The organism is Kitasatospora sp. NPDC022856 (genome assembly GCF_055561235.1).
The window spans coordinates 4,897-59,685 of the sequence record NZ_JBVHHE010000023.1 but is presented as its reverse complement, the minus strand read 5'-3'; the positions used below and the strand labels follow the sequence as shown (position 1 = coordinate 59,685).

Below are 54,789 nucleotides of genomic sequence, written 5' to 3'. Positions count from 1 at the left end.
CAGCGCGGTTCGTTCAGGGAGGCCATGGAGGAAAGCGTACTCCTGTTGTTCAAATTCGAACCAAGGTGTACGGTCGACGTGTCGAATTCAAAATTGAACTACTTTGGAAGCGAGAGAAGCCGTCATGAGCACCGCCGCCCCCGAGCGCATGCCCGCCCTCTACCTCTCGCACGGCGCACCGCCGCTCGCCGACGACCCGCTGTGGCCCGGCCAGCTGGCCGCCTGGTCCGCCGAGCTGCCCCGCCCCAAGGCCGTCCTGATGGTCTCCGCCCACTGGGAGGAGGCCCCGCTGGCCCTCGGGGCCGTCACCACCGTGCCGCTGGTCTACGACTTCTGGGGCTTCCCCGAGCACTACTACCGGGTGCGGTACGCCGCGCCCGGCGCCCCCGCGCTCGCCGAGCGGGTCCGCAAACTGCTGCGCGCCCCCGGCACGCCCGTCCAGGACATCCCGGACCGCGGGCTGGACCACGGCGCCTACGTCCCGCTGGTGGAGATGTTCCCCGAGGCGGACGTCCCCGTCCTCCAGGTCTCCATGCCCACCCTGGACCCGCAGCGGCTGCTGGAGATCGGCCGCCGGCTCGCCCCGCTGCGCGACGAGGGCGTGCTGATCGTCGGCAGCGGCTTCTTCACCCACAACCTGCGGGCGCTCAGCTCCGACGGCCGGATCAGCTCGGTGATGGCCGAGTTCGACGACTGGGGCCGCCGCGCCCTGGCCGCCGAGGACCTGGACGCGCTGCTCGACTTCGAGCGGAAGGCCCCGGCCGGGCGGCTCGCCCACCCGCGCACCGAGCACTTCGCCCCGCTGTTCGTCACCCTCGGCGCCGGCGAGGCCGACCTGGGCAGCCAGCGCAGCGTGATCGACGGGTTCTGGATGGGCCTGGCCAAGCGCTCGATCCAGCTCGGCTGACCGGCACAGCGACCGGCACAGCGACCGGCCCGGACCGCCCGACGCTCGATCCAGCTCGGCTGACCGGCACAGCGACCGGCCCGGACCGCCCGACGCTCGATCCAGCCCGGCCGGCCGGCGGCCCGACCGCCCGGACGGCGGGCCGTCGCGCGCGCCCACGGGACGGGCCCGGCGCACCGGGGGGGGAAGTGAGAGGCTGCCGCCATGAACGGTGACGACGTCCGGGCCGCGCTCGGCGAACTGCGGGACACCCTCGGTCCGCACACCGGTGACGGCCCGGCCTGGGCCGCGCCGGCCGGGCCGGCCGGGCCGCTGGAGTGGAGCTGCCGGGAGACGGCCGTCCACCTCGCGCACGACCTGCTCGCCTACGCCGGGCAGCTCGCCGCCCGGCCCGCCACCGGATACCTGCCGCTCGACCTCACCGTGCGGGCCGACGCCCCGCCCGAGGACGTCCTGGCGGTGGTGACGGCCTGCGGGCACCTGCTGGCCACCGCCCTGGACGCCGCGCCGCCCGACCTGCGGGCCTGGCACTACGGACCCTGCGACCCAGCCGGGTTCGCCGCGATGGGCGTGGCCGAACTGCTGCTGCACACCCATGACATCGCCCTCGGACTCGGCCTGCCCTGGCGGCCCCCGGCCGGGCTCGGCGCGGCGGTCCTGGCCCGCCTGTTCCCCGACGCCCCGCCCGGCGGGCCCACCGCCGTCCTGCTCTGGTGCACCGGGCGCGGCGAGCTGGACGGCCGCCCGCGCAGGGCCTCGTGGAGCTGGCGGGCGACCGTGGCCGGGGAGTGACCCCGGGAGCCGGGAGCCAGGAGTCGGGAGCCGGGGGCCGGGGAGCCGGCGACCGGTCAGGCGGTGGCGGCCCGCTCGGCGGCGCTGCGCTCGACGCAGAACTCGTTGCCCTCGATGTCCGCCATGGTCACCCAGCCGGTGCCGTCCGGGCGCCGCTGGTCGTCGTGGACGGTGGCGCCCAGCTCCAGCAGGCGCTCCACCTCCTCGTCCCGGGAGCGGTCCTGGGGCTGGAGGTCCAGGTGGACGCGGTTCTTCACGGTCTTGCCGTCGGGCACCCGGATGAACAGCAGCACCGCGCCCGGCGTCTCCAGGAGGGCCTCCGGGTCCCCCGGGAAGTCGTCGTCGGCCAGCTTGCCGTCCAGCACCTTCGCCCAGAACTCGCCGAGGCGGTAGGGGTCGGCGCAGTCGATCGTCACATGTCGTACCAGAGAAGCCATGGGGAGCACTCTGGACCGCCGCCCCGGCCCGCGTCCACCCGATTCGCCGCGAACCCGTCAACGGGGGGCCGGGCCGAGCGGCTGTGCGGGCCGGGCCTAGCGGCTGTGCGGGTCAGGCCGAGCGGCTGTGCAGGTGGCCGTCCAGGGGGAACTCCGGCGGGCTGGCCCGCAGAACGCTCCCGAACCGGTAGCCGGCCTTCTCGGCCACCCGGCAGGAGGCCGCGTTGTCCACCTGGTGGAGCAGGTCGAGCCGGACCAGCCCGTCCGCCGCGAAGGCCGCGAACGCCCACCGGGTGAGCCCCTCCAGGGCGCGCGGGGCCACGCCGCGGCCGCGGGCGGCGGCGGCCGTCCAGTAGCCCACCTCGGCCGCCGGCGCACCGGGCGCACCGCGCTTGAGCACCACGTTGGCGACCAGCTCGGCCGGCCGCTCCCCGGCGGGGCCGCCGAGGGGCGCCAGGACGGCGAAGCTGTACCGCTCGCCGGCCGCCCGGCCGCGCTCCTGCGCCTCCAGCCAGCGGGCCGCCTCGTCCAGGTCCGCCACGGGGGTACGGGTGAAGTGCCGCAGCGTCTCGTCCCGGTAGATCTCGACCAGGGCAGCCGCGTCCTCGTCCCGGAACGGGCGCAGCAGCAGGCCCTCGGCGACGGGCGATTCGGTGGCGACCGTCATCGCAGGCCCTCCCAGCCCCAGCGCGGGGTCGGCCCCGGCTCCCCGAGGTCCTCGCCGACGGGCGCCGCCGAGACGTCCCTGGCGATCTTCGTGCCCCAGTCGAAGTACTCCAGCACCCGGCGGCGCAGCAGCTCGTCCCCGGGCAGCTCCTGCCGCACGGCGGCGCCCATCAGCTCCATCCAGCGCCCGCGCTGCTCCTCGGTGATGGCGAGTCCGAGGTGCGTGCGGAGCAGCGCCTGGTGGCCGCCGAGGTCGGCGGTGAACCGGGCCGGGCCGCCGAAGACCTCGGCCAGCCAGACGGCGACGTGTTCGATGTGGGTGGTGGTGAAGTTCGCGAAGACGGGCTTCAGCACCGGGTCGGCCAGGACGCCCTCGTAGAAGGTGTTGCTGAGACGGCGGAGCGCCTCCATGCCCCCCAGCGCGTCGTACAGGCTCTCGGGCCGTTCGTCGCTCATGCGTGTTCTCCCCGTTCGGATCCGACGGCACCTTTCCGACGGCGCCTTCCGATGGCACCTTCCTAGCAGCCAGCCCGGCCCGCGACTGCCCCCGGGCGGCGCCTGTTCGCGCCCGGCACAGCAAGCGGAGGCGGATGTTCCGGCCCGCCGCCCCCGCCGGTCCTCCGCCCGCCGCCGGTCCTCCGCCCACCGCCGCCGACCGGAGCCGGGCACCCGCTTGACCTTGCCACTGGCGGCAGGGTCGGAGGGTGGACCGCATGAACGAGCACACGCAGCACCGACCGGCCACCCGCATCGTGCTGGTCACCGGCGCCGGGACGGGGATCGGCCGGGCCACCGCACACGCCTTCGCGGCCCAGGACCCGGAGGTCGAGGTGGTGGCGGTCGGACGGCGGGCCGAGCCACTGGCGGAGACCGCGCGCTACGCCCCCGGCCGGATCCACCCGCTGACCGCGGACATCACCGGCGCCGACGCCCCCGAGGCACTCGTAGGCGAGGTGCTCGACCGGTACGGGCGGCTGGACGTGCTGGTGAACAACGCCGGGATCGTCCGCGGCGGCGCCCTCGGCGGGATCACCCGGGACGCGGTCGCGGACCAGCTCGCGACCAACCTGACCGCCGCCGTCCTGCTCGGCCAGGCCGCCCTGGCGCCGCTGGAGGCGAGCGGGGGCGTGATCGTCAACGTCACGACGTCCGTCGGCCAGCGCGGCTGGCCGGGCAACGCGGTGTACGCGGCGAGCAAGGCCGCACTGGAGTCGGTGACCCGCAGCTGGGCGGTGGAGCTGGCGCCGCGCGGCGTACGGGTGGTCGCGGTGGCGCCCGGGGCGATCGAGACCCCGATCGGCGAGCACTCCGGGCTCGACGCCGGACAGCGGGAGGCCGTCCGGCGGTGGCAGATCGCCCACACCCCGCTCGGGCGGATCGGCCGGCCCGCCGAGGTGGCCTGGGCGATCACGCAACTCGCCTCCCCACAGGCCTCGTTCGTCACCGGAGTAGTGTTGCCGGTGGACGGCGGTGCCGTCGTGGGGTGAACCGGGCGGTGGTCCGGAGTGAGCCGGGCGGTGCCGTCCGGGAAGGGGCGGGGCAGCGGTGCGGATCGGCGAACTGGCCCGGGTGACCGGTAGCACGGCCCGGGCCCTGCGGCACTACGAGCAGGCCGGGCTGATCGCGTCCTCCCGCGCGGCCAACGGCTACCGGGTGTACGAGGACTCGGCGGCCGTCCGGGTCCGCAACATCCGCGGCCTGCTCGCGGCCGGGTTCACCCTGGAGGACGTCCGGCCTTTCCTGTCCTGCCTGGACGGCGACATGCTGGCCGCGCGACCCTCGGCCGGCGCGCTGCGGATCGCCCGGAACCGGCTCGCCGTCCTGGAGCGCCGGATCGCCGCCCAGACCGAGGCCCGGGACCGGCTGCTCGCCGCGCTGACGGCGGCCGGCGACGAGGCGGCGCCGGTGGCCGGCGGCGGGGCGCCGGTGGTGGCGGGCGACCGCTGACGGTGACGGGCGGCGGGCGCTGACACTCGCGGCCCGTCCGGGTGACACCCTTGATCAGGGGTGTGCAGCGGGCGGGCGGCGGAGGAAAGTGGGCGCATGCAGATTCCACTCACCGTGATGGACTTCCTCGACCGGGCCGAGCTGGTCTACGGCGACCGGGTCGGCATCGTCGACGAGCCGGCGCAACCCGCCGAATCCTGGGGCGAGCTGACCTACCGCCGCGTCGCCGAGCTGGCCCGGGCGCAGGCGGCCGGCCTGGACCGGCTGGGCGTCGGGCCGGGCGAACGGGTCGCGATCGTGTCGCACAACTCGGCCCGGCTGATGACCTCGCTCTACGGCGTGAGCGGACACGGCCGGGTCCTGGTACCGGTGAACTTCCGGCTGCGGGCCGAGGAGGTCTCGTACATCGTCGAGCAGAGCGGCGCCTCCGTGCTGCTGGTCGACCCCGAACTCGCCGAGCCGCTGGCCGGCGTCCGCGCCCGGCACACCTTCGTGCTCGGCACGGACAGCGACGCCCGGCTGTACGACTTCGACCGCGCGCCGCGCCGCTACGAGATCGGCGAGAACGACACCGCGACCGTCAACTACACCAGCGGAACCACCGCCCGCCCCAAGGGCGTCCAGCTCACCCACCGCAACATCTGGCTGAACTCCGTGCTGATGGGCCTGCACTTCGGTGCCGGTGACCGGGATGTCTACCTGCACACCCTGCCGATGTTCCACGCCAACGGCTGGGGCCTGCCGTTCGCCCTCACCGGGCTGGGCGCGCGGCACATCGTGCTGCGCAAGGTGGACGGCGCCGAGATCCTGCGCCGGGTCGAGCGGCACGGGGTGACCTTCCTGAGCGGCGCGCCCGCGGTGGTCCAGATGGTGCTGGACGCGGCCGCCGACTGGGACGGCCCCGTCCCCGGCCGGGACAAGGTGCGGATGATCGTGGCCGGCGCGCCGCCGCCGACCTCCGTGGTGCAGCGGGTCGAGGCCGAACTCGGCTGGGAGTTCATGCAGATCTACGGCCTGACCGAGACCTCGCCGGTGGTCACGGTGAACCGCTCGCGCGCCGAGTGGGACGAACTGCCCGCCGGTGAGCGCGCGGAGAAGCTGGTGCAGGCGGGCGCGCCGGCCCTCGGCAACCAGGTGCGGGTCGACGGCCAGGGGGAGGTGCTCGTCCGCGCCAACGTCGTGATGGACGGCTACTGGCAGCAGCCGAAGGAGACGGCGGAGGCGGTCCGGGACGGCTGGTTCCACACCGGGGACGGCGGCACCCTCACCGACGGCTACCTGACCATCTCGGACCGGAAGAAGGACGTCATCATCAGCGGCGGGGAGAACGTCTCCTCGATCGAGGTGGAGGACTGCCTCTACGACCACCCGGCGGTCGGCGAGGTCGCGGTGATCGGCGTGCCGGACGAGAAGTGGGGCGAGACGGTCAAGGCACTGGTCGTGCTCAAGCCCGGGTACGACGTCCTGGAGGCCGACCTCATCGCGCACTGCAAGCAGCGGCTGGCCGGCTACAAGTCGCCCACGTCGGTGGAGTTCCGGGACACCCTGCCGCGCACCACCACCGGGAAGCTGCAGAAGTTCCGGCTCCGCGAGCCCTACTGGGTCGAGCGCGACCGGCAGGTCAACTGACCGGTCCGGTCCGGGTGCCGGGCTCCCGGCCCGGCACCCGGCGCCCCCTTCCGGTGCGCGGGTGGGCGTCCCGACCGGCGGGTTCCGTGGAGTTGCGGGTGGCGGCCGCGGGCACGGCGTAGGGTGCGGGCTCGGGTTACCGGTGAGTCACTACCGAGGAGACGAGGACGCCCATGACGACGGACGGTACGGCCCCGGCGGCCGCAGCCGTGCTGACCGGCCTGCTCGACGACCTGCGGGCCGAGAGCGAGGCCCTGGACGACCTCGTGGCCCCGCTGGCGCCCGAGCAGTGGGCGACGGACACCCCCGCGCCGGGGTGGACGATCGCGCACCAGATCGCCCACCTGGCCTGGACGGACGACTGGACCACGCTCTCCGCCCGCGATCCGGAGGCCTTCGTCGCCGAGTCCGGCCGGGTCTTCGGCGAGCTGCTGGCCGCCGGGGCGGACCCGGTGGACGAGGGCGCGGCGCGCGGCGCGGCGGAGGAGCCGCACGCGCTGCTGACGCGCTGGCGGGCCGGCCGGGAACGGCTCCGGTCGGCGCTGGCCGAGGCGCCGGACGGCCTCCGGCTCCCGTGGTTCGGGCCGCCGATGAAGGCCCCGTCGATGGCGACCGCCCGGCTGATGGAGACCTGGGCGCACGGGCAGGACGTCGCGGACACCCTGGGCGCGGTCCGCGAGCCGACCGCGCGGCTGCGGCACATCGCCCACCTGGGCGTACGGACCATGGGATTCGCCTTCACCCTGCACGGGCTGCCCACGCCGCAGACCCCGGTCCGGGTCGAACTGACGGCGCCGGACGGCGACTTGTGGGCTTGGGGCCCGGAGGACGCGGCGGACCGGGTGAGCGGGCCGGCCCTGGACTTCTGCCTGCTGGTGACCCAGCGCCGCCACCGGGACGACCTCGCCCTGAGCGCCACCGGCCCGACGGCCGCGGCCTGGCTGCCGATCGCCCAGGCCTTCGCCGGGAACCCGGGCAAGGGACGCCCGGCGGGCGGGTGAGACGGGCGGGTGCGACGGGCCCGCCGAACCGGCGTCGTCGTACCCGGCCCCTACCCTGGGCCGCATGACCATTCAGCGCATGGACAACGTCGGCATCGTCGTCGACGACCTCGACGCCGCCGTCGCCTTCTTCCTCGAACTCGGCATGGAGCTGGAAGGCCGGATGCCGATCGAAGGACGCTGGGCGGGCGCGGTTGTCGGGCTCGACGGCATGCGGAGCGAGATCGCGATGATGCGGATCCCGGGCGCCCCGGGCCGGCTCGAACTGGCGAAGTACCACAGCCCGGAGGCGATCACCCCCGAGCCGGAGATCACCCCGGCGAACACACGGGGCCTGCACCGCGTCATGTTCGCCGTCGACGACCTCGCGGACACCCTCGCCCGCCTCCGCCCGCACGGCGCCGAACTCGTCGGCGAAGTGACGCGCTTCGAGGACAGCTACCTGCTCTGCTACCTCCGCGGGCCGAGCGGCATCATCCTCGCGCTGGCCGAGCAGCTGAGCTGACGACCGGGCCCCCGCCCACCGGGGCACCGGGTGATCGATCGTCAAATAACAACGGTGGGCGGCCAAACCACTCCTTCCGGCGATATACGGAGTTCGTCAACGAATGGTGGAATTCCCCCATGATTCGCGCTGACGCCCTGCGTACCGTTCTGGCCGGAGCCGCCTTCGCCGGTCTGCTCGCGATCGGTGGGCCGGTCGGCTCCGCCCAGGCGGCCTTCGCCCGGCCCACCGACGTGCCCGGCTCCTCCCGGGCGGAGGCCCGGGCCGGGACGGCCGCCGCCCACCGGGTGGTCACCTTCGTGGAGGAGTACAGCAGGGCGGTGCTCCACCAGAGCGGCGAGACGCCGCGCGCCGTCCGTGAGCGCTTCCTCACTCCGCACCTGAACGTCCGGCTGGACGCCTGGGCCTCCGAGCACGGGGCCGACCCGGTGTTCCGCGCCCAGAACGTGCCGTCGGAGTGGTCCGTGCAAGAGGTCGGGGAGGAGCACGGCTTCGCCTCGATCCGCTTCACCGAGTACTGGGGCGGCGGCAGCGGCCAGGAGGTCTGGTACACCGTGCGCCTGGGCGATCTGCGGATCGTCGAGCTGAACGACGCCCCCGCCTTCTGAGCCCGCCGCTCCCCCTCCAGCCCCGGCGCGGCGCAGGCGCCCCCACGACTGCGCCGCGCCGGTACCCGGGCGACCGGTGCCCCGACCACCGGCGCCCCGACGCGCCGAGCCGGGCTCGGCTACCGGGCGGGCGGGGCTCCCGGGCGGTCGTTCCCCGGCCGGGCGGCCGCGGTGGCCTCGGCCCAGGCGGAGATGCCCAGCCGGCCGGTGGTGCCGAGATCGAGGTAGGCCGGGACGACGACCGGGGGGCGGCCGGGCAGCGGGGCGATCTCCAGGAAGCGCCCGTTGTCGGCCCCCTTCGTCCCCGAGGTGACGGTGTTGCGCCAGACCAGTTGGAACGCCGCGTACTCGCCGGGCCGGAGCGTCACCGCCGTCGGCACCGCGTCGAAGCCCTCCAGGGTCGCGATGCCGGCCGAACCCTTCTGCACGGCGATGTCGAGCGGCGCACGGTCGGCGTCGAGGACGCGGACCCCCGGTCGGCCGTTCAGCGTGTAGGGGGCGGCTCCGCAGTTGGTCAGGCGGATCGCCATCACCCGCAGGCCCATGGCGGCGTTCGCCTCCTCCGCGGCCAGCGAGACGCCCTCCGGGGAACAGGTCGGCGCCGGCACCGGCGTCGGCGTGGGGAGGGCCGCCGAGCTGGGAGTGTTCGGGGCGGTGGCCTTCGCGGAGGTCCTGCCGCCGGTCGCGCCCACGGGCCCCGGGGCTCCCCCGCCCGCGCCCGACACCTGCGTGCTGCCGCACCCCGCCAGCAGGGCCGCCCCCACGAGCAGCAGCGCCGCCCGGGCCGGCGGCGCGATTCGACGGTTTCCGTTCGGCGGCGTCGGGTTCATGCGGACGATCATGACACGAACCGTCGTCCGGACGGCCCTGGAAAGGCGCTCCGCACGACGGCGGGCGGGAACGCCGGCAGGGCGGCGCAGGCCGACACCCGGTGTCGGTACGCCGCCCTGGGGCGGGGCGAGGCGCGGGAGGCGACCCGCACCGTCGTCCCGGTTACTTCGGGTCACGGTTGAACGTCGAGGTCGACCAGAAGTAGCCGAGCGCGGTGAGCGCCAGGCACCAGGCGACGGCGAGCCAGCCGTTGTAGCCGATCCCGCTGCCGAGCAGCAGGCCGCGCAGGGTCTCGATGGCCGGCGTGAACGGCTGGTACTGGGCGATCGGCTGGAACCAGCCCGGCATCGCGTCGACGGGGGTGAAGGCGCTGGAGATGAGCGGCAGCAGGATCAGCGGCATCGCGCTGTTGCTGGCGGCCTCGGCGTTCGGGCTGGCCATGCCCATCCCGACCGCGATCCAGGTGAGCGCCAGGGCGAAGAGGACGAGCAGCCCGAAGGCCGCCAGCCACTCCAGGGCGGTGGCGTCCGTGGAGCGGAAGCCGATGGCCACGGCGACCGCGCCGACCAGGACCACGCTGGCGACCGACTGCAGCACGCCGCCCACGACGTGCCCGACGAGGATCGACCCGCGGTGGATCGCCATGGTGCGGAAGCGGGCGATGATGCCCTCGGACATGTCGGTGGAGACGGACACCGCGGCCCCGATGACGGTGCTGCCGATGGTCATCAGCAGGATGCCGGGGACGAGGTAGGCGATGTAGGCGGAGCGGTCGCCGCCCCCGATGCCGGCGCTCATCGTGTTGCCGAAGATGTAGACGAAGAGCAGCAGCAGCATGACCGGGGTGAGCAGCAGGTTCAGGGTGAGTGACGGGTAGCGCCGGGCGTGCAGCAGGTTGCGGCGCAGCATGGTGGCCGAGTCACGGGCGGCGAGGGCGAAGGTGCTCATCGGACGGTCTCCTTGGACTGGTTGTTCTGGGCGGGCACGCTGGAGCCGGTCAGGGCGAAGAACACGTCGTCGAGGTCGGGGGTGTGGACGGTGAGTTCGTCGGCCGCGATGCCGGTGGCGTCCAGTCGGTCGAGGACGGCGCGCAGGTCGCGCTGGCTGCCGTCGCTGGGGATCCGCAGGGCCAGGGCCTCGTCGTCGCGGGTGACGTCGTGCAGGGCGAGGGCGGCGGACCGGTAGGCGGCCGGGTCGGCGAAGCGCAGCCGCACGTGGCCGCCGGGGATGAGTCGCTTCAGCTCGTCGGCGGTGCCTTCGGCGGCGATCCGGCCGTCGTTCAGGACGGCGATGCGGTCGGCGAGTTGGTCGGCCTCCTCCAGGTACTGGGTGGTGAGGAGGACGGTCACGCCGCCGGTGACGAGTTCGCGGATGATCTGCCACATGGTGTGGCGCGAGCGCGGGTCGAGGCCGGTGGTCGGCTCGTCGAGGAAGATGACCCGCGGGCCGCCGACCAGCGTCATGGCGATGTCCAGCCGGCGCTTCATGCCGCCGGAGTAGGTGGAGGCGGGCTTCCCGGCCGCCTCCACCAGGTCGAAGCGTTCCAGGAGTTCGGCGGCGACCCGGCGGCCCTCGCGCTTGGAGAGGTGGTGCAGGTCGGCCATCAGGAGCATGTTCTCCTCGCCGGTGATCAGGCCGTCGACGGCGGAGAACTGCCCGGTGACACCGATCGCGGCGCGCACCGCCTGCGGCGCGGTGGCGATGTCGTGGCCCGCCACCCGGGCCTGTCCGCCGTCGGCGCCGATCAGGGTGGAGAGGATCTTGACGACGGTGGTCTTGCCGGCCCCGTTCGGGCCGAGCAGGGAGAACACCGTTCCTTCGGGGACGGCGAGGTCGATCCCGGCGAGGACGCTCTTGTCGCCGTAGGACTTGCGCAGCCCGTTCGCCGCGATGGCCAGGTCGGTCATGAGAGGTGCTCCTTCAGAGGCTGCGAACAGTGGTGCGGGGGCTGTGAGCGGTTCGGAGGCTGCGGGCGGTTCGGGGGCTGTGAGCGGTTCGGGGGCTGCGGGCGGTTCAGAGGCTGCGGGCGGTGATGTCGCCGTAGGAGGTGGTGGCGCGGATGGTGAGTGCGGCGTCGGCGCCGGTGGTGTTCTGGAGGGTGTTGTGGATCCGGCCGTGGGCGGTGCCGGCGTCGAGGGTCGCGGAGACGCCGCGGGCGGCGCCGATCTCGATGGCGCCGGCGTCGGTGCGCAGGTCGAGGGTGCCGCCGGTGGCCTCGGTGATCCGCAGGTCGCCCTTGCGGGTGCTGAGCTGCGCGGAGCCGTTCAGCCGGCCGACGGTGATGTCGCCCGCGAGGAGGGTGAGGTGGGCGTTCGCGGTCTCGTCGAGCTTGACCGAGCCCTGGGCGCCGTCGAGGGTGACGTCGCCCAGGCGTCCGACGCCCCGCAGGTCGGCGGCGGCCGTCTTCGCCTGGATCCGGGAGCCGGCGGGGAGCTGGACGGTGATCTCGACGGCGCCGGACTGGCCGAGGAGGCGGTTGGCGGCCGGGGCGGCGGCGATCCGCAGGACGCCGTCGGTGTACTCGACCGTGATCCGCTCGGCGGCCTTCACGTCGGCGCCCTTGGCGGCGTTCGCGGGGAGGACCTCGACGGTGGTGTCGCTGCGGTCGGCGGCGATCAGCCGGACGCTGCCGGCGGGGATGTCGAGGACGGCGGCGATCGGGGTGGTGGTGGCGAACTTCTGCATCGTTCTTCTCCTTCTGCGGCGGCGGGCACTCGGTCGGCCCGTCGTTTCCGATGAGGGAAAAGCTACGTTGCATTCATGATGCTGGCAACACACTCGTTGCGTCAGAATCCCATCAGCGCAGGTAGTTGCGGTGATTTCATTGCAATGGTTTCGCGCCTAATGCAACGAGCCGCCGTCCATTCGTTGCAATGGATTGAGAGTGAACGCTATGCTCGGCGCACTACCCACCCCGAAGGAGACCGCGATGCCCGGAGGCAGGCTCACCCAGCAGGAACGCCAGCAGATCGCGCTCGGGCTGGCCGACGGCCTCCCCTACGCCGAGATCGCCAGGCGGCTCGACCGCCCGACCTCGACCATCACGCGCGAGGTGATGCGCAACGGCGGCCCCACCGGCTACCGCGCCGACCTGGCCCAGCGCGCCACCGGGCACCGCGCCCGCCGCCGGCAGGCGGCGCCCCGGGACCCCGCGGCCGTCCCGCAGGAGCACGGCCGCGACGCCGACGCGGTGCGCGCGTACGAGGAGGCGTTCACCACCGCGATGCTGCAGTCGGGCATGCCCCAGATGATGGCCCGGGTGATGGCCTGCCTCTGCCTCACCGACTCGGGCAGCCTCACCGCGTCCGAACTCGTCCAGCGTCTCCAGGTCAGCCCGGCCTCCGTCTCCAAGGCGATCACGTTCCTCGACGCCCAGGGCTTCGTCCGCCGGGAGCGCGACGAGCGCCGCCGCGAGCGCTACCTCGTCGACAACGACATCTGGTACCAGTCGATGATCGCCAGCGCCCGCTCCACCGCCCAGATCGCCGAGACCGCACGCCAGGGCGTCGGCGTGCTCGACGCCGGCACGCCGGCCGGCGCCCGCCTCGAAAACATCGCCCGCTTCCTCGACTTCGTCTCCGAGAGCATCGCCCGGTCCGCCGAGCAGGCCCGCGAGATCCTGCACCCGCAGCCCGCGGCGGCTCCGGACGGCGCCACCGGGCCGGCGTCGGACGGCTGACCGGCCAGCCGTCACCGGCGCCCCCGGGTCAGGCGCCCAGGCGCAGCGGGGTGAGCCGGGTGGCGACCAGGTTGGTGGCCCCGCGGTCCCGTTCGACGTGACCGTGCACCAGCAGGCCGGCCCGGTCCAGGGCGGTGCGGCGCTGGGACTCCCAGACCGGGCGGCTGCAGATCACGTTGATCAGGCCGGTCTCGTCCTCCAGGCTGAGGAACAGCACACCGCCCGCCGTCGGCGGCCGCTGGCGGTGCGTCACCAGTCCGCCGACCACCACCGCCGAGCCGGGTTCCACCCCCGGCAGCTGGGCGGCGGTCAGTGCGCCGCCGCGCTCCAGGTGCGCGCGCAGGTGCTGGACGGGGTGGCTGGTGGCGGAGGCCCCGGTGGCCCAGAGGTCGGCGATGGTCTCCTCCACCGGGGTCATCTCGGGCAGCGGCGGGGCCTCGGTGCCGGGCGTGGTGCCGGGGATCAGCGCCGTCGACACCCCGGCGAACGCCCCGGCGGCCCAGAGCGCCTGACGCCGGCCCAGCCCGAAGCAGCCGAACGCGCCCGCCGCGGCGAGGGCCTCCAGGACCGGCGCGGGCAGGCCCGTGCGCCGCGCGAAGTCCTCCAGGTCGGCGTACGGCTGCCCGGCCGCGATCGCCTCGGCCTGCGGGGTGCCGACCCCGCGCACGGTGTCCAGCCCGAGCCGGATGGCCGCCTGCGGTTTGCCGGCGGTGAGCGGCGGCTCCGGGGTCGGCCCCCGGTACGGCTCCAGGGTCGGCCGGGCCCCGCTGGCGTTGACGTCCACCCCGCGCACCCGTACGCCGTGCCGCCGGGCGTCCGAGATCAGGCTGAGCGGCGCGTAGAAGCCCATCGGCTGGTTGGCCAGCAGCGCACAGGTGAAGGCGGCCGGGTAGTGGTACTTGAGCCAGGCGCTCGCGTACACCAGGTGGGCGAAGCTGATCGCGTGGCTCTCCGGGAAGCCGTAGTTGGAGAAGGCCTCGATCTTGACGTAGACGTCCTCGGCGGTCTCCGGCGGAATGCCGCGTTCGGCCATGCCGCCCAGCAGCCGCTCGCGCAGCCGGGCGACCCGCTCGTGCGAGCGCTTGGAGCCCATCGCCTGGCGCAGCCGGTCCGCCTCGGCGGGGGTGAACCCGGCGCAGTCGATGGCCAGTTGCATCATCTGCTCCTGGAACAGCGGCACCCCGAGGGTCTTGCCGAGCGCGTTCTCCATCAACGGGTGCGGGCAGCCGGCCGGTTCGACCCCGGCCCGGCGGCGCAGGTACGGATGGACCGAGCCGCCCTGGATCGGGCCCGGGCGGATCAGCGCCACCTCGACCACCAGGTCGTAGAAGTGGTCCGGCTTGAGCCGCGGCAGGGTCGCCATCTGGGCGCGCGACTCGACCTGGAAGACACCGACCGTGTCGGCCCGGCGCAGCATCGCGTACACGCCCGCGTCGTCGACCGGGATGGTCGCCAGGTCGTAGTGCGCGCCGTGGTGTTCGGCGATCAGGTCGCAGGTGTCGTGCAGGGCGGAGAGCATGCCGAGGCCCAGCAGGTCGATCTTGACCAGTCCGGCACCGGCCGTGGAGTCCTTGTCCCACTGCAGCACCGACCGCCCCGGCATCCGGGCCCACTCGGTCGGGCAGATCTCGGCGATCGGCTCCCTGGTGAGCACCATGCCGCCCGAGTGGATGCCCAGGTGGCGCGGCAGGCCGTGCAGTTGACCGGCCAGGGCGAGCACGTCGGCGGGGATGACGGCGTCCGGGCCGGGCGCGGAGCGGAAGTCGCTCTGCCGGCTGAAGGCGTCCACCTGCCCCTGCGGGTAGCCGAGCACCCGGGCCGCGTCGCGCAGCGCCAGCCGGGGCCGGTAGGTGATCACGTTGGCGACCTGGGCGGCGTGCTCGCGCCCGTAGCGGCGGTAGACGTACTGGATGACCTCCTCGCGGCGGCGGTGCTCGATGTCCAGGTCGATGTCGGGCGGGCCGTCCCGGGCGACGGAGAGAAAGCGTTCGAACAGCAGCCGGTAGTGGATCGGGTCGACGGCGGTGATGCCGAGCGCGTAGCAGACCGCCGAGTTGGCCGCCGAACCCCGGCCCTGGCACCAGATGGACTCCCGGCGGCAGAAGTCGACGATGTCGTGGACGATCAGGAAGTACCCGGCCAGCTCCAGGTCCTCGATGACGTCCAGTTCCTTGCCGAGCTGCCGGCGGGCGGCCGCGTTCCCGGGCCCGAAGCGGGCCGGGCCGCCGGCGGCGACCAGCGCGCGCAGATGGCTGATCTCGGTGTGGCCGGGCGGGACGGGGAAGCCGGGCAGCTCCGGGTCGAGCCGGGTGAAGTCGAACGCACAGGCCCGGGCCAGGTCGACGGTGGCCTGCCGCACCCCCGGGAAGCGGGCCAGCCGGGCCGCCATCTCGCGGCCCGAGCGCAGGTGCGCGGTGCCGGCCGCCTGCGTCCAGCCCGCCGCGTCCTGGAGCGTCCGGCGCCCGTGCAGGGCGGCCAGGCTCTGGGCCAGCCGGCCCTGGGCCGGGCCCGCGTGGTGCGCGTTGGTGGAGGCGACGACGGGGAGGCCGAGCCGGGCCGCCAGCGCGGCGAGGGCGTCGTTGCGCAGGTCGTCGCCGGGCAGCCACTGGTCGATCAGCTCGACGTGGACGTTCTCGCGGCCGAACGCCTCGGTGAGGGTGCGCAGCCGGCGCTCGGCCCCGTCGACGCCCCGGGAGGTGTCCGCGCGGGCCCAGCCCCCGGCGGCTCCGGCGGCCAGGGCGGACTCGGCGGCTCCGGCGGCCAGGGCGGCCGGGACCCGGCCGAGGCGGCAGCCGGTGAGCACCGCCCAGTGGCCGTCGTGCGCGTCGGCGAGCGCGGCGAAGTCGTACGCCGGACGGCCCTTGGCCCCGCCCGCCAGCTGGGCGGCGCCGATCGCCGCGGAGAGCCGGCGGTAGCCGGCCGGGTCGCGGGCCAGGACGAGCAGGTGCTCCACCTCCTGGTCGCGGCGCAGCGTCAACTCGGCGCCGAACACCGTGCCGACGCCCGCCTCGCGGGCCGCCTCGGCGAAGCGGACCGCGCCGTAGAGGCCGTCGTGGTCGGTGAGCGCGAGCACCTCGACGCCCAGCCGGGCGGCCTCCGCGACCAGCTCCTCGGGGTCGCTGGCACCGTCGAGGAAGCTGAAGGCCGAGTGGACGTGCAGTTCCGCCCAGGCCGGATCGCCGGTCGGCCCGGCCGGCCCGGGGCCGCGGTCCTCGGCCCGGCGGCGGATCGGCACCACCTGGCCGGCGGCCGGGCCCGGCCGGCCGCCGGCCAGGCGTCGGTGCAGCTCGCTCCAGGGGAGCGCGGGGTGGCTGGTGAATCCCATCGGGGGTTGTCGCCTTCGGTCTCTCGCTCGTGTCCTGCCCCCTGCCGTGCTCCCCGCCGGCCTCTCCTCGCCGATCTCTCCCTGCCGTGCTCCCGCTGGCCTTTCCCCGCCGATCTCTCCCTGCCGTGCTCCCGCTGGCCTTTCCCCGCCGATCTCTCCCTGCCGTGCTCCGTCCCCGCCGCTCCGCCGCCGTGCTCCGTCAGTCGTAACCGGCCTCCAGGAACCACTCGCCGTTCTCCACCGTGAGCAGCAGCGCCCGCCCGTCCGCCACCGTGACCTGGAAACGTGCCCGGCGGCGGGCGCGCGCCTGGTCCCACCAGTACTCGACCGCCGGCCAGGGTCCGGTCCAGCCGTCGACCACCAGGTCCCGACCGCGCACCGCGATCCGGGCCGGCCGGGCCGACACCCCCGCCCGGCCGTCCACGTTCACCGGCCGCCCGGCCGTGTCCAGCACCGCGACCGGCACCGGGGCGCGGTGCACCACGGCCGGCCAGACGTCCCGCAGCCGCCCCGGCCAGGGCGCGTCGGCCGGCGCCGCCGGGTCGTACGGCTCGCCCCACGGCACCCGGACCACCTGCTCGCCCGGTCCCCGCCCGCCGGCCGGTTCGATCCGGCGCAGCCCGGCGTGCCCGAGCACCGCCTGGACCCGGGCCACCGCCCGCTCCACCCGGTCGTCCGCGACCGCCTGCCCCCAGAGCGCCAGCTGCCGGCCCTGGTCGGGCGAGAGGTCGTCGGGTACGAGCCGCAGGGCGGTGAACCCCGCGTCGTGCGACGGCCCGCCGTCCGGCACGGCGAACGTCCCCGCGCCCTGCCAGGCCTGGAGCTGCCAGCGGACGCGCTCGGCGAGCGCCGCCGCCGACAGCCGGCCCTCGTGCCGCCAGAGCCGCGAGACGGTCCGCCCGTCCGCGCAGGCCACCTCGACGGCGACCCGCTGGCAGGTCAGACCCGCCCCGGCGAGCCGCTGGTGCAACTGCTCGGCCAGGGTGCGGGCGACGAACACCAGCGGTTCGGCGAGCGCCTCCGGCGGGTCGAAGCACTGCTCGACGGAGAGGTCCGGCCCCTCCGTCCGCGGCACCAGCGGGCGCGGCTGCAGCCCCCGGGCCAGCCGGTGGGCGGCCGTGCCCGCCGGGCCGAAGCGGTCCGCGACCGCCTCGGCGGGCAGCGCGGCGAACGCCCCGACGGTGGGCAGGCCGAGCCGGTCCAGCAGCTCCGCCAGCCCCTCGTCACCGAGCGCGGCCACCGGATAGGGGGCGAGGAACTCCGCCGTCCGGCCGGCCGGCACCAGCACCCCCGCCCGGGCTGCCAGCACGGCGGCGAACAGGCCGTCGGCGACCCCGATCCGGGCCGGCGGCACCGCGTCCGCCTCCCCGGGGCGCGCCTCGGTGTCCGGCCCGGAATCCGGGCCGGCGGGCGGCTCGGGCGGCCGGGCGAACCCGCCCGGTGCGCCGTCCCGGGCCGCGGGCGCCGCGGCGAACAGGCCGTCCACCGCCCCGGCGCGGCGCCGCGCCGCCGCACGCTCGGCCTCCGCCGGGCGCGTCCACCCGGGGGCGTCGGCGGCCCCGGGCTCCGGCGGGTGCGCCCGCCCGGCGGGCCCGGCGTGCTCGGCGTCCGCGGGATGGGCCTGCCCGGCCCGAACCTCCGGGGCCTCCTCGCCCCGGTCCGCCGCACCGGCCAGGGCGGCCGCCACCGCCCGCTGCACCTTCGCCGTCAGCGCCTCCTCGCCGCCGAAGTACCGGCTCGGGCCCTTCATCGGGATCGCGCACAGACCCGGGCGCAGCACCTCCACCCGGGGCGTGAACGCCTCGACCGCCGCGACCACCGGCTCGAACCGCCGGGTCTCCGCCTCCGGGTCCCGCTCCCGCAGCTCCAGCGCGGGGCAGAGCCGCTGGGCCAGCTTGAGCCGCTGCCCCTGCCGCACACCGGCCGACCGCGCCGCCTCCGAGCAGGCCAGGACCCGCCCGCCGGCGACCACCGCCACCGGGACGTCGCCGCCGCCGTCCGCGCTCCCTTCGACGGCCACCACCGGCCAGTCCGGGCACCAGACCACCAGCACCCGCGGCGTCCCGGGGGTGCCGGCTGCCGCAGGTGTTCCGGACGCTCCGGATTCTCCGGACGCTCCGCCGCCGGTCATCTCACACCACCGCCATTCGGTCGAGGTCCGCCCCGACCCCCGACGTCACGTCCTCCCCCGCCTCGGCGGCCTCGGCCACCGCCCGCACCTCGCCGTGCTCGTCCGGCAGCCAGAGCCGGGCGGTGCGCCCGCGCACCGCCGAGCCACGCCCCTCCACCGCCACCTCCACCTGCCGCCCGGTGAGCTGGCCGTGCCCGTCACCCAGCCCGAACCAGCGGCCGGAGCGCACCTCCAGCCGCAGCCCCGCCCCCGGCCACGGCCCGGCCACCAGCAGCACGCAGCCACTGCGCCGCAGCACGGCCGCCAGCCGGGCGGCCGGCTTGGGTGCCACCGGCCCGTCCGGACGCAGCATGATCAGCTCGACCGCCCCGGCCAGCACCGACACCACCTCGGCCCAGTGCGGCCCGGGGTCGTCCGCCACCAGCAGTCGCCGCAGGTCCAGCCCGTACCCGGCGGCCGCGGCGAGCCCGAGGTCGGGCAGTCCGACCGCGGCCGCCCAGCCGCCGTCCGACCCGCGTGCCCCGGCGGCCAGCGCGAGCAGCAGCCCGGTGTCCCCGGCCCCCACCGACACCGTCGTCCCCCGCCGGAGCCCGCCCTCCGGCAGCACCGCCCCCAGCGCGGGCAGCACCGGCAGCAGCCCGCGCCGACCGTCGACCGCCTCGGTGCCGGTAGCGGCACCGAGGGCAGCCGCGGGCTCCACCGGGCGGAGCGGCTGCCGCTCGGCGGTGGATTCGAAAACAGATTCGAAAACGGGCACACCCCCAGGATCGAACATTCGTTCGCAAAGATTCAAGTCTGCTTGGTCCACCCCAACGGTCACTCTCCGTGTTGCCCGCCGCTCGGGGCCCCCGGACCGCCCCGGGGGCGATCGCCCTGGTCGGCACGGGTGCCCCGTCGCGGCGCGGGCGCCGCGCTCCCGGCACGGCGGGGTCCGGGCACCTCGCGGAACGGCCGTGTCACAACTCGCCGGGCTGCCTCGTCAAAGGAGTGCAAGCCGCCGGACACCGACTTTGGAGCGCGTCATGGAAGCACGCCTGAACCCCTTCACCAACCCGGTCCTGGGCAAGGTCTTCAAGCACATCATCGCCGCGGGCAAGGTGCTCGAAGGCTCGACCCTGCCGGCCGCGACGCAGGAGCTGGTGAAGCTCCGCGCCAGCCAGATCAACGGCTGCGGCTTCTGCACCGACATGCACTTCAAGGACGCCGTGCACGCGGGAGAGTCCCCGGAGCGCCTCAACCTGGTCGCGGCCTGGCGCGAGGCCACGGTGTTCACCGAGGCCGAGCGCGCCGCCCTGGAACTCGCCGAGGAGGCCACCCGCATCGCCGATGCGGCCGGTGGCGTCTCCGACCGGGTCTGGACGAACGCCGCCCAGCACTACGACGAGGACCAGCTCGGCGCCCTGGTCGGAGTGATCACCGTCATCAACGCCTTCAACCGCGGGAACGTCATGCTCCAGATGCCCGCCGGCGACTACCGGCCCGGCCAGTTCGCCTGAGCGGGAGCACTGCCCGGAACGGCCGGATCCGGCCCGGACCGGGGTCACCGACGAGGCGGACACCCGCGCACCCGACGGGCGCGAGGTGTCCGCCTCGCCGCCTTCGCGAGCCCGGCTCCGCGACCGACGCCTTCGCCAACCGGGCGTGACGGCAGTCACACTGATGGAGCGTCACATCCCTCCGGTGCACGTCGTCTCCCTGGCACACGAGGAAGCGACCCGCTCGACCGAGGAGGACGCACCATGGAGACCATGACCGTCGAACGCGTCATCGACGCCCCCATCGACGACGTGTTCCGCTGGCTCACCACGACCACCAACTACACGGCCTCGCCGCTGGTGCTGCGCTGCCGCCTCGCCCGGCGCGGCAGCGGGGCGCCCTACGGCGTCGGCGCCGTCCGCAACCACCTGTGGCTCATCGGCTGGTTCAGCGAGCGCATCACCCACTACGACCCCCCGTACGCCACCGAGTACGTCGTCGACCGGAGCCTGCCGCCGTCCCGTCACGAACTCGGCCGGATGACCTTCACGGAGGTCGACGGCGGCACCCACGTCCGCTGGACCACCCGCGCCGAGGTCGGCGTCCCGCTGCTCGGCGGCCCGCTCACCCGGCTGTTCGCCCGGCCGGTCATCACCCGCACGTTCCGGAACATCCTCGACGCCGCCGCCACCGCGCTGACCACGCCTCCCGGCCGGACCCCGCCGCGGCACTGACCGCCCGTCGGTCGGAGGCGGGGTGGCAGACTGGTCGCATGATCGGACCTGACTTCAAGAAGGACCTTCAGATCTATCTGCAGGACGCCCGGGACGCCCTGCTCTGGAAGCTCGACGGCCTGTCGGAGTACGACATCCGCCGCCCGATGACGCCGACCGGCACCAACCTGCTGGGGCTGGTCAAGCACGCGACCGGCGCCGAGACCCTCTACTTCGGAGCCACCTTCGGGCGGCCGTTCGCCGGAACGCCCCTGTGGATCACGGGCGACGCCGAGCCGAACGCCGACCTCTGGGCGACCCCCGAGGAGACCCGGGAGCAGATCGTCGACCGGTACCGCGCGGCATGGGTCCACGCGGACGCGACGATCGGGTCACTCCCGCTGGACTCCGTCGGCCGGGTGCCCTTCGGCAACCGGAGCGAACTGACGCTCCACCGGGTCCTCGTCCACATGATCGCGGAGATCCAACGCCACGCCGGCCACGCGGACATCGTCCGGGAACAGCTCGACGGCACCACCGGCCTGCGCGACGGGGACGGGAACATGGCCCCCGGCGACCGCCCCCAGTGGGAGGAGCACCACGCCCGAGTCGAACAAGCAGCCCGCACGGCCGCCCAGCCCACCTGACACCCCCACTCCCCGAGCGGAGCTCAGCCCGCGCCGTCCGTGCCGTGGTACTCGCTCGGCATGGAGCTGTGGTGCTCCACGGGCCGTTCGGTGCCGGCTCTCGCCCACCACCAGTACGCGAGGCCGGCCACGGCGACGAGGCCGACCGGAATCAGGACCACCAGAAGCCATTCGAGCATGCCGTCCCCCCCTCCCCCGGCGGCCGACCCGGCGTGCCGCCCCCGGGAAGCGTAGGCCAACGCGCGCCACGGAGTGGCCGGCGGCGCGGCGGGGCCGCGTTGACCTGTCCCTGACCGGGACCCTAGGGTCTGGCCTGTGCAGCGATACGACTGGCTGAAGACCATTCAGCGGATGGACCCGGAGACCGAGTTCACCGAGATCTACCGGATCAGCAGCTGGTACGAGTTCCCGTGGGACACCACCCAGTCGCTCAGCTTCGCGCTCTACCGCACCTACGCCGTCCCGAGCATCGGCCGACTGCTCGCGCGGACCGGCGAGTTCACCCGCCGCGCGCAGAAGCGCTACGACGACACCGTGCTGATCCTGGAGGCCGTGGTCGAGCACGGCTTCGCCTCGGAGCAGGGCCGGGAGGCGATCCGGCGGATGAACCGGATGCACCACCGGTACGACATCTCCAACGAGGACTTCCTGTACGTGCTCGCCACCTTCGTCGTGGTGCCCAAGCGCTGGCTGGACGACTACGGCTGGCGCCCGTACTCCGAGCACGAGGTGCGGGCCACCACCAACTACTACCGCGAACTGGGCCGCCACATGGGCCTGAGCGACATCCCGGAGACGTACGACGCGTTCGAGCGGCTGCTGGACGGCTACGAGCGCGCCCACTTCGGCCACGACCGGGGCGGCCGGGAGGTCTCCGACGCCACCCTCGGCCTGATGGCCTCCTGGTACCCGGCCCCGCTGCGGCCCTCGATGCGGGTGTCCTCGATCTGCCTGCTCGACGATCCGCTGCGCGAGGCCTTCGGGTACTCCCGGCCCCCGGCCGCGCTCCGGTACGCCGTCCGCTCCGGCATGCGGCTGCGCGGGCGGCTCGTCCGCCTCCTGCCGCCGCGCCGCTCCCCCCGCCTGGCCCGCGACGGCCGGCAGGTGCGCAGCTACCCGGGCGGGTACCGGATCGCCGAGCTCGGCACCTTCGAGGACGGCGCCACCGGGGACGGCGCCGCTCCCCGGGGCGGCTGCCCCTTCCCGCCCGCCGCGACCGGGCCGGCCGGGGGCACGGACCCGGCCGGGGGCTGACCGCCCGCCGCACCCGCTCCGCCCCGGACCGGCGCCCTCACTCGGGGACGACGAGGGTGTTCTGGCAGGCCGCCAGGAGCCAGCGCCCGTCCTCCTTGGCCATCACGTACAGCGGGCTGCCCTCCTCGCCGACCTGTTCGCCGGCGAGGGTGAGGTAGCGCTGGCGGACCTTGACCGCGGCCACGTCGGGGCGGACGAAGAGGACGTGCACCACCTCGTACTCGGCGGTGTTCCCGGAGCCGAGGAAGGCGCCCGGGAGCACCGTGCGGGTGAACGCGGCGATCTCGTCCCGCCCGGTGAGGCGCTTGCCGTGGCCGGTGGTCCAGATCGCGTCCTCGCGGAAGAGGCTGACGAACTCCTCCACGAGTTCGTTGACCTGGGCGTACTGGAGGGCGGCGACGACCCGCCCGACGGCCTCGGTCTCAACGGCGATGTCGGCCTCGGCGCCGATCCGGGCATCGGCCTCGACGGCCGTGGTGTTCGTGTTCATGATGACCATGATTGACCTTCAAGCCGACTTGAGGTCAAGTCTTTTGGGCCGCGGGCTCCACCCCGGCCCTGACCTGCCCGGCGCTCGCGCCGTAGGCGGTGACGGCGGTCAGGAGCAGTGCGACGTGGCCGAGGCCGGTGCCGAGCCGGGTGAGCGCGGTGGCGGTGAACAGGGTGCGGAAGCCGGGTGTCCGCCAGAGTGATCCGGCACTCCCGGCCCGTTCGTCCGGCCGGCGGGTACGGCGGGCACGGCGGGCAGAGCGGGCACGGGGGTCGCCCGGGCGTCCGGGGCGGCCGTGACCGCCCGTTCCCGGGTCGGCCGCGGACGGGTCAGGAGGACCCCGGCCAGCACCACGGCCATTCCCGTGACGCCCCTCGCGCTCAACGGCTCGTCGAGCACGAGCGCGCCGAGCCCGGTGGAGACGACCGGCAGCAGGTAGCCGACGGTGGCGGCCGCGGTGGCGCCCTCGGTGGCGATGAGCCGGTAGTTGAGGTGGAAGGTGAGCCCGGTGGAGAGCACCCCGAGCACGGTCACCGCCGCGAGCGCCCGGACGTTGAACCCGTCGGTGGCACCGGCGGCGGCCGGCAGCGCCAGCGAGCCGAGCCCGGCCGCCACGGTGAGCTGGGCGGCGGAGAGGGCGAGCGGGGCGGTACCGGTGCCGGTGAGCACGCGGCCCATGTAGGTGAACGCCACCGCGTAGCTCGCGGCCGCGCCCAGCAGGGCGAGCACGCCCCAGCCGGGGGCGCCGCCGTGCTGGTGCGCCGGCCCCGCGTCGCCCTGCCACGGCGAGAAGATCACCAGCACCCCCGCGAAGCCGAGCAGCAGACCCACGAGGCGCCTCGGGTGCCACCCGCGTTCCGTCCCGAGCGCCAGGCCGATCAGCAGCGACCAGAGCGGGGTCGTCGCGTTGAGCACCCCGGCGGGCCCCGAGCCGACGGTCCGCATGCCCAGGGCGGCCAGGAAGAAGGGCAGCACGTTGCAGAACAGGGCGGCCACGGCGAGCCGGAGCCAGACCGCGGCGCCGCGCGGCAGCCGCTGCCGGGCGGAGCGGGCGAGGAGCAGCAGCACCGCGGCCCCGAGGGCGGAGCGCAGCGCGGTGATCTGCAGCGGGGTCAGCCCGTTCCGGAGCGCGAGTTCGGTCCACAGGAAGCCCGATCCCCAGAGCAGGGCGAGCACGGCCATCCGCAGCACGGGACACCTGCCTTTCGTCGGTCGGCCTCCCGACCGGGAGGCCGGGAGCGCCGGGCGCCGGAAGCACCGGAAGCACCGGAAGCACCGGAAGCACCGGAAGCACCGGAAGCACCGGAAGGAACGCTGCCCGCCCGGACCCGACAGGACAAGTGAAAAGTTCTTCAGCACGTTTAAGCTGGACTACATGCTCGATGTGCGACGTCTACAGGTGCTGCGCGCGGTGGTCACCGGCGGCTCGGTGAGCGCGGCCGCCACCGCGCTCGGCTACACGCCGTCCGCCGTGAGCCAGCAGGTGGCGGCGCTGGAGAAGCAGACCGGGACGGCGCTGCTCGAACGCGCCGGGCGCGGCGTGCGGCCGACCGCCGCCGGGCGGCTGCTCGCCGAGCACGCCGCCGTCATCGAACGGCAGGTGGCCGAGGCCGGCACGGCGCTCGCCGATCTGCTGGCCGGGCGCAGCGGCTCCCTGACGGTCCGCTACTTCGCCACGGCGGGCGCCGCCCTGGTGGCGCCCGCCGTCGCGGCCTTCCGCCGCGAGCACCCGGGGGTGCGGCTCGACCTGGGGATGACCGACCCCGAGGACCCGCTGGAGGACGTCCTCCGGGGGCGGGCGGATGTGGCGGTGGTGGTCCGGCCGCACGGGGGCGAGCACCCCGGGCTGCGCCTCGTCCCCCTGCTCGACGACCCGTACCGCGCCGTCCTGCCGAGGGGCCACCGGCTCGGTGCGAGGCGCGTCCTCGACCTGGCCGACCTGGCCGGTGAGCCCTGGGTCGGCAGCGAGCGGACCGGCCCCTGTCTCGACACCGTCCTGGACGCCTGCGCCGAGGCCGGGTTCCGCCCCGGCTTCGCGGTGGACAGCGAGGACTACCCGACCGCCCAGGGCTTCGTCGCGGCCGGGCTCGGGGTGGCCCTGGTCCCGCTCCTGGGCCTCGCCCGGCGCCACCCCGGTGTGACCGTCCGCAGGCTCCGCGCCCCGGAGCCGGTCCGCGCCGTGCACGCCGCCGTCCGCACCACCGCCTGGGGGCAGCCCGCCCTCGCCCAGCTGCTCGCCTCCCTCCGGGAGGCGGCCCGGGCGGCACGGGTCTGACAGGTGGCACGAGCACCGGGACAGCCTTGTCAGGGCCACGCCATCAACTCGGTGCAGGGGTCTCCCCCGGCGGTGCGACCGTCATTTAGGCTGGTGAGGTGCTCATACTCGTTCGTCGTCGCCACGTGGACCTGCTCCGCGTGACGAGCATGTCCTGTCGACGCTCCAGCTGAACCTCGCGCCTCCCACCCTCATGCGCGGCCCCAGGCGGCCGCGTCCCCCCTCCTGACCCCCGGAGCACCCGCCGCACCAGGCGCGGCCCCGGCATCCCCGGTCGATCACCGGGACAGGCCAGGACGAGACCCAGCGGATGTCACCCATGACGCAGCAGCACTCCTCCAGCACCCCCTCCGCCGCCCCCGCGGACGCCCTCCCGGTGATCGACCTCTCGCTCGCCGACGGCAGCGCCGACGACCGGCTCCGCCTGCACGACGACCTGCGGAAGGCGGCCACCGGCGTCGGCTTCTTCCAGCTCGTCGGCCACGGCGTCACCCCGGCCGAGACGGCCGCCCTGATCGACGCGATGCGGGCGTTCTTCGCCCTGCCGGAGGCGGACCGGCTCGCCGTGAGCAACCTCAACTCCCCGCACTTCCGCGGTTACACCCGCACCGGGCACGAGCTCACCGGCGGCAGCCAGGACTGGCGGGACCAGCTGGACATCGGGGCCGAGCTGCCCCCGCACGTCCCGGAGCGGGGCGAGCCCCCGTACTGGTGGCTGGAGGGCCCGAACCAGTGGCCCACCGCGCTCCCCGAGCTGCGGACCGCCGCGCTCGGCTGGATCGACCGCCTCGGCGCGGTCGCCCAGCGGCTGCTGCACGAACTCCTCGCCTCGATCGGCGCCGCCCCCGACTTCTACGACTACGCCTTCGCCGGCCACCCGCACCTGCGGCTGAAGCTGGTCCGCTACCCCGGCACCGCGCCCGACGGCGCCGGCCAGGGCGTCGGCGCGCACAAGGACTACGGCTTCATCACCCTCCTGCTCCAGGACACCGTCGGCGGCCTCCAGGTCGAGCGCGCGGACGGCAGCTTCCTGGAGGTGCCGCCGATGGAGGGCGCCTTCGTGGTCAACCTGGGCGAGCTGCTGGAGGTCGCCACCGACGGCTACCTCAAGGCCACCAACCACCGCGTGGTCAGCCCGGCCGGCGCCCGCGAGCGCTTCTCCATCCCGTTCTTCTACAACCCGCGCCTCGACGCCCACATCGAGCCGCTCGACTTCCCCCTCGCGCACCACGCCCCGGGCGCCACCCAGGACCCGGGCAACCCGCTCTTCGCCGAGTTCGGCCTCAACGAGTGGAAGGGCTACACCCGCGCCCACCCCGAGGTCACCCGCCGCCACCACCCCGACCTCGCCGACGCCGGCTCGCGCTGACCCCCGGCGGGTTCGGCCGCAACGAGGGGCAGGGCTACACCCGCGCCCACCACCCCAGGTCTCGCCGACCACCCGGCGCACCGGCGGACACCGCCCCCGGGCCCCGCTCCCGCGCCGACGGCGCCGGGCGGGGCCCGGGGCGTACCGGGCACCGCCGGTGGACCGGGTCGCCCGGCACTGTCACACTGCTGCTGTCACAGCGGTGGTGCAACAGAGGCGGAGGTGGCGGATGGGGGCGCGGGAGGGAGTCGAGATCCGGCTGACGGTGGACGAGCTGGCGGCGCGGGCGGGAGTGACCGTGCGCACGGTGCGGTTCTACGGGACGAAGGGGCTGCTGCCGCCGCCGGAGCTGGGACCGCGCCGGGTCGGCTGGTACGGGGCGGAGCACCTGGACCGGCTCGGGCTGATCGAGGAGCTGCAGCGGCAGGGCCTGACGCTGGCGGCGATCGAGCGCTACCTGGCCTGGCTGCCGCAGGACAGCACGCCGCTGGACCTGGCCATCCACCGGGCGCTGGTGGCGTCCTGGACGCCGGAGACGGCGGAGGAGCTGAGCCGCGGGCAGTTGGAGCGGCGGGCCGGGCGGGCGCTCTCGCCCGCGCAGCTGGAACGGCTCGCGGCGATGGGCGCGCTGGAGCGGACGCCCGACCCGGAGGTGTTCCGGGTGGACCCGGGGCTGCTGCCGCTCGGGGTGCGGATCCTGGACGTGCCGATCCCGCTGGAGACCCTGCTGGCCGCGCGCGCGGTGGTGCTGGAGCACAGCCGGGCGACGGCGCACGAGTTGCAGCGGCTGTTCCGCGAGACGGTCTGGAAGCCGTACCGGGAGAGCGAGCCCGCGCCGGCCGAGCTGGAGCGGATGAAGGAACTCACCGACCACATCCAGCCGATGGTGGCGCAGGCCCTGGTGACCGCGTTCCAGCGGTCGCTGCGGGAGGAGCTGGGCGAGGCGGCGCGCTCCGTGGAGGACGCCGCCCCGCCCGGCTGACCGACCGGCCGTCAGTCGGAGAAGGTCCGGCCCTCGGCGGCGACCCGCTCCAGCAGGGCCGGCGGCGCGAACCGCTCGCCGTAGGCGGCGGCGAGTTCCCGGGCGCGGGCCGCGAAGCCCGCCGGGCCGCCCTCGTACCCGTTGATGTACTGGAAGACGCCGCCCGTCCAGGCCGGGAAGCCGATGCCGAGGATGGAGCCCACGTTGGCGTCGGCGACCGAGGTCAGCACGCCCTCCTCCAGGCAGCGGACCGAGTCCAGCGCCTCGCTGAAGAGCATCCTCTCCTTGAGGTCCTCGAAGGGGACGGCGCTCCCGGCCGCGCCCTCGGCCGAGGTGAAGTGCTCGCGCAGGCCCGGCCAGAGCCTGCCGCGCCGGCCGTCCTCGCCGTACTCGTAGAAGCCGGCGCCGCCGCTGCGGCCGGGGCGGCCGAACTCGTCGACCATCCGGTCCACCACCGCGTCCGCCGGGTGGGCGGTCCAGCTGCCGCCGGCCTCCTCGACCGCGCGCCGGTACTCGTCGCGGATCTTGCGCGGCAGCGTCAGCGTCAGCTCGTCCAGCAGCGAGAGCACCTTGGCGGGGTAGCCCGCCTGGGCGGCGGCCTGCTCGACGGTGGCCGGGTCGACGCCCTCGCCGACCATCGCCACGCCCTCGTTGATGAACTGGCCGATCACCCGGGAGGTGAAGAAGCCGCGCGAGTCGTTGACCACGATCGGCGTCCGGTCGATCTGCCGGACCAGGTCGAAGGCGCGGGCGAGCGCCTCGTCGCCGGTCTGCGGACCGCGGATGATCTCCACCAGCCGCATCTTGTCGACCGGCGAGAAGAAGTGCAGGCCGATGAAGTCGGCGGTGCGCCCGACGCCCTCGGCGAGCAGGCCGATCGGCAGGGTGGAGGTGTTGGAGCAGAGCAGCGCGTCCGGCGCCACCACGCCCTCGATCTCCTGGAACACCTTCCGCTTGAGCTCGGGGTTCTCGAAGACCGCCTCGATCACCGCGTCGCAGCCGGCCAGGTCGGCGGCCTCGGCGGTGGGGGTGATCCGGGCGAGCAGCTCCTCGCGCTGCGCCTCGGTGGCCCGGCCGCGCGCCACCGCCTTGTCCAGCAGGCCGGCGGAGTACGCCTTCCCGCGCTCGGCGGCCTCGGTGCTGACGTCCTTCAGCAGCACCTCGATGCCGGCCTTGGCACAGGTGTAGGCGATCCCGGCGCCCATCATGCCCGCGCCGAGCACGGCGACCCTGCGCACCGTCCGCTTCTCGACGCCCTGCGGCCGGCCGGCGCCGGAGTTGACCGCCTGCATGTCGAAGAAGAGCGCCTGGATCATGTTCTTGCTGGTCTGCCCGCAGGCCAGCTCGGTGAAGTAGCGGGCCTCGATCACCATCGCGGTGTCGACGTCCACCTGGGCGCCCTCGACCGCCGCCGCCAGCACGTTGCGCGGCGCCGGGTAGGGCGCGCCGGCCAGCTGCTTGCGCAGGTTGGACGGGAAGGCCGGCAGGTCGGCGGCCAGCGCCGGGGTGGCCGGGGTGCCGCCGGGGATCCGGTACCCCTTGACGTCCCAGGGCTGGACGGCGGTCGGGTTGGCCTCGATCCAGGCGCGCGCCCGGGTGGTCAACTCCTCCGGGGTGTCCACCAGTTCGTGGACCAGGCCGTGCTGGAGCGCCTGCTCCGGGCGGTACTGGCGGCCCTGCAGGAGCACCTTCAGCAGGGCGTCGGTGATGCCGAAGAGCCGCACCGTGCGAACGACCCCGCCGCCACCGGGCAGCAGGCCGAGGGTGACTTCGGGCAGGCCGATCCGGCTGGCCGGGGCGGTCAGCGCGATCCGGTGGTGGCAGGCGAGGGCGATCTCCAGACCGCCGCCGAGCGCGCTGCCGTTGAGGGCGGCGACCACCGGCTTGCCGAGCGTCTCCAGCCGGCGCAGCGCCCGCTTGATCCGCATCGACTTCTCGAAGACGGCGGCGGCGTCCTCGGGGCGGGCGGCGGACAGCATCCGGAGGTCCCCACCGGCGAAGAAGGTCTTCTTCGCCGAGGTGACCACGACGCCGCGCAGGTCGTCGCCGAGGGCGGCGAGGCGCTCGACGGTGGCGTCGAAGTCGGCCGTGAAGGCCTCGTTCATGGTGTTCACGGACTGGGTGGGATCGTCGAGGACGAGGGTGACCACGCCGTCCTGGTCCTGCTCCCAGCGGATGGTGGTGGTGTCGCTCATGGGGTTGGGGTCTCCTGTGAGGGCCGGGACAAGGGGGGTGCCGCGCGCACCGCGCCACGGGAAGGGGCGGCGGCGGGCCGCCGGAGGCTCAGACGCGCTCGACGACGGTGGCGATGCCCATCCCGCCGCCGACGCAGAGGGTGACCAGGCCGTAGCGCAGCTCGCGGCGCTCCAGCTCGTCGACCAGGGTGCCGAGGAGCATCGCGCCGGTGGCGCCGAGCGGGTGGCCGAGGGCGATCGCGCCGCCGTTGACGTTCACCTGGTCCGGGCGGAAGCCGAGCTCGCGGACGAAGCGCAGGGCGACGGCGGCGAAGGCCTCGTTGATCTCGACCAGGTCGATGTCGGCGGCGGTCAGCCCGGCCTTGGCGAGCGCCTTGCGGGTGGCGGGGGCCGGCCCGGTGAGCATGATCGTGGGCTCGGAGCCGGAGACGGCGGCCGAGACGATCCGGGCGCGCGGGCGCAGGCCGTACCGCTCGCCGATGCCGCGGTTGCCGATCGCGACCAGGGCCGCGCCGTCCACGATGCCGGAGGAGTTGCCGGCGTGGTGCACGTGGTCGATGGCCTCGACCCAGTGGTACTTCTGCAGGGCGACCGCGTCGAAGCCGCCGGCCTCGCCGATGCCGGCGAAGGAGGGCTTGAGGCCCGCCAGGGTCTCCACGGTGGTGCCGGGGCGGATGAACTCGTCGCGGTCCAGCACCACCAGGCCGTTGCGGTCGCGGACCGGGACGACCGAGCGGTCGAACAGGCCGTCGGCCTGGGCCTTGGCGGCCCGGGCCTGCGACTCGGCGGCGAAGGCGTCCACGTCGGTGCGGGAGAGGCCCTCGATGGTGGCGATCAGGTCGGCGCCGATGCCCTGCGGGACGAAGTGGTTCTCGTAGTTGGTCATCGGGTCCATCGCCCAGGCACCGCCGTCGGAGCCCATCCTCACCCGGGACATCGACTCGACGCCGCCGGCCAGGATGAGGTCCTCCCAGCCCGAACGGACCTTGGCGGCGGCCAGGTTGACCGCCTCCAGGCCGGAGGCGCAGAAGCGGTTCTCCTGGACGCCGGCCACCGAGTCGGGCAGGCCGGCGGTGATGGCGGCGATCCGGGCGATGTCGGAGCCCTGGTCGCCGATCGGGCTGACCACACCGAGCACGATGTCGTCGACCGCCGCCGGGTCCAGCTCGGGGAAGCGGCGGCGCAGTTCGTGGATCAGGCCGACGACCAGGTCGATCGGCTTGGTGCCGTGCAGTGAGCCGTTGGCCTTGCCCCGGCCGCGCGGGGTGCGGATCGCGTCGTAGACGTACGCTTCGGTGGTCACGGTGGATTGCCTTTCGGGGGTCTGACCGGGCGGGGGGGTGGGAGGGTTCGGGAGGGGCCGGGGCGGGAGTTCCGCGGTCTGGCGGGCGCTTCGCCGGGCGGGCGGGGGGCGGGGACCGGGGTCAGCCCAGCAGGGAGCGCCCGACGATCTCCTTCATGATCTCGGTGGTCCCGCCGTAGATGGTCTGGATCCGGCCGTCGGTGAACGCGCGGGCGACCGGGTACTCGGTCATGTACCCGTAGCCGCCGTGGAGTTGGAGGCAGCGGTCGGCCGTGCGCTTCTGCAGTTCGGTGGCCCACCACTTGGCCATCGAGGCGTCCGCCGGGGTGAGCGCGTAGCGGTTGTGCTCGGTGATGCAGCGGTCCACGAAGGCCCGGGTGACCGCGCACTCGGTGGCCATCTCGGCGATCTCGAACCGGACGTGCTGGAGCTTGGCGAGCGGCCGGCCGAAGGCCTCGCGCTGCTTCACGTACTCGGTGGTGATCTCGACCAGGTACTCGGCGCCGGCGATCGCGGCGGCCGCGATGGTGAGCCGCTCCTGCGCGAGGTTCCGCATCAGGTAGAGGAAGCCCTGGTGCTCCTCGCCGAGCAGGTTCGCCTTGGGGACGCGGACGTCCTCGAAGAACAACTCGGCGGTGTCCTGGGCCTTCTGGCCGATCTTGTCGAGGTTGCGGCCGCGCTCGAAGCCGGGCGTCCCGCGCTCGACCACCAGCAGGCTCAGGCCGCGCGAACCGCCCTCGGGGGTGGTCCTGGCGACCACGACCACCAGGTCGGCCAGGATGCCGTTGGAGATGAAGGTCTTGGCACCGTTGAGCAGGTAGTGGTCGCCCTGGTCCACGGCGTGGGTGCGGATGCCCTGGAGGTCGGAGCCGGTGCCGGGTTCGGTCATCGCGATGGCGGTGATCAGCTCGCCGCTGCAGAACCCCGGCAGCCAGCGGCGCTTCTGCTCGTCGGTGGCGAGCGAGGTGAGGTACGGGCCGATGATGTCGTTGTGCAGGCCGAGCGCCAGGCCGGAGGCGCCCGCCCGGGCGAACTCCTCGGCGAGCACGGCGGCGTAGCGGAAGTCGGCGGCGCCCCCGCCGCCGTACTCCTCGGGGACGGCGAGCCCGAGCAGCCCCTGCCGGCCGGCGGCCAGCCAGGCGGAGCGGTCCACGATGCCGGCCCGCTCCCAGCGGTCGTAGTGCGGCAGCACCTCCTTGGCGAGGAAGGACCGGACGGTCGCCCGGAAGTCCTCGTGCTCCTCGGTGTAGATGTCGCGTTCCACGGCAAGCTCCTTAACGGGCTTCGGAGCCCAGGGAATTCGGGGAATCCGGGGACTCGGGGGCGTCCGGGGAATCCGGGACGGCCCGGTCGGCAGGGACAGCAGGGGCAGCCGGCTCAGCGGGCTCAGCAGGTGAGTCCGGCGGGGCCAGCAGGGCGGGCACGCCCCAGTCGCGGGCCACCTCGTCGGTGTCGGCGCCCGGCCGGGCCGGCGGGCGGCGCAGCGTGCCGGGGGTGGCGGAGAACCGGGGCGCGGGCGCCGGCTGGGTGACGCCGTCCGCCTCGACGTACGTCCCCCGGGCCACCAGGTGCCCGTACGAGGCAGCCTGACGCATCGTCAGGACCGGCTCCACACAGGCGTCGGAGCCGGCGAAGACGGCCTCCCACTCGGCGCGGGTACGGGTGGCGAAGCGGGCCGAGATCCGCGCCCGCAGTTCGGGCCAGCGGGCCACCTCATACTGGCCCGGGGCGTCCGGACCGAGCTCCAGCAGCCGGGCGAACTCGGCGTAGAACCGCGGCTCCAGCGCGCCGACGGCGAGGTCGCCGCCGTCCTTGGCCCGGTACACGGCGTAGCAGGGCGCACCGCCGTCGAGCAGGTTCACGCCGCGCCGGTCCTGCCACTGCCCGGCCGCGAGCAGCCCCCAGAGCACGGTGGTGAGGTGGGCGGCGCCGTCCACGATGGCGGCGTCGACGACCTGGCCGGCGCCGGTCGCACCGGCGTGGTGGAGGGCCGCGAGCAGACCGACGACCAGGTAGAGCGAGCCGCCGGCGTAGTCGCCGAGCAGGTTGGCGGGGACGGCGGGCGGCTGCTCGGGCGATCCGATCAGGCCGAGCACCCCGGCCACCGCCGCGTACCCGATGTCGTGGCCGGCCCGGGCGGCCAGCGGTCCGTCCTGACCCCAGCCGGTCATCCGGCCGTAGACCAGGGCGGGGTTGCGGGCGAGACAGGCCTCGGGGCCGACGCCGAGGCGTTCGGCGACTCCGGGGCGGTAGCCCTCGATCAGCAGGTGGGCGCGTTCGACCAGGTCGAGCACCTGCGCGGGCCCGCCGGGGGACTTGAGGTCGACCAGCACCGAGCGCTTGTTGCGGTTGGTGACGTCGTAGGCCGGGTCCTGGGAGAGCGGTGAGGGGTCGGGCCGGTCCACCCGGACCACGTCGGCCCCGAGGTCGGCCAGCAGCATGCCCGCGAACGGCCCGGGGCCGATCCCCGCGAGCTCGACCACCCGGACCCCGGCCAGCGGGCCGGGACTGCTCGGGTCACGCACTGGCGACCGCCCCCTCGGGGTTTGACAGTAAAGCTGTAACACTCGCGATGATAGGGAAGCGACCCGCCGGTAACAAGACCCTTCACCCGTCGACACAGCCCTGACGAATCCCTGACACGGAGGGCGCAACCGGGGTGACGGAGGGTGCGTCGGTACACCTACAGGGCGGGCCTGTACGGTCGCCCTGGCAGCAGACGCACATGGCCTCCCCAGGGTTCACCACCGGGCCGGTCCAGCCGGCCTCCCCGCCCGGCGCACCGCGCAACCCGTCGCCGGACACCGTCATCCCGATCTCGGCACCGGGCACGTCCCCGTTCGCGGCCGGGCCCACCCCGAACCCCTCCCCCGGCCCGCCGCCGTCCGCCCCCACCACCCGGCTGGACCGGCCGCACGAGCTCAACGCCTCGGCCGGCATCGCCCGGCAGATCGCCACCGACCTCGACAGCGCCAGCGGCAAGGGTGGCAACAACCTCGCCGAGCACGCGACCACCGCCGCCACCAGGATCCGCGGCTTCTCCTTCGGCAGCGCCCTCACCGGCTCGACCGAGCGCTGGCTGCAGCAGTGCAAGACCCTGCACGACAAGCTGACCGGCACCGCCGACAACCTCGACACCACCCAGCGCACCTACCAGGCGAACGAGCACGCCACCGCCGGCCGGCAGCGGGCTCTTCCCCGACACCGCCGACCTCTGGCGGCAGTTCCTCGTCGCCGGCGGCAAGGCGGTCGGCTGCGAGCCGATCATCCCGTAGCCCGTCCGCGGCCGGCCGGCCCGGGTCTCCGGGGAGGACACCCGGGCCGGCCGGCTCCCCCTGGCGAAGGAGGCGGATCGTGTGGTGGGAGGAGGCACCGGCGCTCCCGTCCGCGGGAGGGTGGGGGGCATGACCACAACGATCTCCGCCGGCGGGGTCGCCCTGGCCGGGCAGGCGGTGCCGGCCCCCCCGGGCACCGGGACCGCTGACGTAGAGTCGGCCGGGTGATCACGGGGGTGGGCGCGGGCGGCACCGCGCGGCGGATCGGCGGTGCGCTGCTGGGCCGGCGGGCCCGGCTGCGCTGGGTGCACCTGGTGCTCGGCGGCGCCCTGCTGATGCCGTACTGGATGCTCTCGACCGTCCTGCTCGGGGCGCTCGACCCGGCGCACGGCTCCGTGGTCCAGGTCCTCCTCTACTTCGCCGCGCTCGCCCTCTCGCTGCCGATGGCCGCCGTCACCGCCCTGGTGCCGACGGTCCGGTCGCTGGAGGGGGCCGGCGGCACGGGCGCTCTGCGCGCCGGAGCGGGCCGAGGAGGTCTCCGCCGGGCCGGCCAGGTCCTGGGCCGCCAGGCGCCGGAGCGCCACCTGGTACGTGCTACACGTGCTGTTCGGCGGGATCGTCAGCGGGATGACGCTGGCCGGGACGCCGTTCGCGGTGGTGCTGGTGATCACTCCGCTCGGCGGGCCAGCGGTGGACGACATGGTGCGCTTCTGGCAGGACCGCGGGTTCCCGGCCTGGCTGCCCGGACCGGTGCTCGGCCTCGCGCTCCTGCTGCTGATCCTCGCCACCAGCGCCGGCTGCGGCGCCCTGCTGGCCCGGTGGGCGCCGGTGCTGCTCGGCCCGGCCCCGGAGGAGCGGCTGGCCGCCGCCGAACGGCGGGCCGCCGTCCTCGCCCAGCGCAACCGGCTCGCCCGCGAGCTGCACGACTCGGTCGGCCACGCGCTCGGCGCGGTCGGCATCCAGGCCTCGGCGGCGGCCCGGGTGCTGCGGACCGACCCGGACTTCGCCGCCGAGGCACTGAGGGCGATCGCCGATACCGCGCGGGCGGCCGTCGCCGAGCTGGACGCGGTGCTCGGGCTGCTCCGCGAGGAGGACCGGGCGGACGCGGAGTCCGCCGGACCGACCCTGGCGGGGCTGGACGACCTGCTGCGCCAGCTCGCCCGCACCGGCGTCGAGGTCGACGCCGAGCTGGCCCCCGGGCTGCACCGGCTGCCGGCCGCCGTCTCCCGCGAGGCCTACCGGATCGTCCAGGAGGGTCTGACCAATGTGCTGCGGCACGCCGGGCCGGCGCCCGCCGGGCTCCGGGTCGGCCTGGCGGCGGGCCGGCTGGAGATCGAACTGACCAGTCCGCTGGGCGAGGCCCGGCCCAGCCGCCCCGGCGGCGGCCGGGGGCTGCGCGGGATCGGCGAGCGGACGGCGGTGCTGCGCGGCGGCTGCGCCGCCGGTCCGACGGACGACGGGACGACCTGGCGGCTGACCGCCTGGCTACCGCTGGAGGGAGCACGATGAACGACCCGACCGGAATCGTCCGGGTGGTGATCGCGGACGACGAACGGCTGGTGCGGACCGGCCTGCGGGTGGTGATCGACGCGGAGCCGGACCTCACCGTGGTCGGCGAGGCGGCCGACGGCGCCGCGGTCGTCCCGCTGGTGCGCGAGCTGCGTCCGGACGTGGTGCTGATGGACGTCCGGATGCCCGGCATCGACGGCATCAGGGCCACCGAGCAGCTGGTCGGCGGGATGGCCGAGCCGCCCCGGATCCTGGTGGTCACCACCTTCGAGCACGACGACCACGTGTACGACGCGCTGCGGGCCGGCGCCGCCGGGTTCCTGCTGAAGCGGGCCAGCGCGGAGGAGATGGTGCAGGCGGTGCGGCTGGTCGCGCGCGGGGACTCGCTGCTCTACCCGGCCGCCGTGCGCGAACTCGCGCTGCGCCAGCGGCCGGCGGGGCGGCCGGCGGCCGCGTCGGGGTACGGGCCGATCGGGCGGCTCACCGAGCGGGAGGGGCAGGTCCTGCGGCTGATGGCCGCCGGGCTTAGCAACGGCGAGATCGCCGGGCGGCTGGTGCTCAGCCCGGAGACGGTCAAGACGCACGTCGGCAGCGTGCTGGCCAAGCTCGGCGCCCGCGACCGCACCCAGGCGGTGATCGCCGCGTACGAGTCGGGCTTCGTCCTGCCGGGGTGACGGCGGGACGAGGGAGCGGCCGGGGGCCGGGGGGGAGGGAGCGGCCGGGGGCCGGGGGCCTGCCACCTGCGGTGACGTTTCTTCCGTCCCGGCCCTACCAGCGAGTAGAGTGCGTCGATCCCCCCTCTTCCACCCGATACCTCCCGTATCGCCTGAAACGAACTGGTGACCGCATGTCAGTCCGGACCAGCCCCGCGCTCTGGTGGCGCATGGGCATCGTGCTCTCGGCGGGCCTCGGCCTGACCCTCCAGACCGCCCCGCTGGTCTACTTCACCATCCAGAGCAATGTGATCGTGCTCGGCTACTTCATCGGCGCGGTCTACTGGATGGTCAAGCGCGGCAGGGTGGACGCGCCCGCCCCCCGGCTGCGCGGGGCTGCCACGCTCTACATCCTGATCACCGGGCTGGTCTCGCACATCCTGCTGGAGCACGGCGCCAACCCGCTGCCCGGGCTCTTCGACGGGCCGGACAAGCTGCAGCACTGGTCGTCCTTCTTCCTGCACTACGTGACGCCGGTGATGGTGATCATCGACTGGCTGACGCTGAAGCCGCGCAACGCCTCCGCCTGGCGCGACATCCCGCTCTGGCTGGCCTTCCCGCTCGGCTACGCGGCGATCGTGCTCGCCCGCAACGGGCTGTTCTCCAACTACCCGCTGCCGTACCCGTACTTCTTCTTCGACCCGACGACCAAGGGCTACGGCTACGTCTGGGGCCAGATCGCGCTGCTGACCGTCGAGTTCGTCGTCCTCGCGGCCACGGTGGTCGGCCTGGACCGGCTCGGCACGCTGGTCGCCCGCAAGCTGCGGCCCGCGACCGAGCCCACCGGGGCCTGAACCGGCCCACCAGAGCCTGAACCGGGGCCTGGAGCGGCCCCGGCGCCGACCGCCCGGGCCGACCCCGCCATCGGGACCCGACCCGCTGGGCCGGGCCCCGGCGCCGGCCGGCTACCGCGGGCCCACCGGCCGCAGTTCGCCGTCCAGCTCCAGCCAGCGGGTGATCCCGAGGCCGCGCAGGAACGGCAGGTCGTGGCTGGCGACGATCAGCGCCCCCTGGTAGGACGCGAGCGCCTGGGTCAGCTGGCGGACACTGGCCAGGTCGAGGTTGTTGGTCGGCTCGTCGAGCAGCAGCAGCTGCGGCGGCGGATCGGCCAGCAACAGCGCGGCCAGCGTGGCCCGGAACCGCTCGCCGCCGGAGAGGGTGGCGGCGAGCTGGTCGGCCCGGCCGCCGCGGAACAGGAAGCGGGCCAGCCTGGCCCGGATCGCGTTGTCCCCCGCGGCCGGGGCGAACTGCTTGACGTTCCCCACGACGCTCAGCCCGTCGTCCAGCACGTCCAGCCGCTGCGGCAGGTGGCGCAGCGGCACCGGGGTGGTGATCTCCCCCGCCAGCGGGGCGAGTTCACCCGCGATGGTGCGCAGCAGGGTGGACTTGCCGGCGCCGTTGCGGCCGATCAGGGCGATCCGCTCGGGTCCGCGCAGGTCGAGGTCGGCGGTGGTGCCGTACGGCAGCCGGACCTTCTGCAGGGTGAGCACCGTGCGCCCGGCCGGCACGGCGGTGCGGGGCAGGTCGATCCGGATCTCGGCGTCGTCGCGGACCGCCTCCTCGGCGGCGGTGAGCCGCTGTCTGGCCTCCTCCAGTCGCTCGGTGTGCATGCCCTGGAGCCGCCCGGCGGTCTCCTGGCCCTGGCGCTTCAGCTTGCCCGCGAAGATGTGCGGGTCGTTGCGGGTGACCGAGCGCTTCCTGCCGTAACTGGCGCTGCGGTCCAGCTTGGAACGGGCGTCGACCAAGTCCCGCTTCTGGCGCTGGACATCGGCCTCGGCGTTGCGCAGCAGCCGCTCCGCCGTCTCCTGCTGCGCGGCGACCGTCCGCTCGTAGTCGGCGAAGTTGCCGCCGTACCAGGTGACCTGGCCGTCCCTGAGGTCGGCGATCTGGTCCACGTGCTGGAGCAGCTCGCGGTCGTGGCTGACGATCACCATCACCCCGCTCCAGCCGGCCACCGTCTCGTAGAGCCGCTCGCGGGCGGACCGGTCGAGGTTGTTGGTCGGCTCGTCGAGCAGCAGGACGTCCGGCCGGCGCACCAGCAGGGCGGCCAGCCGCAGCAGCACCGCCTCGCCGCCGGAGAGTTCGCCGGTGGTGCGGTCGAGGCCGAGCCGGTCCAGACCGAGCCGGTCGAGGGTGGCGCGGGCGCGCTCCTCGACGTCCCAGTCGTCGCCGACGGCGTCGAAGTGGCGCTGGTCGGTGTCGCCGGACTCGATGGCGTGCAGCGCCTCCCGGGTGGCCCGGATGCCGAGCGCCTCGTCGACCCTCAGCCCGGTGTCGAGGGTGAGGCCCTGCGGCAGGTAGCCGAGCTCGCCGCCGACCCTGACGGCGCCGGTGGTGGGGGTGAGTTCGCCCGCGACGAGGCGCAGCAGGGTGGACTTCCCCGCGCCGTTGAGGCCGATCAGGCCCGTCCGGCCGGGGCCGACGGCGAGGTGGAAGCCGTCGAGCACGGTCGTGCCGTCGGGCCACTCGAAGCCGAGGTCGGTGCAGAGGACAGCGGTACTGGGCGATGCCATGGGGAGGCCTCCCGGGTGGTTGCAGACGGTCTGGGGAGCAACACGGGAGACACCGCAGGCGGCGCGTGGAGGGGCCCGGAGCGTGGCGGGGCCGGGCGGCCAGCGAGGACCGTCGAAGATCGGACGGAGGGATGCCGGGCCGGCTCACCACTGAGGTCGCGCACTCGCACACGCACACACCGCGGGCAGCAGGGCTGCGGGGCGGCGGGGGGCGGTGTCTCGGGACCTCAGTAGAGCAACGGCCTTCTCCTGTTCTGGCGGGTGGCACGAACCACGGTACGGAGGCTCCCGGGGCCCGGCAAGCGATTAATTCCGTGCGGATCACGTGCCGATCCCGTGACAGCTCCGCCCCGGTCCGACCCTCGGGCGGGGGGCACCGCCGCCCGCATGGCAGACTCCTCACCTGCCATGCCTGCGGCTCGGGCGGCATGGCACGCATCCACAGGGGGAACTGAACTCATGTCACCGATATCCCGGACCACGCGCGCTGCGCTGGGCGCCTCCGTCGTCACGCTGACGATGGTGGTCGCGACCGCGTGCGGTCCGGACAACAGCGACGCCACCGGGGCCCAGACCGCGGCGCCGACCGCCGCCGCGACCACCGGGGCCGGCACCGGCACACCGGGCGCCGCCCCGGTCAAGCTGCCCACCCTCGACGAGCTGAAGAAGTGGAAGTTCGAGGACTGGGACAAGTGGGCCCAGCAGAACGTGATCACCCCGGCCGTGCAGGGCTTCTGGGACCTCCAGAAGATCCTCAAGGCCAAGCCGTACAAGCCCGGCCCGGCCAAGGAGCCCAGCGGCCAGCCGACCGCGGCGCAGCCCACGGCCCAGCCCACCGGCGCGACGCCGAGCAAGCCGGGCTCCCAGCCGCCGGCGGACAACGGCAACGACCCGCTGCCGAAGGTCGTCCAGGAGAAGCCCGTCCCGCACCCGTACGCGAAGAACTTCCACGTGAACGGCAAGCTGTTCTTCCAGGACGGCGCGCAGGAGTACGTCTGCTCCGGCACCGTGATCTCCGACCCGGCCAACCCCGGCAAGAGCAACCTGGTGTGGACCGCCAGCCACTGCCTGCACGGTGGCAAGGGCGGCAAGTCGCACACCAACATCACCTTCGCCCCGGCCTTCAACAGCACCGGCGTGCTGAGCGGCGGGAAGCAGGCGCCGCTGGCGCAGGCCGAGCCGTACGGCGAGTGGGGCGCGGTGGCCGGCATCGTCTCCCCGACCTGGGCTGACGAGGCCGACCCGGAGTACGGCGGCCCGTGGAGCCAGTACGACTTCGGCATCATCCGGGTGGCCAACCCGGACGGCAGCAAGAGGTCGCTGGAGGAGGTCGTCGGCGGCTCCGTGCCGGTCTGGTTCAACGCCCCGCGCGACCAGATCTCCGCCGTGAGCAGCTACGGCTTCCCGGCCGGCAAGCCCTTCGACGGCATGGAGCTGGAGCACTGCGACAGCGGCAAGCCGGTCCGCCACACGATCGACCCGAGCCGCCCGGCGATGCTGACCATCGGCTGCAACGGCACCGGCGGCGACAGCGGCGGCGGCTGGTTCGCGACCAAGGACGGCAAGCAGGTGCTGGTCTCGGACACCTCCATCGGGGGCAACGACAACACCTGGGAGGCCGGCCCCTACCTGGACGACGTCGCCCAGCACGCGCTGGAGTACATCTCCAAGAAGACGAAGTGACCTGAGTCACCTCCGGCAGCACGTCCGGCCCCGGGGCCCGCGGCCTTTCCCGCCGCGGGCCCCGGCGCGCTCCCCCGCTCTCCTAGAATCGGAGACATCATGAGCGCCACACTCGTAGTCAAGGACCTCGTCGCCGGCCACGGCGACCGCACCCTCTTCTCCGGCCTGGACCTGGTCGTCGCCCCCGGTGACGTGATCGGGCTGGTCGGCGTGAACGGCGCCGGCAAGTCGACGCTGCTGCGGCTGCTGGCCGGGCTGGACACCCCCGAGGGCGGCTCGCTGCGGCTCAGCCCGGCGGGCGCGACCATCGGCCACCTGCCGCAGGAGCCTGAGCGGCGCGAGGGCGAGTCGGTCCGGGACTTCCTGGCCCGCCGCACCGGCGTGGCGGCCGCCCAGGCGGCCTTGGACCTGGCCACCGAGGGCCTGGTCGAGAGCCGCCCCGGCGCCGACGACGACTACGCGGCCAGCCTGGACCGCTGGCTGGACCTCGGCGGCGCCGACCTGGAGGAGCGGGCCGAGGAGGTCGCCGGCTCGCTCGGGCTGACGGTCTCGCTGGACCTGCCGATGACCGCGCTCTCCGGCGGCCAGGCCGCCCGGGCCGGCCTCGCCTCGCTGCTGCTCTCCCGCTACGACGTCTTCCTGCTCGACGAGCCCACCAACGACCTCGACCTGGACGGCCTGGAGCGCCTGGAGTCCTTCGTCAAGGGCCTGCGCGCGGGCACCGTGGTGATCAGCCACGACCGCGAGTTCCTGGCCCGGACGGTCACCCGGGTGCTGGAGCTGGACCTCGCCCAGCAGCAGGTCAACCTGTACGGCGGCGGCTACGAGGCGTACCTGGAGGAGCGCGCGGTGGCCCGCCGGCACGCCCGCGAGGAGTACGACGAGTACGCCGACACCAAGGCCGGCCTGGAGGCCCGGGCGCGGATGCAGCGCGGCTGGATGGAGCACGGGGTGCGCAACGCGCGCCGCAAGGCCGGCGACAACGACAAGATGGGCCGCGCGATGCGGACCGAGTCGACCGAGAAGCAGGCCTCCAAGGCCCGGCAGACCCAGCGGATGATCGAGCGGCTCGACGTGGTCGAGGAGCCCCGCAAGGAGTGGGAGCTGCGGATGGAGATCGCCACCGCGCCGCGCTCCGGCGCCGTGGTCGCCACCCTGCGGGGGGCCACCGTCCGGCGCGGCGACTTCGCCCTGGGACCGGTGGACCTGCAGATCGACTGGGCCGACCGGGTCGCGATCACCGGCGCCAACGGCGCGGGCAAGTCCACCCTGCTGGCCGCGCTGCTCGGCCGGCTCGAACTCGACGGCGGCGACGCCGCGCTGGGCTCGGGCGTGGTCGTCGGCGAGGTGGACCAGGCCCGCGGCCTGTTCCTGGGCGGGGAGCCGCTCTCGGACGCGTTCGCCGCCGCCGTACCGGAGTTGAGCCCGGAGGAGGTGCGCACCCTGCTGGCCAAGTTCGGCCTGAAGGCGGCGCACGTGCTGCGGCCGGCCGACACCCTCTCCCCCGGCGAGCGCACCCGGGCGGCCCTGGCGCTGCTCCAGGCCCGCGGCGTGAACCTGCTGGTGCTGGACGAGCCCACCAACCACCTGGACCTGGTCGCCATCGAGCAGTTGGAGTCCGCGCTGGCCTCGTACACCGGCACGCTGCTGCTGGTCACCCACGACCGGCGGATGCTGGACACGGTGCAGGTCAACCGGCGGATCGAGGTCCGCGGCGGGCGCGTCCACGAGAGCTGAGTGGTCTGGTCCATTTGTACGATCGGGCGGTCCGGGACTCTTCCCGGACCGCCCGTCATGTGCTGTGCTGTCGGCCATGGTTGACAGTGCAGTGGCAGGGACGCCCGCCTACCCGACCGTCCCGCTGAGCCCGATGACGGTGCCCGCCCACGAGGCAGAGGCACGCAGCAGGTCCTTCCACGACGTGATGGCGCGGCGCCGGACCGTCCGCGACTACGCGACCCGCCCGATCCCGGACGGCGTCGTCGAATGGGCGATCCGCACCGCGAACACCGCGCCCAGCGGCGCGCACGTCCAGCCCTGGCGGTTCGTGGTGATCACCGATCCGGAGCGCAAGCGGCGGCTGCGCGAGGCCGCCGAGGCCGAGGAGCGCGAGTTCTACGCGCACCGGGCCTCCGAGGAGTGGCTGGCCGCGCTGGCCCCGATCGGCACCGACTGGCGGAAGCCGTTCCTGGAGGACGCGCCCGCCGTGATCGTCGTCTTCGAGGTGCACAAGGGCCCGCGGTCGCCGCGCCCCTACTACACCAAGGAGTCCGTCGGCATCGCCGTCGGACTGCTGCTCGCCACCCTGCACCAGGCGGGCCTGGCCACGCTCACCCACACCCCGAGCCCGATGAAGTTCCTCAACGAGGTGTGCGAACGGCCGGCCGAGGAGCGGGCCGCCTACGTCATCCCGGTGGGCTACCCGGCGGAGGGGGCGCGCGTCCCCGACCTGCGGCGCAAGGAGCTCGACGACGTGCTGACACGCCTCTGACGCGCCCGGGGGCGGCGCCGGCTCCCCCGCGGTTCGGCGGTGGCCGGCGCTCCGGGGCCCGCCCATAATCGCTGTCATGACACACGTCACGCCACCACCCTGCGAGGACGTACCCGGCCCTGCCACCGCCCCCGCCACCGGATCCGGCACCGGACGGCGCCGACCGGCCCCGGGCGAGATCTCCACCGGCCGGCCGCCGGAACTGCTGCGGCTGGCCGGCGGGATCTCCCTGCACCGCCGCTCGGCCGCGTACGCGCGCGCGCTGAACGCCGCCGTCCGGACCGATCTGGAGCATCTGCGGCCCTGGCTGGAGTGGGCCGCCGCGGCCCCCACGCTGGCGCAGACCACCGAGCTGACCGCGGCCGGCGCGGCCGCCTGGGACGCGGGCACCGACTTCATCTACCTGGTCGGCCTGGACGCCGAACCCGGCAGCGTCATCGGCTCGTTCGGCCTGCACGGCCGGATCGGGCCGGGGGCGCTGGAGATCGGCTACTGGGTGGGCTCGAAGCACGGCGGCCGGGGCATCGCCACCGCCGCCGCCGGGGCTCTGAGCGCCGCCGCGCTCGCGCTGCCCGGCGTCCGGCGGGTGGAGATCCACTGCGACCAGGCCAACACCGCCAGTGCGGCCGTGCCGCGCAAGCTCGGCTTCCGGCTGGCCCGGATCGCCGACGCGGCGGTCCGGGCGCCCGGTGAGACGGGCCGGCAGCTGGTCTGGGTCAAGGAGCGCTGAGCGCGGGGCCGGCCGGCCCGGCCCCGCACCCTGTGCCGCCGGTCCGGGAGCCCGGCCCGGAAGACCGGCCAGGAAGCCCGGCTCCGGAAGACCGGCCCGTCACCCGGTCAGTAGCGCCCGCCGGTCGGCGCCGGCAGCGCGTCCAGCTCGGCGAGGTCGGCCGCCGAGAGCACCAGGTCGGCCGCCCCGGCGTTGTCCACCAGGTAGCGCGGCGTCTTGGTGCCCGGGATCGGGAGGACGTACCGGCCCTGCGCCAGCACCCAGGCCAGCGCGACCTGCGCGGGCGTCGCGCCGACCCGGTCGGCGACCTCCTTCACCTTCGCCACCAGGGCCAGGTTGGCCGCCAGCGCGTCCTGCTGGAAGCGCGGGAGCGAGCGGCGGAAGTCGTCCGCCGGCAGCTCGTCCAGGGAGGAGATGCTGCCGGTCAGGAAGCCCCGGCCGAGCGGCGAGAACGGCAGGAAGGCGATGCCCTCGGCCTCGGTGTACGGCAGCACCTCGGCCAGCGCGTCCCTGGTCCACAGCGACAGCTCGGACTGCACGGACGCCACCGGGTGCACCGCCTGGGCCCGCTTGATCTCCTCGACGGTGACCTCGGAGAGCCCGATCCGGAGCGCCTTGCCGGCCGCGACGGCCTCGGCGAGCGCGCCCCAGGTCTCCTCGATCGGCACCTCCGGGTCGACCCGGTGCAGCTGGTAGAGGTCGACGTGGTCGGTGCCCAGACGGCGCAGGCTCTCGTCGATCGCGCGCCGCACGTGCTCGGGCCGACCGTCGTTGTCCACCCGCCGGTCGCCGGTGCCCGGCACCAGGCCGACCTTGGTGGCCAGCACCGCGCGCTCCCGGTACGGGCCGGCCAGGGCGGCGCCGACCACCTCCTCGTTGCTGTACGGGCCGTAGATGTCGGCGGTGTCGATCAGCGTGACGCCGAGGTCCAGCGCCTCGCGGATCACCCGGGCCGAGGTGTCGTCGTCACGGTTGCGCAGGTCGTAGGCCCAGGTCATGCCCATGCAGCCGAGACCGACCACTCCGACCTCGGGACCCTGCTGACCAAGCGTGGTGGTACGCATCTTCCGGTGCTCCTTCGTGTCGTGGATCAACGGCACCAGCCTCTCCCTTGGAGTGCGCTCAAGGTCAAGCCCGCGCGCCTCGCACGAAGTCCCGCCAGCCGCCGGACAGCACGAGAGCGGCGAGGAAGCGGTAGCCGCCGGCACCCGGGTGCGCGCCATCGCCCGCCGCCGCCTCCGCCGCCCAGACCCGGTCCGCGGCGAGCGCGGCCGTCACGTCGACGAACGGCACACCGCGCTCGGCGCAGAGCCCGGCGATCCGCCCGGCGAGGTCCAGCAGCGGCTCCAGGTGGTCCCGGCCCCAGCACATCACCGGCGGCGGCCCGACCACCAGCACGCCGAGGCCGCGCTCGCGGGCGCCGTCCAGGATCGCGGTCAGGTTGGCCAGGCAGCGGGCCGGCGCCACCCGGGGTCCGCCGTCCTGCGGCGTGGCGTCGTTGCTGCCGACCGAGACCACCAGCCGGTTGTCCGCGCCCGGCAGGGTCCGTGCGTCGAGCTCCGCCCAGATCCGGCGCAGCACGTCCGAGGAGGTGTTGCGCCGGACGCCCAGGTTGAAGGCGGTGAGCTCGGCGGGCGCCGCCCGGCCGGTCTCCTGGAGCACCCGGCCGACCCAGCCGCGGTACTCCGGGTCACCGACGCCCTGGGTGAAGGAGTCCCCGATGAAGCAGATGCGCAAGTCCTTGATCATCCGGTCACGATAGGGGCGCGGCCGACCACGCCGGGCACCTTTCCACAGGGTGGACGAAGCCACCCCCGGCCCCGGCCGCGCGCCAGGACGGGGAGCGTACGAAGCGCGGCCGGGGCGCGCGGATGGATCGTGTGCAACGGCCGGACCGGACCGAGGCGCCTCCCCCGGGCCGCCGCCGCGCGGCGCCACGCCCGCCCGGCCCCGGGGGCGGACGGCCCGGGGCCGGTCCGCGGCGGCCGACCGCCCGCCAAACCGGCGCGCGAGAGCTCACGGGTGCCGCCCCGCACCACGAGGCGCCCGCGCCCCGGCCTGGCCCCGCGCGGCCGGCGGCTCCGACGATGAGCGCTGCCGGACCCGCTCCGGGTTCCGGCGCCACGTCCGTCCGGGAGGTCCCCATGTCGTTCCCGCGCACCCGTACCGCCGCCGTCACCCTCGCGCTGCTCGTCGGCGGCGTCACCACCTGGGCGGTTCCCGCCCGGGCCGCCGGCACCGCCGACCGCGCGGGGGCCCAGAGCCGGGCCCTCAGCCGCTTCGACGACGGCAGCTTCGAGACCCCGAAGGTGGCGGCGAACTCCTTCCTCGGCCTCTCGGCCGGACAGTCCGTCGGCCCGTGGCGCGTCACCGGCGGCAGCGTGGACCTGATCGGCGCCGGCTTCTGGCAGGCCGCCGAGGGCGACCAGTCCGTCGACCTGAACGGCTCCTCCCAGGGCACCGTGGCCCAGACCTTCGCCACCACGCCGGGCGCCACCTACTCGGTGACGTACGCGCTGGCGGGGAACCCCGAGGGCGGACCGGCCGTCAAGACCGGCCGGGCCCTCGTCGACGGCCAGGACTTCCAGGACTTCTCCTTCGACACCACCGGCAGGTCGCGGGCCGCCATGGGGTACGTGGGCCGCCAGTTCACCTTCGTGGCCACCAGCGCCTCCACCACACTGGCCTTCGCCAGCACCACCGGCAGCGGCGCCTACGGCCCGGTGGTGGACGACGTCCAGGTCCGGGAGTGCCGGGCCTGCCCCACCTGCTGACCGCGCGGCCCGCCCGGGCGCCCACGGCCGCGCCCCGGGAGCGGGCGCTGCCTTAAACCGTTCCTAAAACCTTCCAGGCAACCGCCTCTGATGTGCCGAAGGTGCTTGACGTGCACAGCTGGTCTAGTCCAGTTTGAAGCTGCACCGCGCACCTCCCCGCACCGGACCACGCCCCCACCGCACCCGCCGCCCGCCCGCGCTCCCCCTCGCGTGGCGGGCGGCGGGCGCACCGTCCCGAGAGGCACCCCCATGCCACGCGCGCCCCACGACACCCACGCGCCCGACGCCCCCGCCCGGCACCGCCGCCCCGCCGTCCGGGTCAAGCTGCTCGGTCTCGCCGCCGCCACCGTGCTGGCCGGCGGCGGGCTCGCCTCGCTCGCCGGGAGCGCCGGCGCGGCCGACGGCAACCTGCTCGGCAACGCCGGGTTCGAGAGCGGCTCGGCGAGCCCCTGGAGCTGTTCGGCCACCACCGGCAGCGTCGTCGGCACCGGCGCGCACAGCGGCTCGTACGCGCTGAGGGGCGGCGTGAGCAGCAGCGACACCGCGCAGTGCGGCCAGAGCGTCGCCGTTCGTCCCAACACCACGTACACGCTGAGCGCCTGGGTCCAGGGCCAGTACGTCTACCTCGGCGCGACCGGCAGCGGGGTCACCGACCCGGCGGTCTGGACCCCCGGCGGCCCCGCCTGGCAGCAGCTCTCCACCACCTTCACCACCGGCCCGGCCACCAGCAGCGTGACGGTCTACCTGCACGGCTGGTACGGGCAGGGCGGCTACCTCGCCGACGACGTCGCGCTCACCGGTCCGGGCGGCAACCCGACCACCCCGCCGCCGACTTCGGCCACCCCGACGCCGACCCCCACGCCCACGCCCACCGGCACCGGAACGCCCACCACCCCGCCGCCGCCCACCGCCGTCCCGGTGGCCCCGTACATCGACATGGGCGCCTGGCCGACCCCGTCGATGCCCGCGATGGCCCAGGCCGGCAATCTGAAGTCCTTCACCATGGGCTTCGTGACCGGCGTCGGCTGCAAGGCCAGCTGGTTCAACGCCTACGACCCGCGCACCGGCTGGGCCAAGGACCAGGTGGACGCGCTGCGCTCGGCCGGCGGCGACGTGAAGGTGTCCTTCGGCGGCGCCAGCGGCACCGAACTCGCCGCCGCCTGCGCCTCGGTGGACTCGCTGTTCGCCGAGTACGACGCCGTGGTCAAGGCCTACGACCTGCGCTACGTCGACTTCGACATCGAGGGCGCCGCGATCGCCGACACCGTCGCCAACGAGCGCCGCTCCGCCGCGCTGGCCAAGCTGCAGAAAGCCAACCCCGGCCTGAAGGTGTCGTTCACCCTGCCGGTGCTGCCCGAGGGGCTCACCGCCGAGGGCGTCGCCATCGTCCGCTCGGCCCGGGACGCGGGCGTGGCCGTCGACCTGGTGAACGCGATGGCGATGGACTACTACCGCACCGGCGCCGACTACGGCGACGCGGCCGTCCAGGCGGCCCAGGGCCTCTACGGCCAGCTCAAGTCGCTCTACCCGGCGAAGAGCGACGCCCAGCTCTGGGCCGCGGTCGGCATCACCCCGATGCTCGGGGAGAACGACGACCACCAGGTCTACAACCAGGCGGACGCCCGGCAGCTGGTCGCCTTCGCCCAGCAGCACCACCTCGGCGAGCTGGCCTTCTGGGACGCCACCCGGGACGCCAACGCCTGCACCGGCGCGCTCTACAAGTGCACCAACATCGCCCAGCAGCCGTACGAGTTCGCGAAGATCTTCGCCCAGTACGCGGGCTGAGCGGGGCGGTCCCCGTCGGCGGTCGCCGGCCCCGCGGGGCCCGTGACCGCCGACGGCGGCTCAGGGCGCCGCCACCGCCGCGTTCGAGCGGTCCGCCACGAGCCGCACCGCGAAGCCGGCCAGCGCCGTTCCCATCAGGTACCGGTGGACCCGCTGCCAGGTCGGGCGGCGCGCGAAGAAGGCCGACACCGAGCCCGCCATCAGCACGAAGACCGCGTTGCCGGCCACGCCGACCGCGATCTGCGTCAGGCCCAGCAGCAGGCTCTGCACCGCGACGTGGCCGCGGTCCGGATCGACGAACTGCGGCAGCAGCGAGACGTACAGGATCGCGATCTTCGGGTTCAGCAGGCAGGTCAGCAGGCCCATGCCGAACAGCCGGGCGGGCCGGTCGGCCGCCATTTCCTTCGGCGCGAACGCCGAAGTGCCGCCCGGCCGGACGGCCTTCCAGGCCAGCAAGAGCAGGTAGCCCGCGCCCGCCAGCTTGAGCGCCAGATAGACCTCCGGCACCAGCGCGAACACCGCCGCGATCCCGGCCGTCGCCGCGACCAGGTAGACCAGGAAGCCGACGAAGACGCCCGCCAGCGAGGTCAGCCCGGCCCGCCGGCCCTGGGCGACCGAGCGGGACACCAGGTAGATCATGTTCGGACCGGGGGACAGGACCATCCCCAGTTCCACCATCGCGATGCCGGCTATCGCGCCGAGACTCACCATCGTGCCGCTCTCCCCGTTCCCTTCGTGGCCGCGGTGCGGACACCGCGGGCCGGCGGCCGGCCCGCCGCGAGGCCGCGACGCGCAACCGCCTCGATCCCGCCGCGCACCGCGCCGCGGGCTCGCAGCACATCCGCCGCGATCAAGGTCTCATCCTACGAATAATGCGATCTCACTTGTCGGGCGCAGCCGCTACAGTCCTCACCACCGCCCGGGGGCGGCACCGCGGCGGGCAGGCCGGTCCGCGTCCGGCCTCCCCGGCGGGCCGTGGGCCTGGTCCGGTCCCGGTCCGTCCCTGGTCCGGCCCTGGTCCGACCCTGGTCCGACCCTGGTCCGGCCGCCGGACCTCACCCGCCCGCGCGACAACTCGCCCGCCGCCGACGGGCGGAGGTGCGACCGCGCGCCGTCGCGGGGCTGGGCAGGGCGGGCCGATCTCTCCACAATGGACATGCCATTGTCGTGATCCGGCCACCACACCCGACGGGGGTACCAGACCGTGCCCGTGACCTCGCACGCGCCGATCAGCCGGCGCACCTTCACCCGAACCGCCCTGCTGGGCGCCCTCACCGCCGCCGGCCTCGGGGCGGCCACGCCCCGGGCCGGCGCGCTCGCCGTTCCGGCGGGAGCCGACTGGCTGGGCGCCGTCGACGGCGGAGCCCCGCTCTCCCGGCTCACCCTCCCCGGCACGCACGACAGCTGCGCGCTGTACGGCGGCCCGCTGACACAGACCCAGACACTCGCCCTGCCCGACCAGTTCGCGGCCGGCGTGCGCTTCCTGGACATCCGCTGCCGCGCGATCGACGGCGTGCTCGCGATCCACCACGGCCCGGTCTTCCAGCAGATCTTCTTCGGCGACGTCCTCAACCACTGCCTGGCCTTCCTCGCCGCCCACCCGGGCGAGACCCTGGTCATGCGGGTCAAACAGGAGTACTCCACGGTCTCCGACAGCGAGTTCGGCGCACTCTTCGCCGGCTACCAGGCGCGCTGGCCGGGCCTGTTCTGGAGCGAGGACCGGATCCCCCGGCTCGGCGAGGTGCGCGGGCGGGTGGTCCTGCTGGCCGACAACTCCGGCCTGCCCGGCCTCCGTTGGGGCGGGCCCCGGACGGACATCGAGGACGACTACGACATCGGCACCATCTTCGAGCTCAACTCCCGCAAGTGGCCCGAGGTCTCCGCCCACCTGGACGCCGCCCGCGCCGCCGACCCGGGCCGCCTGTTCCTCACCTTCACCTCCAGCTCCGGCTGGGGCCTCTGGCCGCGCCAGGCCGCGGACGCGATCACGCCGAAGCTCCGCTCCTACCTGGGCGCCCTCGACCGCCCCGCCCGCCCGGTGCTCGGCACCGTCCCGCTGGACTTCGTGACCCCGGACCTCGCGCGCTCGCTGTACGCGCTCAACTTCGGCGCCTGACCGGTCGGGGCGCGCCCGACCGCCCGGGCGCGCCCCACTCGCCCGGGCATCCGTGCGCCCTCAACTCCCGTATATCGCACGACAATCATCTATCTCGCTCGATCGAGCGAACTATCTTCCTTATCCACATTTTTGCCTTTCCATGGGGGAACATCAGCACGTCCGCGCCCGAACGATCCCCCGGTCGGGCGGCACCAACTCCGGCCATTGGGATAAGCCCGTGACTACCTCCGCCCCCGTGTGGGACTGCCCCTTCAACCACACCGAAGGCCTGGAGTTCGACCCCCTCCTCAAGCGACTGCTCACCGAGGACCCGGTCGCCAGGATCCGGCTGCCGCACGGCGAGGGCGAGGCCTGGCTGGCCACCCGCTACGAGGACGTCCGCGTCGTCACCACCGACCGCCGGTTCAGCCGCGCCGCCGGCATCGGCCGCGACCTCCCCCGGATGACGCCCGCCCCGATCGCCCAGGTCGAGGCGATCAACCTGATGGACCCGCCGGCCCACAACCGGCTGCGCCGGCTGGTCGCCAAGGGGTTCACCAACCGGCAGGTCGAGCAGTTGCGGCCGAAGACCCAGCGCACGGTCGACGGCTTCCTGGACGAGATGGCGGAGCACGGCTCCCCCGCCGACTTCGTCCACCACCTCGCCTCCCGACTCCCCATGGTCACCATCTGCGAGCTGCTCGACATCCCCGAGGAGGACCGCGCCGAGCTGCGCGGCCACGCCGTCGCGATGATGTCGATGGGCCCCGGCAGCGGCGACGGCCAGGTCCGGGCCAAGGCCGCGCTGCGCGCCTACTTCTCCGAGCTGACCGCCGCCCGCCGCCGCTCCCCCGGCGAGGACCTGATCAGCGCCCTGGCCACCGCCCGGGACGAGGAGGAGCTGCTGGACGACCAGGAGCTCGCCGTGATGGCCATGGTCCTGCTGGTCACCGGCCACGACACCAGCACCTACCAGCTGAGCAACATCACCTACACCCTGCTCACCCACCCCGAGCAGCTCGGCAAGCTCCGCGCCCAGCCGGAGCTGCTGCCGCGCGCCATCGAGGAGCTGCTCCGCTTCATCCCGTTCCGCCAGGGCGTCGGCATCGCCCGGGTCGCCACCGAGGACGTCGAACTCGGCGGCGTGCGGATCAGGGCCGGCGAGGCCGTCCACGTCTCCTACCTGGCCGCCAACCGCGACCCGGAGATGTTCGAGCGGCCCGACGAGCTGGACCTCGACCGCGGCTCGGCCAACCACATGGCCTTCGGCTACGGGACGCACCACTGCGCGGGCGCCCACCTCGCCCGGATGGAGCTCCAGGTGGCCATCGGCACCCTGCTGCGCCGCTTCCCCGACCTGCGGCTCGCCGTGCCGGCCGCCGAGCTGGACTGGCGGACGGGCTCGATCTGGCGCTATCCGCGGACCCTGCCGGTCGCCTGGTGACCAGCTCCCCGCCGCGCCGGCCCGGCGCCCCTCCGACGCACCCGTAGGCCCTCCAGGGGAGATCCGTACCCATGGCAACACTCTGCCGACCCGCCATCGCCGTCCCCGAACACGTCATCACCCTGGAGCAGACCCTCGACCTGGCCCGCGGCCTGCACGCCGACCATCCACAGCTCGGCCTCGCCCTGCGTCTGATCGAGAACACCGGCGTCCGGACCAGGCACCTGGTCCAGCCCATCGACAAGACCCTGCGCCACCCCGGCTTCACCGGCCGCAACGCGGTCTACGAGCGGGAGGCCAAGCGCAGGGTCCCCGAGGTGGTCGAACGCGCCCTGGCCAACGCCGACCTGTCCGCCCGCGAGATCGACCTGATCATCTACGTGTCCTGCACCGGCTTCATGATGCCGTCGCTGACCGCCTGGCTGATCAACACCATGGGCTTCCGCTCCGACACCCGCCAGGTGCCGATCGCCCAGCTCGGCTGCGCGGCCGGCGGCGCCGCCGTCAACCGGGCGCACGACTTCTGCCGCGCCTACCCCGGCGCCAACGTGCTCATCGTGGCCTGCGAGTTCTGCTCGCTCTGCTACCAGCCGACCGACCTCGGCGTCGGGTCGCTGCTCTCCAACGGCCTGTTCGGGGACGCCGTCGCCGCCGCCGTGATGCGCGGCCGAGGCGGCACCGGCGTGCGCGTCGAGCGCAACGGCTCGCACCTCGTCCCGCACACCGAGGACTGGATCTCCTACGGCGTCAGGGACACCGGCTTCCACTTCCAGCTCGACAAACGCGTCCCCGGCACCATGGAGATGCTCGCGCCCGCCCTGCGCACGCTGGCCACCGAACACAGCTGGGACATCTCGGGCCTGGGCTTCTACATCGTGCACGCCGGCGGCCCGCGGATCCTCGACGACCTCTGCCACTACCTCGACCTGGAGCCCGCGGCCTTCCGCTTCAGCCGCGCCACCCTCACCGAGCGCGGGAACATCGCCAGCGCGGTCGTCTTCGACGCCCTCGCCCGGCTCTTCGACGAGGGCGGGGTCGCGGACGGCACCCACGGCCTGATCGCGGGCTTCGGGCCGGGCATCACCGCCGAGATCTCGCTCGGCAGTTGGGCAGGCGTCCCGATCGAGGCGACCATCCCGCGCCGCCCCCGGGCGATCGACGTGGCCGACCTCGCACTCGTCCAGGCGACCACCCCCCTGCTGCGTCCGGCCGGGACTACGATCACCGAATGACCGACACCACGGACCGATCCGACGTCTCTGCCAGAGCGGCCGAACTGGCCGCGCGCTTCCCCGCGTTGCACGCACCGCAGTACTGGCCCTGGGGCCGGTACGACGCGCAGTTCTCCCTCGCGCTGCCACCGGACGAACTCATCACCAACATCCACCTGGTGGGCTTCTCCGCCGGGCTGGTGGTGCTCTGCCGGGACGACCGCGACCACTGGTTCCTGCCGGGCGGGACGCGGGAGAGCGGCGAGTCGATCGAGTCCTGCCTGGTCCGCGAGCTGCGTGAGGAGGCCGGCGCGCGCCTGCTCGGCGAGCCGTCCTGGCTGGGGGCCCACCGCTGCGTGACGGACAGCGCGGAGCCGTACCGGCCGTGGCAGCCGCACCCCGAGAAGGCCTGGCTCTGGGGCTGGGCGGAGGTGTCGGTGGACTCCACCCCGACCAACCCGGACGACGGCGAGCAGGTGGTCGAGGTCCGTGCGGTGGAGCCGGCCGAGGCGCAGCGGCTGCTGGTCGGCAGCCACGAGCCGTGGTGGGGCGAGCTGGTCGGCCTGGCAGTGGAGCTGCGCGGGCGGACGGCCGCCGGCTAGCGAAGCGGGGCGGCGGCCGGGGCGAGCCGGGGCACGGGCCGGGGGCACGGGCGCGGCCGGGGCCCGGGCCGGGCCCACACCCGGTGGCACCGAAGATCACTGGGATGGCCGATCACAGCGGCACCATGCCCTTCATGCGGTGATATGACTCGTTTGACCTGGGTCGTCACCGACGGGAGCGCCATGGACAACTACCCGCTGCTCAACATCTTCTGGACGATGTTCGAGCTGTTCCTCTGGATCCTCTGGTTCTTCCTGCTGTTCAAGATCATCACGGACATCTTCCGCAGCCAGGACCTCAGCGGTTGGGGCCGGGCCGGCTGGCTGATCCTGGTGATCCTGCTGCCCCTGATCGGCGTCCTCGTCTACGTGATCGCCCGTGGCACGTCGATGAGCAAGCGGGACGTGGCCGAGGCCCGGCAGAACGAGGCCGCGTTCAAGGCGTACATCCGGGAGGCAGCCGCCGAGGCGCCCGGGAGCGGTCCGCCGGGCGCGGGTGCCCCGGGTGCCACGGGCTCGACGGGTTCCACCGCGAGCGCCGCCGCGGCCGGCGGGCGCAGCCACGTCGACGACCTCGCCAAGCTCGCCGACCTCAAGGCCGGCGGTGCGATCACCGAGGTCGAGTACCAGCGGGCCAAGGAGAAGCTCCTGGCCTGAGCGTTGACCGGCCTGAGCGGGGACCGGCCTGAGCCGGGACCGACCGGGGCGGGGGGGGGGGGGGGGGGGGGGGCCCCCCCCCCCCCCCCCCCCCCCCCCCCCCCCCCCCCCCCCCCCGCCCCCCCCCCCCCCCCCCCCCCGC

The 54,789-nt window shown here is 74.5% G+C and carries 52 protein-coding genes (1 of these 52 only partly in view); 30 read left to right on the top strand and 22 right to left on the bottom strand.

The window, feature by feature from the left end; translation table 11 throughout:
* Positions 1 to 17: the start of a MarR family winged helix-turn-helix transcriptional regulator gene (locus ACZ34W_RS26600; RefSeq protein ID WP_352297187.1), read on the bottom strand. It extends 451 nt beyond the left edge of the window; the window shows 17 of its 468 coding nt (coding positions 1–17); its start codon is at positions 15 to 17; the stop codon falls past the left edge of the window.
* Positions 18 to 124: 107 nt separating this feature from the next.
* On the opposite strand from ACZ34W_RS26600, the gene ACZ34W_RS26595 reads away from it, so the two are divergent.
* Together ACZ34W_RS26595 and ACZ34W_RS26590 are read left to right on the top strand one after the other, a co-directional pair.
* Positions 125 to 907, top strand: a complete 783-nt coding sequence (locus ACZ34W_RS26595; protein ID WP_329487025.1) for a dioxygenase family protein — start codon at positions 125 to 127, stop codon at positions 905 to 907.
* A gap of 204 nt (positions 908 to 1,111) precedes the next feature.
* Positions 1,112 to 1,699 carry a maleylpyruvate isomerase N-terminal domain-containing protein gene (locus ACZ34W_RS26590; RefSeq protein ID WP_465607631.1) on the top strand — a complete coding sequence of 196 codons (588 nt, stop codon included), beginning with the start codon at positions 1,112 to 1,114 and terminating at the stop codon, positions 1,697 to 1,699.
* A 56-nt stretch (positions 1,700 to 1,755) separates the two neighbouring features.
* On the opposite strand, the gene ACZ34W_RS26585 is transcribed toward ACZ34W_RS26590, so the two are convergent.
* The 3 genes from ACZ34W_RS26585 to ACZ34W_RS26575 form a co-directional block, all read right to left on the bottom strand.
* Positions 1,756 to 2,136, bottom strand: a complete 381-nt coding sequence (locus ACZ34W_RS26585; RefSeq protein ID WP_329487027.1) for a VOC family protein — start codon at positions 2,134 to 2,136, stop codon at positions 1,756 to 1,758.
* Between the two features lie 112 nt (positions 2,137 to 2,248).
* The gene (locus ACZ34W_RS26580) at positions 2,249 to 2,803 is read right to left on the bottom strand and encodes a GNAT family N-acetyltransferase (protein ID WP_465607628.1); all 555 of its coding nucleotides are present in this window, start codon (positions 2,801 to 2,803) and stop codon (positions 2,249 to 2,251) included.
* Entirely contained in the window at positions 2,800 to 3,258 is a 459-nt protein-coding gene (locus tag ACZ34W_RS26575) for a group II truncated hemoglobin (protein WP_329487029.1), read from the bottom strand. The genes ACZ34W_RS26580 and ACZ34W_RS26575 overlap by 4 nt, the downstream gene beginning before the upstream one ends.
* Before the next feature lie 257 nt (positions 3,259 to 3,515).
* On the opposite strand from ACZ34W_RS26575, the gene ACZ34W_RS26570 reads away from it, so the two are divergent.
* The 6 genes from ACZ34W_RS26570 (at position 3,516) to ACZ34W_RS26545 (ending at position 8,492) form a co-directional block, all read left to right on the top strand.
* Positions 3,516 to 4,289 carry an SDR family NAD(P)-dependent oxidoreductase gene (locus tag ACZ34W_RS26570; protein WP_465607626.1) on the top strand — a complete coding sequence of 258 codons (774 nt, stop codon included), beginning with the start codon at positions 3,516 to 3,518 and terminating at the stop codon, positions 4,287 to 4,289.
* Positions 4,290 to 4,347: 58 nt separating this feature from the next.
* A complete protein-coding gene (locus ACZ34W_RS26565) occupies positions 4,348 to 4,749 on the top strand; it encodes a MerR family transcriptional regulator (protein WP_352297128.1) in 402 nt (133 codons plus the stop codon).
* Positions 4,750 to 4,845: 96 nt separating this feature from the next.
* Positions 4,846 to 6,378 carry an AMP-binding protein gene (locus tag ACZ34W_RS26560; protein WP_329487032.1) on the top strand — a complete coding sequence of 511 codons (1,533 nt, stop codon included), beginning with the start codon at positions 4,846 to 4,848 and terminating at the stop codon, positions 6,376 to 6,378.
* 173 nt (positions 6,379 to 6,551) lie between these two features.
* The gene (locus ACZ34W_RS26555; protein ID WP_465607623.1) at positions 6,552 to 7,379 is read left to right on the top strand and encodes a TIGR03084 family metal-binding protein; all 828 of its coding nucleotides are present in this window, start codon (positions 6,552 to 6,554) and stop codon (positions 7,377 to 7,379) included.
* Positions 7,380 to 7,443: 64 nt separating this feature from the next.
* On the top strand, positions 7,444 to 7,884 hold the full coding sequence (locus tag ACZ34W_RS26550) for a VOC family protein (protein ID WP_329487034.1): 441 nt from the start codon (positions 7,444 to 7,446) through the stop codon (positions 7,882 to 7,884).
* A 119-nt stretch (positions 7,885 to 8,003) separates the two neighbouring features.
* A complete protein-coding gene (locus ACZ34W_RS26545; protein ID WP_465607621.1) occupies positions 8,004 to 8,492 on the top strand; it encodes a hypothetical protein in 489 nt (162 codons plus the stop codon).
* Positions 8,493 to 8,611: 119 nt separating this feature from the next.
* On the opposite strand, the gene ACZ34W_RS26540 is transcribed toward ACZ34W_RS26545, so the two are convergent.
* The 4 genes from ACZ34W_RS26540 to ACZ34W_RS26525 form a co-directional block, all read right to left on the bottom strand.
* On the bottom strand, positions 8,612 to 9,334 hold the full coding sequence (locus ACZ34W_RS26540; protein ID WP_465607619.1) for a DUF4232 domain-containing protein: 723 nt from the start codon (positions 9,332 to 9,334) through the stop codon (positions 8,612 to 8,614).
* 151 nt (positions 9,335 to 9,485) lie between these two features.
* Entirely contained in the window at positions 9,486 to 10,271 is a 786-nt protein-coding gene (locus ACZ34W_RS26535) for an ABC transporter permease (RefSeq protein WP_465607617.1), read from the bottom strand.
* Positions 10,268 to 11,230, bottom strand: a complete 963-nt coding sequence (locus ACZ34W_RS26530) for an ATP-binding cassette domain-containing protein (protein WP_465607615.1) — start codon at positions 11,228 to 11,230, stop codon at positions 10,268 to 10,270. The genes ACZ34W_RS26535 and ACZ34W_RS26530 overlap by 4 nt, the downstream gene beginning before the upstream one ends.
* 106 nt (positions 11,231 to 11,336) lie before the next feature.
* Positions 11,337 to 12,008 carry a DUF4097 family beta strand repeat-containing protein gene (locus tag ACZ34W_RS26525; RefSeq protein ID WP_465607613.1) on the bottom strand — a complete coding sequence of 224 codons (672 nt, stop codon included), beginning with the start codon at positions 12,006 to 12,008 and terminating at the stop codon, positions 11,337 to 11,339.
* A 244-nt stretch (positions 12,009 to 12,252) separates the two neighbouring features.
* Here ACZ34W_RS26525 and ACZ34W_RS26520 point away from each other — a divergent pair, with 244 nt between their 5' ends.
* On the top strand, positions 12,253 to 13,002 hold the full coding sequence (locus ACZ34W_RS26520) for a helix-turn-helix domain-containing protein (protein ID WP_465607611.1): 750 nt from the start codon (positions 12,253 to 12,255) through the stop codon (positions 13,000 to 13,002).
* Between the two features lie 28 nt (positions 13,003 to 13,030).
* Here the strand turns inward: ACZ34W_RS26520 and ACZ34W_RS26515 are convergent, their stop codons facing one another.
* From ACZ34W_RS26515 to ACZ34W_RS26505, 3 genes are all read right to left on the bottom strand, one after another.
* Positions 13,031 to 16,327 carry an error-prone DNA polymerase gene (locus tag ACZ34W_RS26515; protein WP_465607609.1) on the bottom strand — a complete coding sequence of 1,099 codons (3,297 nt, stop codon included), beginning with the start codon at positions 16,325 to 16,327 and terminating at the stop codon, positions 13,031 to 13,033.
* 199 nt (positions 16,328 to 16,526) lie between these two features.
* Positions 16,527 to 18,380, bottom strand: coding sequence for a DNA polymerase Y family protein (locus ACZ34W_RS26510; protein WP_359838323.1), 1,854 nt, complete (start codon positions 18,378 to 18,380; stop codon positions 16,527 to 16,529).
* 79 nt (positions 18,381 to 18,459) lie between these two features.
* Positions 18,460 to 19,215, bottom strand: a complete 756-nt coding sequence (locus ACZ34W_RS26505) for a hypothetical protein (RefSeq protein ID WP_465607607.1) — start codon at positions 19,213 to 19,215, stop codon at positions 18,460 to 18,462.
* A 265-nt stretch (positions 19,216 to 19,480) separates the two neighbouring features.
* Here ACZ34W_RS26505 and ACZ34W_RS26500 point away from each other — a divergent pair, with 265 nt between their 5' ends.
* The 3 genes from ACZ34W_RS26500 (at position 19,481) to ACZ34W_RS26490 (ending at position 21,294) form a co-directional block, all read left to right on the top strand.
* Positions 19,481 to 19,954, top strand: coding sequence for a carboxymuconolactone decarboxylase family protein (locus ACZ34W_RS26500; RefSeq protein WP_352296581.1), 474 nt, complete (start codon positions 19,481 to 19,483; stop codon positions 19,952 to 19,954).
* Between the two features lie 243 nt (positions 19,955 to 20,197).
* Positions 20,198 to 20,668: an SRPBCC family protein gene (locus ACZ34W_RS26495; RefSeq protein ID WP_465607605.1), complete on the top strand. Its 471-nt coding sequence runs from the start codon at positions 20,198 to 20,200 to the stop codon at positions 20,666 to 20,668.
* Positions 20,669 to 20,706: 38 nt separating this feature from the next.
* A complete protein-coding gene (locus ACZ34W_RS26490; RefSeq protein ID WP_465607603.1) occupies positions 20,707 to 21,294 on the top strand; it encodes a DinB family protein in 588 nt (195 codons plus the stop codon).
* A 23-nt stretch (positions 21,295 to 21,317) separates the two neighbouring features.
* On the opposite strand, the gene ACZ34W_RS26485 is transcribed toward ACZ34W_RS26490, so the two are convergent.
* Entirely contained in the window at positions 21,318 to 21,473 is a 156-nt protein-coding gene (locus tag ACZ34W_RS26485; protein ID WP_396491700.1) for a hypothetical protein, read from the bottom strand.
* 136 nt (positions 21,474 to 21,609) lie between these two features.
* Between ACZ34W_RS26485 and ACZ34W_RS26480 the strand changes: the two genes are divergently transcribed.
* Positions 21,610 to 22,548, top strand: a complete 939-nt coding sequence (locus tag ACZ34W_RS26480) for an oxygenase MpaB family protein (protein WP_465607601.1) — start codon at positions 21,610 to 21,612, stop codon at positions 22,546 to 22,548.
* Between the two features lie 37 nt (positions 22,549 to 22,585).
* On the opposite strand, the gene ACZ34W_RS26475 is transcribed toward ACZ34W_RS26480, so the two are convergent.
* Both ACZ34W_RS26475 and ACZ34W_RS26470 read right to left on the bottom strand, forming a co-directional pair.
* Positions 22,586 to 23,038: an SgcJ/EcaC family oxidoreductase gene (locus ACZ34W_RS26475; RefSeq protein WP_465607599.1), complete on the bottom strand. Its 453-nt coding sequence runs from the start codon at positions 23,036 to 23,038 to the stop codon at positions 22,586 to 22,588.
* A 108-nt stretch (positions 23,039 to 23,146) separates the two neighbouring features.
* A complete protein-coding gene (locus tag ACZ34W_RS26470; protein WP_465607691.1) occupies positions 23,147 to 24,220 on the bottom strand; it encodes a DMT family transporter in 1,074 nt (357 codons plus the stop codon).
* A 193-nt stretch (positions 24,221 to 24,413) separates the two neighbouring features.
* Here ACZ34W_RS26470 and ACZ34W_RS26465 point away from each other — a divergent pair, with 193 nt between their 5' ends.
* From ACZ34W_RS26465 to ACZ34W_RS26455, 3 genes are all read left to right on the top strand, one after another.
* Positions 24,414 to 25,313 (top strand): LysR family transcriptional regulator, encoded by a 900-nt coding sequence (locus tag ACZ34W_RS26465; protein WP_396491703.1) that lies wholly within the window; start codon positions 24,414 to 24,416, stop codon positions 25,311 to 25,313.
* A gap of 319 nt (positions 25,314 to 25,632) precedes the next feature.
* Positions 25,633 to 26,682, top strand: a complete 1,050-nt coding sequence (locus ACZ34W_RS26460; protein WP_396491704.1) for an isopenicillin N synthase family dioxygenase — start codon at positions 25,633 to 25,635, stop codon at positions 26,680 to 26,682.
* A gap of 229 nt (positions 26,683 to 26,911) precedes the next feature.
* Positions 26,912 to 27,664, top strand: a complete 753-nt coding sequence (locus ACZ34W_RS26455) for a MerR family transcriptional regulator (RefSeq protein ID WP_329487053.1) — start codon at positions 26,912 to 26,914, stop codon at positions 27,662 to 27,664.
* 11 nt (positions 27,665 to 27,675) lie between these two features.
* On the opposite strand, the gene ACZ34W_RS26450 is transcribed toward ACZ34W_RS26455, so the two are convergent.
* The 4 genes from ACZ34W_RS26450 to ACZ34W_RS26435 form a co-directional block, all read right to left on the bottom strand.
* Entirely contained in the window at positions 27,676 to 29,859 is a 2,184-nt protein-coding gene (locus ACZ34W_RS26450; protein WP_465607596.1) for a 3-hydroxyacyl-CoA dehydrogenase NAD-binding domain-containing protein, read from the bottom strand.
* An 88-nt stretch (positions 29,860 to 29,947) separates the two neighbouring features.
* A complete protein-coding gene (locus ACZ34W_RS26445; RefSeq protein ID WP_329487055.1) occupies positions 29,948 to 31,162 on the bottom strand; it encodes an acetyl-CoA C-acetyltransferase in 1,215 nt (404 codons plus the stop codon).
* A 121-nt stretch (positions 31,163 to 31,283) separates the two neighbouring features.
* Positions 31,284 to 32,426 carry an acyl-CoA dehydrogenase family protein gene (locus ACZ34W_RS26440; RefSeq protein ID WP_329487056.1) on the bottom strand — a complete coding sequence of 381 codons (1,143 nt, stop codon included), beginning with the start codon at positions 32,424 to 32,426 and terminating at the stop codon, positions 31,284 to 31,286.
* A gap of 10 nt (positions 32,427 to 32,436) precedes the next feature.
* Positions 32,437 to 33,687, bottom strand: coding sequence for a CaiB/BaiF CoA transferase family protein (locus ACZ34W_RS26435; protein WP_465607594.1), 1,251 nt, complete (start codon positions 33,685 to 33,687; stop codon positions 32,437 to 32,439).
* 1,341 nt (positions 33,688 to 35,028) lie between these two features.
* Here ACZ34W_RS26435 and ACZ34W_RS26430 point away from each other — a divergent pair.
* The 3 genes from ACZ34W_RS26430 (at position 35,029) to ACZ34W_RS26420 (ending at position 37,453) form a co-directional block, all read left to right on the top strand.
* Complete coding sequence (locus ACZ34W_RS26430) at positions 35,029 to 35,946, top strand: sensor histidine kinase (RefSeq protein ID WP_465607592.1); 918 nt, start codon at positions 35,029 to 35,031, stop codon at positions 35,944 to 35,946.
* The gene (locus tag ACZ34W_RS26425; protein ID WP_465607590.1) at positions 35,943 to 36,620 is read left to right on the top strand and encodes a response regulator; all 678 of its coding nucleotides are present in this window, start codon (positions 35,943 to 35,945) and stop codon (positions 36,618 to 36,620) included. The genes ACZ34W_RS26430 and ACZ34W_RS26425 overlap by 4 nt, the downstream gene beginning before the upstream one ends.
* Before the next feature lie 173 nt (positions 36,621 to 36,793).
* On the top strand, positions 36,794 to 37,453 hold the full coding sequence (locus ACZ34W_RS26420; protein WP_465607588.1) for a Pr6Pr family membrane protein: 660 nt from the start codon (positions 36,794 to 36,796) through the stop codon (positions 37,451 to 37,453).
* A gap of 111 nt (positions 37,454 to 37,564) precedes the next feature.
* On the opposite strand, the gene ACZ34W_RS26415 is transcribed toward ACZ34W_RS26420, so the two are convergent.
* Complete coding sequence (locus tag ACZ34W_RS26415) at positions 37,565 to 39,172, bottom strand: ABC-F family ATP-binding cassette domain-containing protein (protein ID WP_465607586.1); 1,608 nt, start codon at positions 39,170 to 39,172, stop codon at positions 37,565 to 37,567.
* A gap of 459 nt (positions 39,173 to 39,631) precedes the next feature.
* On the opposite strand from ACZ34W_RS26415, the gene ACZ34W_RS26410 reads away from it, so the two are divergent.
* From ACZ34W_RS26410 to ACZ34W_RS26395, 4 genes are all read left to right on the top strand, one after another.
* Positions 39,632 to 40,855, top strand: a complete 1,224-nt coding sequence (locus tag ACZ34W_RS26410; protein WP_465607584.1) for a trypsin-like serine peptidase — start codon at positions 39,632 to 39,634, stop codon at positions 40,853 to 40,855.
* 99 nt (positions 40,856 to 40,954) lie between these two features.
* Entirely contained in the window at positions 40,955 to 42,592 is a 1,638-nt protein-coding gene (locus tag ACZ34W_RS26405) for an ABC-F family ATP-binding cassette domain-containing protein (protein WP_465607582.1), read from the top strand.
* Positions 42,593 to 42,668: 76 nt separating this feature from the next.
* Positions 42,669 to 43,346 (top strand): nitroreductase family protein, encoded by a 678-nt coding sequence (locus tag ACZ34W_RS26400; RefSeq protein ID WP_465607580.1) that lies wholly within the window; start codon positions 42,669 to 42,671, stop codon positions 43,344 to 43,346.
* A 76-nt stretch (positions 43,347 to 43,422) separates the two neighbouring features.
* Positions 43,423 to 44,076: a GNAT family N-acetyltransferase gene (locus tag ACZ34W_RS26395; RefSeq protein ID WP_359838310.1), complete on the top strand. Its 654-nt coding sequence runs from the start codon at positions 43,423 to 43,425 to the stop codon at positions 44,074 to 44,076.
* 107 nt (positions 44,077 to 44,183) lie between these two features.
* Here ACZ34W_RS26395 and ACZ34W_RS26390 read toward each other — a convergent pair whose 3' ends face one another.
* Positions 44,184 to 45,140 (bottom strand): aldo/keto reductase, encoded by a 957-nt coding sequence (locus ACZ34W_RS26390; protein ID WP_329487070.1) that lies wholly within the window; start codon positions 45,138 to 45,140, stop codon positions 44,184 to 44,186.
* A 64-nt stretch (positions 45,141 to 45,204) separates the two neighbouring features.
* Positions 45,205 to 45,825: a GDSL-type esterase/lipase family protein gene (locus ACZ34W_RS26385; RefSeq protein WP_465607578.1), complete on the bottom strand. Its 621-nt coding sequence runs from the start codon at positions 45,823 to 45,825 to the stop codon at positions 45,205 to 45,207.
* A gap of 395 nt (positions 45,826 to 46,220) precedes the next feature.
* On the opposite strand from ACZ34W_RS26385, the gene ACZ34W_RS26380 reads away from it, so the two are divergent.
* Together ACZ34W_RS26380 and ACZ34W_RS26375 are read left to right on the top strand one after the other, a co-directional pair.
* A complete protein-coding gene (locus ACZ34W_RS26380; RefSeq protein ID WP_465607576.1) occupies positions 46,221 to 46,850 on the top strand; it encodes a choice-of-anchor C family protein in 630 nt (209 codons plus the stop codon).
* A gap of 249 nt (positions 46,851 to 47,099) precedes the next feature.
* Complete coding sequence (locus ACZ34W_RS26375) at positions 47,100 to 48,635, top strand: carbohydrate binding domain-containing protein (RefSeq protein WP_465607574.1); 1,536 nt, start codon at positions 47,100 to 47,102, stop codon at positions 48,633 to 48,635.
* 60 nt (positions 48,636 to 48,695) lie between these two features.
* Here ACZ34W_RS26375 and ACZ34W_RS26370 read toward each other — a convergent pair whose 3' ends face one another.
* Positions 48,696 to 49,346, bottom strand: a complete 651-nt coding sequence (locus ACZ34W_RS26370; protein WP_465607572.1) for a LysE family translocator — start codon at positions 49,344 to 49,346, stop codon at positions 48,696 to 48,698.
* A 499-nt stretch (positions 49,347 to 49,845) separates the two neighbouring features.
* Here ACZ34W_RS26370 and ACZ34W_RS26365 point away from each other — a divergent pair, with 499 nt between their 5' ends.
* The 5 genes from ACZ34W_RS26365 to ACZ34W_RS26345 all read left to right on the top strand — a co-directional run bounded on the left by ACZ34W_RS26365 (position 49,846) and on the right by ACZ34W_RS26345 (position 54,647).
* Positions 49,846 to 50,751, top strand: coding sequence for a phosphatidylinositol-specific phospholipase C (locus ACZ34W_RS26365; protein WP_465607570.1), 906 nt, complete (start codon positions 49,846 to 49,848; stop codon positions 50,749 to 50,751).
* A 220-nt stretch (positions 50,752 to 50,971) separates the two neighbouring features.
* Complete coding sequence (locus tag ACZ34W_RS26360; protein ID WP_352296261.1) at positions 50,972 to 52,177, top strand: cytochrome P450; 1,206 nt, start codon at positions 50,972 to 50,974, stop codon at positions 52,175 to 52,177.
* A 71-nt stretch (positions 52,178 to 52,248) separates the two neighbouring features.
* Positions 52,249 to 53,409: a type III polyketide synthase gene (locus tag ACZ34W_RS26355; RefSeq protein ID WP_465607567.1), complete on the top strand. Its 1,161-nt coding sequence runs from the start codon at positions 52,249 to 52,251 to the stop codon at positions 53,407 to 53,409.
* A complete protein-coding gene (locus tag ACZ34W_RS26350) occupies positions 53,406 to 53,990 on the top strand; it encodes an NUDIX hydrolase (protein ID WP_465607565.1) in 585 nt (194 codons plus the stop codon). Before ACZ34W_RS26355 ends, ACZ34W_RS26350 begins: the two co-directional genes overlap by 4 nt.
* A gap of 183 nt (positions 53,991 to 54,173) precedes the next feature.
* Positions 54,174 to 54,647, top strand: coding sequence for an SHOCT domain-containing protein (locus ACZ34W_RS26345; protein WP_329492062.1), 474 nt, complete (start codon positions 54,174 to 54,176; stop codon positions 54,645 to 54,647).
* Positions 54,648 to 54,789: the final 142 nt, after the last annotated feature.

What these genes read in the sequence shown, in the direction of transcription:
- ACZ34W_RS26595 (WP_329487025.1), top strand. Translation starts at nt 125, where the DNA reads ATGAGCACCGCCGCCCCCGAGCGCATGCCCGCCCTCTACCTCTCGCAC.
- ACZ34W_RS26590 (WP_465607631.1), top strand. Translation starts at nt 1,112, where the DNA reads ATGAACGGTGACGACGTCCGGGCCGCGCTCGGCGAACTGCGGGACACC.
- ACZ34W_RS26585 (WP_329487027.1), bottom strand. Translation starts at nt 2,136, where the DNA reads ATGGCTTCTCTGGTACGACATGTGACGATCGACTGCGCCGACCCCTAC.
- ACZ34W_RS26580 (WP_465607628.1), bottom strand. Translation starts at nt 2,803, where the DNA reads ATGACGGTCGCCACCGAATCGCCCGTCGCCGAGGGCCTGCTGCTGCGC.
- ACZ34W_RS26575 (WP_329487029.1), bottom strand. Translation starts at nt 3,258, where the DNA reads ATGAGCGACGAACGGCCCGAGAGCCTGTACGACGCGCTGGGGGGCATG.
- ACZ34W_RS26570 (WP_465607626.1), top strand. Translation starts at nt 3,516, where the DNA reads ATGAACGAGCACACGCAGCACCGACCGGCCACCCGCATCGTGCTGGTC.
- ACZ34W_RS26560 (WP_329487032.1), top strand. Translation starts at nt 4,846, where the DNA reads ATGCAGATTCCACTCACCGTGATGGACTTCCTCGACCGGGCCGAGCTG.
- ACZ34W_RS26555 (WP_465607623.1), top strand. Translation starts at nt 6,552, where the DNA reads ATGACGACGGACGGTACGGCCCCGGCGGCCGCAGCCGTGCTGACCGGC.
- ACZ34W_RS26550 (WP_329487034.1), top strand. Translation starts at nt 7,444, where the DNA reads ATGACCATTCAGCGCATGGACAACGTCGGCATCGTCGTCGACGACCTC.
- ACZ34W_RS26545 (WP_465607621.1), top strand. Translation starts at nt 8,004, where the DNA reads ATGATTCGCGCTGACGCCCTGCGTACCGTTCTGGCCGGAGCCGCCTTC.
- ACZ34W_RS26540 (WP_465607619.1), bottom strand. Translation starts at nt 9,334, where the DNA reads ATGATCGTCCGCATGAACCCGACGCCGCCGAACGGAAACCGTCGAATC.
- ACZ34W_RS26535 (WP_465607617.1), bottom strand. Translation starts at nt 10,271, where the DNA reads ATGAGCACCTTCGCCCTCGCCGCCCGTGACTCGGCCACCATGCTGCGC.
- ACZ34W_RS26530 (WP_465607615.1), bottom strand. Translation starts at nt 11,230, where the DNA reads ATGACCGACCTGGCCATCGCGGCGAACGGGCTGCGCAAGTCCTACGGC.
- ACZ34W_RS26525 (WP_465607613.1), bottom strand. Translation starts at nt 12,008, where the DNA reads ATGCAGAAGTTCGCCACCACCACCCCGATCGCCGCCGTCCTCGACATC.
- ACZ34W_RS26520 (WP_465607611.1), top strand. Translation starts at nt 12,253, where the DNA reads ATGCCCGGAGGCAGGCTCACCCAGCAGGAACGCCAGCAGATCGCGCTC.
- ACZ34W_RS26515 (WP_465607609.1), bottom strand. Translation starts at nt 16,327, where the DNA reads ATGGGATTCACCAGCCACCCCGCGCTCCCCTGGAGCGAGCTGCACCGA.
- ACZ34W_RS26500 (WP_352296581.1), top strand. Translation starts at nt 19,481, where the DNA reads ATGGAAGCACGCCTGAACCCCTTCACCAACCCGGTCCTGGGCAAGGTC.
- ACZ34W_RS26495 (WP_465607605.1), top strand. Translation starts at nt 20,198, where the DNA reads ATGGAGACCATGACCGTCGAACGCGTCATCGACGCCCCCATCGACGAC.
- ACZ34W_RS26490 (WP_465607603.1), top strand. Translation starts at nt 20,707, where the DNA reads ATGATCGGACCTGACTTCAAGAAGGACCTTCAGATCTATCTGCAGGAC.
- ACZ34W_RS26485 (WP_396491700.1), bottom strand. Translation starts at nt 21,473, where the DNA reads ATGCTCGAATGGCTTCTGGTGGTCCTGATTCCGGTCGGCCTCGTCGCC.
- ACZ34W_RS26475 (WP_465607599.1), bottom strand. Translation starts at nt 23,038, where the DNA reads ATGAACACGAACACCACGGCCGTCGAGGCCGATGCCCGGATCGGCGCC.
- ACZ34W_RS26470 (WP_465607691.1), bottom strand. Translation starts at nt 24,220, where the DNA reads ATGGCCGTGCTCGCCCTGCTCTGGGGATCGGGCTTCCTGTGGACCGAA.
- ACZ34W_RS26465 (WP_396491703.1), top strand. Translation starts at nt 24,414, where the DNA reads ATGCTCGATGTGCGACGTCTACAGGTGCTGCGCGCGGTGGTCACCGGC.
- ACZ34W_RS26460 (WP_396491704.1), top strand. Translation starts at nt 25,633, where the DNA reads ATGACGCAGCAGCACTCCTCCAGCACCCCCTCCGCCGCCCCCGCGGAC.
- ACZ34W_RS26455 (WP_329487053.1), top strand. Translation starts at nt 26,912, where the DNA reads ATGGGGGCGCGGGAGGGAGTCGAGATCCGGCTGACGGTGGACGAGCTG.
- ACZ34W_RS26450 (WP_465607596.1), bottom strand. Translation starts at nt 29,859, where the DNA reads ATGAGCGACACCACCACCATCCGCTGGGAGCAGGACCAGGACGGCGTG.
- ACZ34W_RS26425 (WP_465607590.1), top strand. Translation starts at nt 35,943, where the DNA reads ATGAACGACCCGACCGGAATCGTCCGGGTGGTGATCGCGGACGACGAA.
- ACZ34W_RS26420 (WP_465607588.1), top strand. Translation starts at nt 36,794, where the DNA reads ATGTCAGTCCGGACCAGCCCCGCGCTCTGGTGGCGCATGGGCATCGTG.
- ACZ34W_RS26415 (WP_465607586.1), bottom strand. Translation starts at nt 39,172, where the DNA reads ATGGCATCGCCCAGTACCGCTGTCCTCTGCACCGACCTCGGCTTCGAG.
- ACZ34W_RS26410 (WP_465607584.1), top strand. Translation starts at nt 39,632, where the DNA reads ATGTCACCGATATCCCGGACCACGCGCGCTGCGCTGGGCGCCTCCGTC.
- ACZ34W_RS26405 (WP_465607582.1), top strand. Translation starts at nt 40,955, where the DNA reads ATGAGCGCCACACTCGTAGTCAAGGACCTCGTCGCCGGCCACGGCGAC.
- ACZ34W_RS26400 (WP_465607580.1), top strand. Translation starts at nt 42,669, where the DNA reads ATGGTTGACAGTGCAGTGGCAGGGACGCCCGCCTACCCGACCGTCCCG.
- ACZ34W_RS26395 (WP_359838310.1), top strand. Translation starts at nt 43,423, where the DNA reads ATGACACACGTCACGCCACCACCCTGCGAGGACGTACCCGGCCCTGCC.
- ACZ34W_RS26390 (WP_329487070.1), bottom strand. Translation starts at nt 45,140, where the DNA reads ATGCGTACCACCACGCTTGGTCAGCAGGGTCCCGAGGTCGGAGTGGTC.
- ACZ34W_RS26385 (WP_465607578.1), bottom strand. Translation starts at nt 45,825, where the DNA reads ATGATCAAGGACTTGCGCATCTGCTTCATCGGGGACTCCTTCACCCAG.
- ACZ34W_RS26380 (WP_465607576.1), top strand. Translation starts at nt 46,221, where the DNA reads ATGTCGTTCCCGCGCACCCGTACCGCCGCCGTCACCCTCGCGCTGCTC.
- ACZ34W_RS26375 (WP_465607574.1), top strand. Translation starts at nt 47,100, where the DNA reads ATGCCACGCGCGCCCCACGACACCCACGCGCCCGACGCCCCCGCCCGG.
- ACZ34W_RS26370 (WP_465607572.1), bottom strand. Translation starts at nt 49,346, where the DNA reads ATGGTGAGTCTCGGCGCGATAGCCGGCATCGCGATGGTGGAACTGGGG.
- ACZ34W_RS26355 (WP_465607567.1), top strand. Translation starts at nt 52,249, where the DNA reads ATGGCAACACTCTGCCGACCCGCCATCGCCGTCCCCGAACACGTCATC.
- ACZ34W_RS26350 (WP_465607565.1), top strand. Translation starts at nt 53,406, where the DNA reads ATGACCGACACCACGGACCGATCCGACGTCTCTGCCAGAGCGGCCGAA.
- ACZ34W_RS26345 (WP_329492062.1), top strand. Translation starts at nt 54,174, where the DNA reads ATGGACAACTACCCGCTGCTCAACATCTTCTGGACGATGTTCGAGCTG.